Below are 57,671 nucleotides of genomic sequence, written 5' to 3'. Positions count from 1 at the left end.
AGCCGCCATCCAAATAAAAACTTTCGCTACTTAAGAGCTAAGGGTGAAAGAGTAAATTTCATGTTTGAAGAAAACGAACTCGATCGTATTTTCTATTTCTTTCCAGATCCTTGGCCAAAGAAAAGACATAACAAAAAAAGACTTTTTCAACTTCCATTTCTTGAAGAGGCCTATAAATCTCTTCGTCCTGGTGGTAAGATATTTGTTAAAACAGATCACGATGGATACGCAGAGTGGATGGAAGAAGTAATGAAGGAGCAAGAGCTTTTCAATGTTACTCTTTCAACTCGCGACCTAAGAAATGAGCACCCTGATCACTTTCTAGCAAGCTTTAAGACAAAGTTTGAAAAGATCTTCATTGAACAAGGTATTAAAATTAAGGCCTATGTCTTAGAATCTAAGAAGTAGGCATTTAGACATATTAAAGTAGGCCCATGTCTTTAAATGATTTAAAACAAAGGATTCTCGACGAGATTCCCATTGTCGATGTTGTTTCGTCATATATGCACGTTAGCCGCAAAGGCACGGCCAATGTTTCGTTGTGCCCTTTTCACGGGGACAAAAACCCTTCAATGCATATCAATAACGATAAGAAGATTTTCAAATGCTTCGCCTGCGGTGAAGGTGGAAATGCAATTGACTTCGTTATGAAATATAAAAAGCTCGAATTTGTAGAAGCGCTCAAAGAAATTGCAAATGGGCACGGAATTAATTTCGAGGACTACATTGAGAGAAAGAAGAAATCTCCTAAGCTCTTAATGGCCGAAAAAGTACTACAAAAGAGTGCTGAACTTTATAAAAAGCTCGCTCGAACTGGGAAATTTGAAAAGTACGAGGAGTTTCTCGAAAAGAGATCTCTTTCAAAAGAGATCGCTGATACCTATGGTCTCGGCTACGCACCAAAGAATAACTCACTCTACGAGTACCTAAAAAGCATCCCTACCGAGAAGGATCGTCAGTTTGCCCTTGAAATTGCCTTCGAAATTGGGCTTATTAAGCAAGATCGAAATGACCCCAACGCCTATTACGACACCTTTAGAGACCGCATTACCTTCCCAATATGGGACCAATTCGGCTCTGTTATTGGCTATACTTCTCGAGCTGTCTTCGATTATCAAAAAGCTAAATACATGAATTCAAAGGAGTCCTTTGTCTTCAATAAGAGAAATATTCTCTATGGCCTTCACCTTGCAAAGTCACATATTAGAGAAAAGGATGCTGTCATCCTTGTCGAGGGAAATATGGACCAAATCGCACTCTTTAATAAAGGCTTTAAAAATACTGTTGCAGTACAGGGTGTTGCTCTAGGTGATTATTCTCTAAAAATATTAAACTCAGTGACGAAGAATTTCTTTCTCGCTCTCGACAGCGATACTGCCGGATTTAATGCTGCCAAAAGGATGAACGAGCAATGCCTCGCTCAGGGAGTCATCCCTAAGTATCTCTCATTCGAACCACACAAAGATCCTGACGAGTACCTTCAAAACGAAGGCGTCGTTGCGATGCAAAAGAAGATCGATGAGGCGATTCCCTTTATCGATACTTTATTTGAAAGTCTTCTTCCCAAGGAGATTCCAACCCTTATCGATCGACAATTTGCTTTATTAGAAGAATGTTTTCAAATAGTTGCCCCTCTAAGAAACTCTCTAGAGGCAACCGAAAGACTTGCCATATGGGCCAAGAGAATTGGACTTCAGTCGGACTCTTCCCAAATCGTAAAGCGATACGAAGACTTTCTCTCGAACTCTAAGGGCCTTAATAGAAAACCAGTGCTCGCTCCAGAGACCGAGGAAGCTCCGCCAATTGAACTTGACCAGAGCTTTGAACCTTATATGGATTACGAGCAACTTCCTCCTGAAGCATATGCCGATGGTCAGATTGATCTTGTCTCCAATTCAACTGTGGCCCTTTCTAAAGTAGAAGCAATTTTACTGCAAGAATTAGTCCAACATCCAGAGTGCTCAACACGCGATCTAGCCCTTCAATTACTTGATTTTGTGGGCTCAGATGAGGTAAAAAGGTATATTCTAAGACTACGAGAAATTGTCTATGAAATTGATGAGAGAGAATATGTTTCTATTTTACGCTCACTCAATGAAAAAGAAAATTACTCGCAAGAAATGAAAGCAATCATCGCAAAGGGATTACAAAATTATAGAGAAATCCCTCTTGATGAAAACACGGCAGATAAAATGCTTTTAGAAATTGAAAAGCGTTTAAAGATTGATTCACTTCGACTTAAAAGAAAAGAAGTCTTAGCGAGAAAAGATCACTGCCAAACAGCAGAAGAAATGAATCAACTCATGATTGAGTTGAAAGAAATAGATAAAGAACTTCATAAAACCAAATCACTAAAACCTAAGCTAAAAGTCTAGGGAGTATTTAATGTCAATTGTTAGCGCCTTTTTAAATTCCAAAGACTTCTCAAAGCTTCTCATCAAGGGGAAAGATCAAGCGTATCTAACTCCAGAAGAGATCAATGATGCTGTACCTGCGAGTATCATCGAGCCAGAGGCAATCGATGAAATTATGTTACAAATCGAGGAAGCAAAAATTGAAATCCAAGATGTAGCTTTTGATGAGGAAGAAGAGGAAGGAATCCGTTTAGACGGAACTGAAATTATCGAAGAAACTCTTTCTAAAGAAGAAAGAGCTGAGCTTAGATCAGCGTCTACTGACCCTGTTAAGCTTTATTTAAAAAGAATGGGATCTGTTGCCCTCCTTACTCGTGAAGGAGAGGTTGTTATTGCGAAAGAAATTGAAGAAGGTGAAAGAGAAATTATTCTTTCTTCACTGAAATCAACACACGCATTAAAAGAGATCGTTAAACTTGTTGAGAAAATTGAAACATCAGACAATCCAAATGAATTTGTAAAAGAGCTCGTTCGTGGTCTTGATGATGAGTCTTCTCAAGCAGACATCAAAAAGACAAAAGACGAGATCTTTGATGTTTGTAAAAAGATTGAAACTCTTCTTAAAGAATGTGAGCAAGAAGATGGAACTCTAAGTAGGTTCGATGCTTCTCAACAAAAGAAGATGAATTCAATCTCTGACACTCTTGCTGATCTTACTTTCAACAGAAAGATCATCAACAGCTTCGTTGAACCTGTTAAGAAGTACTACCTTCAATTCTCTGAGCTTTATGAGCAACAAGATCGTATCTTCAAGTTCCTTGAAGTTGCTGATATTGAAGATTACAAAAAGCTTTATGAAAAAGTTATGGAAGATGACTCTTTCAAGAGACGTCTTGCAAAAGACCTTTTCACAACAGATGCAAAGATTGAACAACTTATCAGAAACCAAGAAGACAACCTTAGAAAGCTTCGTCGCCTAAGTCTTGATGCTGGAATGAGCTTCGAAGATATTGAAGAAGTTTATAAGATTATTCTTAAAGGTGAAGAAAAAGCTGACCAGGCCAAAGCTCAACTCGTTGAAGCTAACCTTCGTCTTGTTGTTTCTATCGCTAAGAAGTACACAAACCGTGGTCTTCAATTCCTTGACCTTATTCAAGAAGGAAACATCGGTCTAATGAAAGCCGTTGATAAATTCGAGTATCGTCGTGGTTATAAATTTTCAACTTATGCAACTTGGTGGATTCGTCAGGCCATTACTCGTGCCATTGCTGACCAAGCAAGAACAATCCGTATCCCTGTTCACATGATTGAAACAATCAACAAAATGGTTCGTACTCAAAGACAACTGATTCAAGAGCTAGGGCGTGAGCCAACTCCTGAAGAAATTGCAGAGAGAATGGAATTACCAGTTGATAAGGTTAAAAAAGTTCAAAAGATCTCTAAAGAGCCAATTTCTCTTGAAACACCAATTGGTGAAGAAGAAGACTCATCTCTTGGAGACTTCATTGAAGATACTAAAATCATCTCACCAGCTGATGCTGTTATGAGTATCACACTTTCAGAGCAAACAAGATCTGTTCTTTCGACTCTTACACCAAGAGAAGAAAAAGTTCTTCGTATGCGTTTTGGTATCGGTGAAAAATCTGATCACACTCTTGAAGAGGTCGGGCAAGACTTCTTTGTTACAAGAGAGCGTATTCGTCAGATCGAAGCTAAGGCCCTTAGAAAACTTCGTCATCCTTCGAGAGCGAAGATGCTTAAGGCCTACCAAAATGGTGAATTTGGTCAAGGTAACAATAACGAACCAGGTAACCAATAAAAAGAAAGCCCCGATTCATCGGGGCTTTTTTATTTCTATAATCCGTCTTTACATGATTCTTGAACTTTGGGTCGATTCTCTCCAAAACATACATGGAGGTGATCGTTGTGAACAGAGCCCCCATCATTTCGAACGCCAGGAATTCTCCTATCATTAAATATAGTAATCCTTGCTCCCGACTTCTTAATAAGCTTAACAAAGTCTCTTGTTTTCTCTCTATCATAACGTCTTGTCTGCTTATAAGTTAAACCGACATCAAGGTCATCATCTTTTCTCATTGGCCTAATATCAACACACTCACCAGAATCATGCCCGCTATGAGCTCCCCAGTTATCGTGATGATAAAGGTCTCCAAATTGAATCTGACATCCTGGTTCTCCACAAAGGGTTTTCCATTTTTCCATAACTCGCATAAATGCACACATAGAAGTAGGTTTTAAGTAAGCATCTGAGCTAACAGCATCATCTGGTTTATAGTGAAATGACCCATACGGTCCCTCTTGAGTTTCTTCATCAACGGGAATTTTTGTCATCTCTTTTCTTGTTATTATTGATTTCGACCCTCTCCAAGCTTGTAATGGAGGGAGCATTTCAAGTTCATCAATTGCAGTATTGGGACTCTCTTTTCTAACCATATTTAGAATATTTCTTACGGAGTCAATTTCCGTATTTCTGATTGGTCGAGAGTCTGTAAGAAAAGAGCACTCCTGATGATTAATGTACCTTTCTGTTAGTACATCACCATTTGAGTCAATGACATTCATTAAATGCTTATCAAAGCACTTCTCTTCCCCACCAAAAGAATCAGGAGTACAGCATCGATTAACAAGATACTTTCCATTTCTAAGTTTAAATTCTAGATAAGTTGGTCCAACGTAAGGAACACCAGAATCAGCATGAACTTCAGCGTCTTCTTTGACAAAAAAGACAAAGTTTTTAGCTTGTTTCAAAGCGCGATGGTCTAGCCATCCAATAGAATCAACTTCAGCTCTTTTCTTTCTGCCAACTCTTGCCATTTGAGCAATAGAATCTCTCTTTCTCCATTTTGCATCACGAACCTTTTGCTCCTCCTCTTCACTTGGAAGCGAAAGGACCCTAATAGGAACGCGATAGTCGGGAACACCTTCTCCATATTGAAAAAGCTGCTCGTCAACTTCAACAATTGATCCTCGAGGAATATATGTATCAGCAATTCTTGAGTTATCAATATTTCTTAGATTCTCCCAAATTTTATCACCCTGACGATATTCATCTGAAACATAGAATGGAGGATCGGAAGCTTCAAGCTCTTCACAAACCCATTCAACTTTTGAATAGTCTGGAGTTTGAGAAAAGACTGAATAAGAAATTAATGTCATCAACAATAAAACAAGCTTCATTTAATCACCCTTTGGAAGTGAAAACTCTTTCGAGCAAATCATTTTATTTTTATTTAAAAGTTCTAATTTCAAAGTCCCAGGAAGTGACTCTATTTTAGAATCCAACCATTTAGAAAAATTGATTTCAACTTGTCCTTCAACAATATTGAAACTGGCCTCATGCTTCTTTTTTGCTTCAGCATAAGTAAGTTTTAAAGTATCTGCCTTAGAATTTGTTTTCAACTTGTGAAATGTACCTGAGTGAAGAGAGAGGACTTCAGGTAGGTCAACCCAAAATGACTTCTTTATCACATTCCCATTGGCCCTCTTCTTTTGCCATACTTGTGCCTTGATCTCCTGACAAGGAGATGCGCAACTTCCAAAAGAAATAAAGCAGAACAAAATGATCAAGTATCTCATCTTACAAACCTCATTATCTATGTCGGATAATCTCTAAAAAAAATGACGATTTTCGAAGAAACTTAAAAAGAGGAAAATCCTCTACTATAGCGGATAAAGAGACAAATTCCTACCCTACAAGTTTCTTTTTTTTCAGGTATAATTATGGGCTAACGTGGAATAAAGAATGGTTATAGCAAACTCAGATTTACCTGAAGAAATACTTTCTAGCGCTGAGAGATTCTTCTCTAAGATCGCCATGCAAAAAGCATTGCGACTCATTCGTATGTCTAAAGTTTCCATTTCTTTTTCTAAGGGAAGTCCAGAAACCTATTACATCGTTTCTGGAATTGTTAGAGAAGATCGTTCTCACGAATGTAAAGTTGTTTATAAGAAGCGTCTTGAAGGTACTGACGAAGGACCTCTCTCATCTAATTGTGATTGTTTTGACTGGACTGACAAAAAACATTGTCATCACACATGTGCTCTTTATCTTGCATATCTCATTCAAACTAACTACGAAAGTAAGATACAGGACGAGGATTCACCTCTTCCACCAATTGCCCTTTCCTCTGCAGTCGGTGTTACCGTTGCAGAATATGGAACAATTCTCTCAGGACCACACCAACTCGAAGGAGCTAGTGGCGGCCTCAGTTACTCTGCTTTCCAATATCTTTTACAAGACAAGAAAGTTGTAAATTTCCCAATTCCTGAGAAGTTTCAAGGTAAATTGAATATTAATCTTCTTACTAAAACCAAATTAAACGGTGTAGATGTTGATATCGTAGATTCTCCAATTTTAAAATTTTCTTACGAATCACCAGAAGGTGATCTTTATAGGCAAGTTTCAATTTTTGAAAACCTCTATCTGTTTAATTGGAAAAAAGGGACGGCCTTAACACTTAGTAGTAACTTAAAAAGTTTAGTTCAAAAATTTCGATTCTCTTACTCTGCCCTAACTGTTAATGACATTCTCAAGTATATCCATAGCTACGATAAAGAAAATGAATGTCGCATCTATATCGATGGCTCTCCACTAGAAGAGATCAAATCAATCGATCCAATATGTCGAGTTAGTCTCTCTCCAGGAGACAGGAAGGGTCTGATCGAATTTAAATTAATTTTTCACGATCAAGATGACAATCTTGTTTATCCGCCGAGCTTTTTGACTTCATTTACCTTTGCAGGTGGCGCTCTTTCAAGTTTTAAGAAGAAAAAAGATGCCTATAACTTTATACAAAGTTTCTGTGAATCAATTGAAGATGAAAATCAAGCTTATAAAAGATCTCTTCTACCAACGTCTAAAAGAGATCAGTGGATTGAGACTCTTGAATACATCACAGAAAATAAAGAAAGTCTTATTTATGACCATAAAACGAAAGAAGTTTGTCGTTATGATAATGACCTTTTAATAAAGATCGTTACAAATCTCTTCAATTGTTTTGGGGAACTTCTTTTTCGCTACGCAGACTACCATAGCGATAGAAAAGAAATTGTTTTCCAAGTAGCAAGATCAAATCTCTTCCAAGGACTCAATGACTTCCATAAGGCCCTCGCTATTTACGGGCTCTCAATCTTTTATAACAGAAATGAGATTGCTAATTGGTCTTCACGTATTCGCTTTGAAAGAAAAAGCTCTTCTACAAAATGGTTTGATCTCGAGCTTAATATTGAAGATCAAGATTATGAAATTATAAAAAACGCAGATTTAGATAATAATATTGCTGTCACTTCAAAAGGGCTCGTTCTTCTAACTCAGGAACAAAAAGATCTTCTACGCTTTATGAAAAAGTACACGAAGTACGAATCAACAGAAGAGGAAGAACTTCCTCAGGGATTCAAGCGCTTCGTCCTTCCTTTCAATAGGGCCCGTATTTTTGAACTTTTTGAACTCAAGAGATTAGGAATTGAGGGAGCTTTAACAAAAGAAGAAATCAAACTTTGTGAGCGTCTTCAAACGCTTGAAGAAATGCCACAGTATGATCTTCCTGAATCTTTGCAAGATACCCTGCGCCCTTATCAAAAGACAGGTTATAACTGGCTTCGTTTTCTTTACGAGAATAAACTTGGTGCTTGTCTTGCTGACGATATGGGTCTTGGTAAGACTCTTCAAACGATTACTTTTTTAAAGAGTATTTACCATAAAATAGATAGAGTACTTATCGCTTGTCCTGTTTCAATTCTTTTAAACTGGGAACAAGAGATAAAGAAGTTTTCTGATATGGATCATTATATCTATCATGGAGGAGAGAGATCTTTTCCAGAGAATACAAAGATTATTTTAACAAGTTATGGCGTCATGAAACGTGAGATTGATGATGCTTTTGCAGATAAGAACTTTGATGTCCTCATTCTCGATGAAGTTCAACATTTGAAGAATATCCGATCTCTTGGAGCTTATGCTGCAAGAAAGTTAAAGGCTGATTTTAGAGTTTGCTTAACTGGTACTCCCGTTGAAAATGATCTCGCTGAGTTCTACAACATTCTCGACCTTTCAATACCAGGTGTTTGGGGAGACCTTCAATTTATCCGAACTACTTCAACTCAAAAGTCTCGTCTTCTAGCTAGAAAAACAGCTAGTCCTTTTATCTTAAGAAGAACGAAGAACCAGGTTTTAACTGATCTTCCACCAAAGACAGAAAACAATGTTTTCCTCTCTTTCGATAAAGAAGAAAAAGATTTCTACGACAATGTACTAAATAATATTAGAAAGAAAATTCAGCTATCTCCTTCTAAAAAGAAGTATGGAGAGATTCTAAAAGGTCTTTTAGAGCTAAGACAAAGCTGTTTGTGGCAAAACCACACGACGACTCAATCGGTTCACTACAAGCATCTTGAATCAACGAAAGTAGATTTTCTTTTAGAACAATTAGAGCAAATTACTGAAGAAGGTCATCAGGCCATTATCTTTTCTCAATTTACGACATATCTCGATATCATGGAAACAGCTATCCAAGAGAAACATTGGAAAGTCTCTAGAATTGACGGATCACAAACGATTAAGAAAAGGCAAAAACAAGTTGAAGAATTTCAATCAGGAAAGACTTCAATCTTCCTTATTTCACTCAAGGCCGGTGGTGTTGGTCTTAACTTAACAGCAGCGAGTTATGTTTTCATTATGGATCCATGGTGGAACCCTGCAGTAGAAAGTCAGGCGATAGATAGGGCCCATAGAATTGGTCAAAAGAACCATCTAACAGTATATCGTCCAATTATAAAAGACTCTGTTGAAGAAAAAGTCTTAAAACTTCAAGAGCTCAAAAAAGAACTATTCAATGAATTACTTCCAGAAGGCGATGAGAATCTCTTCAGTGGAAAACTTTCAATGAAAGACTTTGAAGAACTCTTTAATTAAAACGTCTTATATTTCCTTCTAGATCAATTGTAATAATCCCCTCTTCTAATACAAGAGGTCTTGCAAAAGTACTCTTCCATCCCTCTATGCTTAAATGTTGTATCAACTTTCCTGAGTCTGGATCAAGAGTGAAGAGCCCAGATGCCCTTGTTGCATAAACGAGTAAATCACGAAATTTGTCATACATAATACTACTATAAGAATGACCATCATTAGCAGTTTTTTGGCACCAATTTTCAACTAAGTTCTTCGCTTTAATAGAGCATACTTCTCCATTTCGTTTAGCAAAGACGAAGTTCTCTCCTAACAAAATAGGCAGAGAAGTTAATGGGGAAAGTGAACGATATGTCCCTACCGGTTTTCCACTACTTCTTTCAAAGCACTCAAGTCCAGAGATTTCAGACTTAAAATAAATTTCACCAGTCACAAAACAAACTCTTTTATCAAATGCTATAGGCTTAAACCAACTCGATGCAATGAGATCTCTTTTCCAGATGATCTCTCCGGTTGTTTTTTCTAAAGCAAATGCTTTTGCTCTCTCTTTGGGATCAACTTTATCAAGCCCAGTACCAATATAGACCGCTTCACTTTCAACAAGTGCTTGAGAATCAGTATGACCAATTTTTGCATGCCAAATCTTTTCTAAACTCTTTGTCTCTATTCGATAAACGCCATCTCCACCAGCAGGGAATATTAAAGAGTCAGAAAGTAGTGTAGCCGTCCCCTCAGTATGTCCTTTTGTTGTAAAGATATTATCAACAGTAAAATCTTTGAGCTTAATCTTATAGATTCTCGCATGGTGAGTTGTATGAACGCCTTCACCTGTATAGAGATGATTATTATGGATGATTAAACCACTTGGAATAAATGTTCCTAACTTTAACTTTCTTAGAACTTTAAAACTCTTTCTATCGATTTCCAATAAGTCACCATTCTTAGTTCCAAAAAAGAAAGATTTCTCTGTTACTAGTGGCATGTAGAAAGCCCCACTTTCTAGTTTCACATGTAACTGCTCATTCAGCTCAGTTTTTTTAACATTTAAATTTCTCTCAAATTCAAATTTATCTGTAATCGAATTCTCGTAAAACTGATTTGATATCTGAGTGTCATTAGAATATTGAATATAGAAAAGAGGATGAGGAAGTGTTTTTACGTAATCATATCCTTTAAAAAGACCTAGAAAAACAAAGTTAGAAATAATCGCAAAGATGATAAACTTTGGTTTTACAACAAGTTCAACTAACTTCTTTGCCCCCTCTGTTTTTAATTTAATACCAAACAGTCCGGCAATAAAAGATGCGACCATACTGAGAGCGAAACTCACAAGACTGAGTGGAATCAAAACCGTCGGGATAATTGATACTTGAATATTACTTAATAATAATTCTTCCATTATTTCCATCCAACCAAACGACGTCTCCGTCTTTTAAAATTTTATAACATTGATGTACTTGACTCACTGCTGGTATATGCATCTCTCTAGCAACAATGGCACAGTGAGAGAGAACCCCACCCTTTTCAACGATAATCCCACGTGCTCTCGTAAAAACAGGTGTCCAACCGGGGTCTGTTGCTTCAGTAACGATGATACAATCCTCAGGAAGTGACTCTAAGTCTATTTCTGATACATTCTTAATGACTTTAACAATACCTTTTGCAATACCTGGAGAGATTGGCTCACCAACAAGAGATGATCCCTTTTGTAAGTTTTCTTCTTTATCAGAGTTTAAAATTTCTTCGATCTCTTCAAGAGAGACAATCATAGGTAAAGAAAGTGTTTGAAAGCTTTCAAATTGCTCTTTCTTTGTTTCAGCATGCTTTTTAAGAAGATGGATCTCTTTATTGTATTGCGCTTCTAATAACTCTTTTGAACTCAACCAGAAAACAAGATCTCCAAGGCCAGTTCTCTTTCCAATTTCAAGTGCAAGATAACGAATATGAGCATATGGTCTAAGGATTTCTAATTTCAGTTTCTCTCGCAGTTCTAAAAGAGACTTTAATATCTCCCACTCTTCTTTTATCAGGACGCGCTTATAAGATTTTATCGATTCGATTTCTTGATCAATAGAAAAGTCATTCTTCTCTTTTTGCTCACTATATGAAGAAGCTCCACGACTTTGAAAACTCTTATCTCCTAACTCTTCCCAACGCGGATTTGATAACTCAAGTTCTCCAGGAGCACGGTGCCCATAACGGGCCATAAAGAATGGAATTTTTTGGGAGTCCTCAAGTGCTTTAATAAAATAGAGACCCATATCACTTGTAACTGTTTTAAGATCCTTAGCAAGCCAGTAATTAAATACTGATTCGCTTTTCTTTTTATCCTTGTAGACTGAGTTTAAGATCTTCTTCAAAGACTCTGTCGTTGCCTGAATGAGAAGGATTAAGATGAAAGTCGACTTCAATGAATAAGTTGTAAAAACGTTAATTTCTTTAGCAAGTCTCTCTCTTAATTGCTCAATATCCCAGTTCTCATAAAGATCCCCTCCACTAGGCCTTTGCATTTTTTCTTGAAATTTCAATAGATCTTTCTCAATCGTTGAGATCCATTTTTTTCGATTACTTGAAACTTCAAATCCAACTTTGATCATATGATAAAGAGAAATTGGTGTTCTAAGAACTGTTGTTGCATCTATTTTCTTGTAATCAAAAATAAGATGAGGTGTAGGAATAGGATCAAGACGATATGGTATTGGCCCAAAGAAAATCTTATTTGTCTTTTCTAAATTAATAAATGCTCTTCCAAAAACAGTTTCAAAAACGGACTCATGAGGTGAAAAGTCTTCGTCAACAAAACCGAGGTAGCCAAGTTCCTTCAAGGCCTCATGAAAACCACGATTAGGAGCAAAGGCCTCTTGCCATAAAGAGAAAGTCAAAGGACTTGGTAAACCTGGGACTTCTTGAAAACTTCCTCCATCCCACATTGCACCTTCGCTATTTTCTTTTTTCAAACGGGCAAGCTCTTCTTTTAAAACCGTCTCATGATTTGTCGCAGATGCTGTAATTGGACGAACTTGAAGAATGTGAAGGACGCCTTCTTTATCAACGGCCCATTCCATATCAATTTCACTGGCCAGTTTCTTTTTTAACTTCAGGCCAATCTCTTCAAGTGATTTTGTATTTTCACTTTTCCATTTTTCAATTGTTTCTTTTGAATCTTTATGAAGTTTATAGGGTGTCACCTCTCCCGATACTAGCTTTTCACCATATCCCTCAACAATTTCAAGGAGCCAGTCTTTACTTGTATCTCGTGGGTCAACAGAAAAATAGACACCAGAAAATTCTGGTTCAACCATCAGCTGAACAACCACGTTCATCTTAACTTCGCTATTCTTTCCAATGAAGTGTTCTCTGTAGGCAACACTAGATTTTCCGTATACAGAGGCGAAGCACTTTTCAATTGATGATTTTAATTCAGAGTCTGTCTTTACGTTGAGAAAGGTCTCATTTTGGCCGGCAAAGCTATGCTCTTTCGAGTCTTCGCCGCAAGCACTTGAACGAATGGCAAGAGGGCCATAGTTTTGCTCGCTCCACCAATTCAATAATTCTTCCCACTCAGAACTTGTCGGAAGATCTGTTAATACAATTCCATTTGGAACAGGGACACCCCAGTTTGTCATTAAACCTAGGTTCTTTCCCTTTTCTCCAATCTGGCTAGACTCTGAAATTTCATTAAACGATATAATACTCATGATGAGTTTATATCGAATTTAATATTAAAGAACTATACTTTATGACCGAGAAAAACATGATCTAGATCATTTTCTTTAAAATGGCAGTAAATCCTCTGCCCTCTTTGGTCCAGGAAAGTGAGGGTTTTGATCGTTCAGACTACGCCCCGCAACAACTTTCTTGTATAACTCAACGTATCGCTGAGTATAGAGATTGATAGAAAAGTGCTCTTCAGCATATTCTCGAATTATTAAAGGATCAAAATTATTCTCATTTTGAATGATAACTTGCTCAAGCTCTAGATAGTTATTACAAATAAATCCTACCTCAGGAGTCACAAGCTCTTTCATACTCCCATAAGGCGAAACAACAACAGGTCTTCCTTGGCTCATGGCCTCAATGACAGCGATTCCAAAGGGCTCTTCCCATCGAATAGGAAAAACGAGAGCATCTGATTGGCGAATAAGATCCAACTTTTTTTGTCCACCAACAAAGCCTTCATTTTTAATGTATTTAGAAAAAGAAAGAACTTTTCCCCCAGCAATGTGAAGAATCTTCTTAGCTTTTTTACATGCTTTTACAGCATGCTTCACATTTTTCACTCTCCACGAAGCTTTCGCTAAAAAGAGAAACTCATCCCACTTTTGTTTTTTAGGAGCTTCAAAAGGATATTCTTCAAAATCAATTGCATTATGGACATAAGATTTTGATTGATGATTTTGTGCATGTCTTTTCGATACAAAAACAGTGTTTTTATAAAAAGTTTCACCAGGCTTTCCATTTCCGTGCACAGTACACACATGAGGAATTCCAAGTTCCTGCTGCCAATTCCATTGTAAATGAACAAGATCTGCATCATTAGGAATAAGTGTAGGCCACAGCTGCTCATCTTTTGCCTCAAGAGGAATTAAATCAATTCCATATTTTGTGACTTCACTATTTTTATTTCCAATTAAAGCTACCTGATGACCTTGGCGAACTAATTCTTTCATATGCCAAAAAAGAATTCTTTCAGTTCCCCCATACGTTTTAACTGGAAGAACACCCATATGTACGAAAACAATTTTCATTCCAACCTACTTTACGATTTTGAAATTTGTATACTCACCGATTCTGATACCTGTAAGGTGTTCAAAGCTATCACTCAACATTAATCTGATATCAGACATTTTAAAGTCTAGCGGCAGTGAAAGAATATCAATTTCATTTTTATTTTCTTCAATCCAAGAGTTCATGACTTTAGGGTGTGTTCCTTTAAATGGACGAAGTCCCCAGATTCGAGAGTATTTATGTTCTTTCGTCTTGAAATCTTTTCCATGATAGAGCTTATTGAAGGCCTTATTTTTCTTATCCATAACTTGTTCAGCTCTTGCCCATCCATAGTGATAGACAGTCGCATTAACTCTTGTACACTTAACTTTCGTGTCATCGCTATAGCGAAATCCTTGAGCATCTAACCAAGACCTAATGCCTTTAAAGTTCCTAATTAATCTCAATTCCTGACGATAAGTTTTCTTAGTAACTTTTTCGACATTTGTATTTCCATAAAAGTGAACATACTTAAATACAAGACCATCAACATGTGAGTTTTCAGGTTTTTCTAAATCTTCCACCGCTGATTTAATCGTTTTTAAATCTTGTTCATGAAGACATTCATCGCCTTGAATATATTGACAGTATTTTCCCTTCGCTTCATCTAATGCGATGTTTGTCTGCTCAGAGAGAATCAATCCCTTCGACATGACTTCTGGGTTCCAATAAGACTTTAAAAATTTATATTTATCGCCTTGGAAATTTTTTGTTAAGTAGTCCCATGTTCCATCATCGCTCTGACAATCGGGATCATCAAAACCAACATTAATAATGATCTCATCGCAAAGATCTTCAATCGATTCAATACTTTCTTTAATTGGATAACCAAGAGTTAATCCATTCTTAATAAAAGTAATTCCTGATATTAAAGGCTGATTATTCATTTAGGTCTCTTTTTATAACTTCATAAACTTGAGAAGGGTAAAATTGATTCAAGCAAATCATACTTTCACAAGTACTAAGCCCACAATAGTGTGCCTCTCTCGTTCGACACTCTAATCCTTCTCTATAAAAATAAGGGTGGTTATTAACATCATATGGATGCCATTCATTTGGCGGCTCCGGCCCAAAAAATGTATAACTCTTTATACCTGTTGCAATGGCCAAATGCTTGAGCCCTGTATCATTTCCAATATATAAAGATGCTTTAGACATAAAGAGTGGTAAATTTTCCAAAGGAATATGAACAATCTCTACATTATCGCTAGGATTAAGTTTTAAAATCTCTTCTTTGATCTTCCTATCAACATCAGAAGTAGAGAGAGGAATTTTAATTTTCTTTTTTAACAAACGCGCCAAACCAATATAGTGATCAAGTGGCCACATCTTCGTTTCTCTCGTTGCCACGACACCAAAAACAACAAAGCCATCCTCTAGATCCATATGATTTTTTGGATTCATCGTTGGTTGATAATCTAAAAAATTAGGATATGCACTTTGATCGGTCAGCAGAGAGTAAAGTCCATCGAGATCTCTTTGAATAAGAGATTTTATCACTCCTTGATCAAAGACTTTCGTTCCTTCTTTAAGGTGATGATTATGATAATAGTAAGGAATACCTGTAAGAGTTGAATAGATATTGAAAAATTTTGCAGATCGACCAGCTTGATGCATCTCATAGACGAGATCAATTTTAAGAAACTTCAATTTTTTCCAAAGCTTAAACCAATCACCCAAACTATTTAAGCTTATATCAATAACTGCATCCGCTTCAATTTCAACATTGGCATACAATTTTGTAATCCATTTAGGCATCCCATAATAGATTTTACTATTTGGATAAAGTGAACGAAGATATTGTACAGATGATAGACCCATGATGCTATCGCCCATGGCCCTATTTTTAAGAATAAGAATATTATTCGCTTTATGTTTAAGCATTTTTTATGGATATCCCAATGGTTAAAATCTCAGCTGCCATTATAACTTTTAATGAAGAAAAGAACATTGAACGATGCATAAAGTCACTTATTGACGTCGTCGATGAAATCGTAGTTGTAGACTCGTTTTCCACAGATAGAACAGAAGAGATCTGTAAAAAGTATGATGTTACATTCATTCAAAACCCATTTGCTGGCCATATTCAACAAAAGAACTTTGCACTAGAGAAGGCGACATACGATCATGTCCTGAGTCTTGATGCTGATGAAGCTCTAGATGAAACACTTAAGGGTGAAATTCTAAAAGTAAAAGACAACTTTACTGCAGATGGATACTACTTTAATCGCTTAACGAATTACGTTGATCATTGGGTGAAAAACTGTGGTTGGTACCCAGATCGCAAACTAAGACTACTTAATAAAAATCTTGGAAAATGGGGAGGAGTTAATCCTCATGATCTCATCATTATGAATGAAGGATCGACAACTCAATACTTAAGAGGTGACCTACTCCATTACAGTTACGACTCAATTACAGATCATGTAAATCAAACCAATAAGTTTACAACCATTGCTGCAAAAGCCGCATACTCTCAAGGCAAAAGATCAAGTGCTTTTAAAATTGTTTCAAGACCGATTCTAAAATTTCTAAAAGATTACTTTTTGAAAAAAGGTTTCTTAGATGGTCAATATGGTCTAATCATTTGTTCGATCAATGCTCTCTATGCGCTATTAAAATACTCAAAAATTAAAGAGCTGCAAGATGGAAAGTCTATTGACTGAGATCAAAGCTTGGTACGTTGAAAAACTGGACACCGACTTTTAAATACACATCGCCCTCATGTCTTATTTCAGAAATATGAGCAATAGTTCCTTCAACATTACCAACGAAGCTTTTAGATCCAATTTTAGAAAACTCTAAATATTGTTCTTGTCGAAAAAGGTCGCGAACACTCGTGGGAACGAGAAAAGCGAGCCCTCCCTGTGATAAATCAAAGAGTTTATAAGAGTACTTTTCTCCATCAATGACAAGTCCTACACTTGGATTTTTCATTTGGTGAATTTCAAAGCGATCGTATTCTCTTTTTTGCGTAATTGTTATTTCTTTAGGATAAGAGAAATGAAAAATATAGGGGCCAACAGATTCGCAAACTGCTTCAAACTCATAGAAAATTCCATTTCTTAAAGCTGAAAATACATAAAGAGAGTTCGACTGGAACTTAACGTGCTCATCTGCCTTAGAGAGTTTAACAGTAAAACTATCTCTTTTAAGACTTTCAAAATAGCAGCTAACATTTGACTTTAAAGTCTTGATATAAAAAAATCGTTTTCCCTTAGCAAACTCTTCAAGTTTCTCCTGAATCTCCCCGACTTCACTAAGTATTTCTTTTTTTCCCTGATCATCACCATTCATAAAATTATTAAAACACATTTCAATTTTTGAATGAAGTCAAATAAACGATGGCAGTTTTTTCTCTCATAACCATAAGAAATCACAAGGGCTAACTAAAATTAGAGGATCATCTTCACTGCCACAATAAAGACAAAGGCACCGAAGAATCTTCTCAACGTTAAGACAGGAAGGGCGTGAGAGAGCTTCACTCCAATAGGTGCAAAAATCATACTCATCGGCGCAACTGAACAAAGGGCAACGAGATTAATACCGTGGTGAAAACTTCCAGAATTTTGATAACCAATAAAAATATGAGAAAGGGCTCCAACCCAAGAAAGAGTTAGCCCGATTAAAGCAGAAGTTCCAATGGCCTTTCTAACATCGATACTTCTATAAACGAGATAGGGAACGCTCATCGACCCTCCACCGATTCCTAAGAGTCCACTTTTCAAACCAATAATTAAACAGATTAAGCGATCAATCATCCCCAGTTTAAAAGTAGTTTCAGACGAATCATTTTTCTTATTAACTTTAGTAAAAACCATCTTATAAGAAACAAAGAGAAGAAAAAGAGCAAAGACAATCTCTAAAACTTCACTCTTAATAAGATAAGAAACTCGGCTTCCAAGAAAAACTCCAAAGACAATATAAAAGAAAATCTTTTTCACTATAGAGAAATCAACGGCACCTCTTTTATAGTGGGAACGACAACTAATGATTGAAGTAAAGGCAATAATTCCAAGAGAGGTTCCTGTTGCCATTTGCATGACATTACTACCATCTGCGAAATAAGAAAAAATAGCTGCCAAACCAGGAACGAGAACAACTCCTCCCCCAATTCCAAGAAGACCGGCCAAAGTGCCGCTCAAAGAACCAAGGAGAAGATAAAGTAAAATAACTGTCATAGAACGGCTAAGCCTAGAGACTGCCCATCATTTTTTTCAAGCGCAATTTAATGACATTAAAAACAGCTTCGAAAATAATTCCGCCACCCATCTTTGATTGCCCATCACGTCTCTCATAAAAAATGATTGGAACTTCTTTTACATTTAGACCCTTAGACCAAACTTTGTAATTGAGTTCGAGTTGAAAAATATAACCATTAGAAATGATATTATCTAAATTAATTGTTTCCAGTGCCTTTCTTGTAAAGCACTTGAAACCACCTGTTGTATCGAAGACAGGAATTCCCGTCATAAAGCGCGTATAGATTGAAGCGCAATAAGAAAGAAGAAGTCTTCTGAAAGGCCAATTGATAATTCTAATTCCGTCAATATAACGAGAACCGATAACGAGATCATTTACCTGAGCAGCAGCGAGTAGGTCTTTAACTTGTTCAGGATCGTGTGAAAAGTCACAGTCCATTTCAAAAACAAAATTATACCCTTTATCTAAGGCCCACTTAAAACCTGTTGTATAAGCCGTCCCAAGACCAAGCTTACCAGTTCTCTCAATCATATGAAGATTTGAGAAATCGCCTTGTAGTCTTTTAACGACATCAGCAGTTCCATCAGGAGAACCGTCCTCAATAATCAAAAGAGAAACTTCAGGATAAAGACCAAATACAGTCTTAATCATTCTCTCGATATTATCAATTTCATTATAAGTAGGTATAATTATTAAACTTTCATCCCAAGGTAATTCCATTTTCGGTCCTGGATACTTCTCTAGCGTCGCCGCATCATAAAATTAGTAATACGGTATCATATCAATCCCCTCACCTATTGATAAGGGTTTCGGAATAACTTTCTGACTATCATCTAATTTTTGATTCAGGCAAAATTGATATATGAAAGCACTAATAGCGCTCACATTCATCTCACTATCTCTCCCCTCTCAAGCGGCACTGAAAGGACTCTTGGAAATAGAGCCGGTCGTGGGATATGAAAGAGTCATGAAGTTCGAGCCAACACCTCACTCTAAAGACCGTTTAACTTATGGACTTCGCGCTAGCTTAGGAGTTCCACTTTTAGCACTCGAGGCAGAAGTCACTCAGGCTAAAGACAGTGAATCATTTCCAGACGAAGATCTAACAATCAAAGAAACATCCAATACAGCGATGCTTGGTCTCAGGTCACGCATTAGGCTTGGTAGTATTTTAAGTTTTACACTAAGGGCCGGCGGCCATGCTCGCCAGTCTGAAGTTGAAAAAACTCAAGCGGGAGTAACGACAACAGAAAAGCCTGCCATTTACCTCTCCCCTTATGCCGGAGCGGGGCTTGGTATAAATTTAAGTAACAGGATTAGGGCCAATGCTGGTCTCACTGTCGTATTTACAGGAAAGCCAAGAGGAAGTGATCGCGAATATAGACCAACGTTGGGACTGTCTGCTCGCTTCTAGAGAATTTTTTGAATTTTTTGTACTGGATACTTTTATTGCGTCTTTGCGTTATTCAATAGAGAAAAAAGAGTCATAGACTTTAGATAAGTTGTTCTCTTTTAGACTTCGTTAAATTATGCCACTTTAATGACAAGAACTACAACGATTAGAACTTCTAAATACCCCTATCACATTGTAAACCGTTGCCACAGAAAAGCTCCGTTTCCTATTCCTTTAAATGATGTCTGGAATCTTTTTATCTATGAATTAGAAAAAGTTCAAAAGGAAGAGAACCTAACTATATATGCCTTTGTTTTGATGCCCAACCACTTTCACCTATTATGCCAAACTCCAAAATCTAACATCGATAAAGTCATGTATAAGCTTATGAAGCGCTTAACCTACAAGATTCAAATTAAGGCAGAGATTATCAATTCTATCTTTGGTGGTCGGTATAAAAGCTCACTTGTTCGAGATCAAAACTACTATTACAACGTTTATAAATATGTACTCCAAAATCCCCTAAGAGCGAAACTCTCTCACGATTTCCTCAAATATCCTTTTCTTTTATGCTCCGAAAAGGCCAATAAAACAGCTGTCAAAATCACTAAATTTGTTGACTGTACCTCAAGAGAAGATCAATTTTCATCATGGATTAATACTAGTTTTTGTGAAAATGATCATCTTCTCATCCAAAAAGCGATGAAAAAGAGAATTTATCAATACCCTAAAAACCAAGGTTATCGCCAGAATCCTCAAGCGAACTTTACGCAGTGACGCAATAAAAGTATCCAGGACGAAAAAGTGTTAATTATTTAAACAATTTATGACTTAATTTCAGATAGATTTTTCATTTTCGATTTTCTTGCGAAGATTTTTCTAATAGCGAGGAGTCCTAAATGAGACATTCAAAATTCATTGGATTATTTTTAACCGCACCGGCCATCTTAATCGGCTGTAAAAAAGAAGTTGTTAGGGAAGTTCCAGTAACGAAAGAAGTTGTTGTAAAAGAACAAGTTGAAGTTGAAGTCATCAAAGAAGTACCCGTCTTAAAAGAAGAAGTCGTCGAGAAAGAAATTATCAAATACAAGAAAGACCATCTCGACTCTAAAGGTAGACCACTTTCAGTTAGTTTTCTTAATAAGTTACTCGATTCAAAACCCTATACAATCTTAAGCTATAATAGGGACTATATTTCATCACGATATGAAACAGATTATAGAAATTATATTCGAAAGCAAAAGATTGATTTAAATAGGAAGTACAAAGATATCCCTGAAGAATTTATTGATGACTTCAATATTGCTTACAATAAAGAGGTTCAGAATCTTTTTGGAGACGATCTCAGAGAATTTGAGAAGCTTGAAAATAAAGAAGAAGATATTATCTCATGGAGAGGAGAACTCTCTATTTCCTCTAAAAGCTGTGAAAGCTTTGAACGGAAAATAACAGATCAAACACTTTTCAACCAAGAAGAGCTGAAGCCTAAATGTGACACCCCAGCACGAGAACAAGTGGACTATTTGGCGTGGAGAAGATTAACACAACGAGATAAAGATAATAATAAACAAATTGAAGCTCTTATCTTCACACAAACGGACTCCGCGAATCAAGTAGACACGGCCGTGTCTTACGAACTCGAGGGAACTCATAAATTTTCAAGATGCACTAAGGATTTTTGCCTTCCATTTACTTTGATCAAAAACAATGACAAATATACTTCAAATAATTTTGATCTTAACTCTAATCCCTATAGGGCAGGAGATTATTTGAAGATTTCTGGTGGCGACCTTGGTCAAGAACCAGTCTTTTTAGGTTCCCAGGACTTCACGATACTTAGCCGACATCTTCATGATTACGAATTAAGCTACTTTCTTAAAAGAGACCATCAGAACTTTAAGCCAAATGATCAAGTTGAGCATTCAGTTCGATACATTGTGATGGAGAGATTAAGAGATATCGAACTTAAAACAGAGCCAGAGCAAAAAAAGGAGAACTCTTATGAAAGTCCTCTTTCTACTGGTGTTTATAAATTTGACTTAGAATATTCAAAAAAGAGCGAAGCTCCAACTTTTCAAGGAAATAAAGAAATAGCACAACTGCTAGATTACCTACCGAGGGAATTATTTAGAATTAGAGAGAATCCAAATTCTGCAATCAAAATTAATGAAATATATTCGAAGATTTTCGATATTATAGATGAATCTGAAGATAGGAAGTATCTTTCAATACAATTGTTTAAATACTTTAATGACGTATTTAATTTTGATCTTAATACCTCTCTTGCCTTTAAGAATATGGCCCTTTATTATTACAACAAATAAAATTGACGCGACGACGCTAGAAAAGTATCCAGGACCAAAAAAAAGGAGGCGAAAACGCCTCCCTATATCTTAGATCCAATCACATTGAATCGATGCTGAACCACCAATAAAGTCTTCTTTCGAAGTGGCAATCAACTCAGCAGAAAAATCATCCGCCTTTATCACTACCGGCTTGAATCTCTTCTTTAAAGTTTCCCCACTCTTTAGAAGACCAAAAATATATCCAGAACACCTCACAGCATCTGCATTATTGTTAAGAACTACCGCCTTAACTGTCTTCTTGTTTAACTCAACGATACTCTCGGCTTCCCATGCTTTTACAGTGTTGATCCCCACCAATAGGGCCAGAACACTTAGTGTTGTTTTCACGACTTTTTTACCTCTTCTACTCTTAAAAAGTTTGTGATGTTCTTATTAAGTTGGGGTTGATACACCCATTCAACTTTCTATTCAACCTGATTCTGCTCCTAGGTAGATATTACATCAAGTTTTTTTTGTGTTAGGATTTTTGTATGAATTTGAAAGAGAAAATCGACAGAAAAAATATTAGCGTCAGCGTGATTGGTCTTGGTCATATAGGCCTTCCTCTCGCCCTTAGAATAAGCGAATCAGCTATTCACGTTACAGGCATAGACATTGATACGAAGTTGATTCAAACGCTTTCAAATGGAGACTCTCACCTATCTCACATCGATTCGAAAAGAGTGAAAAAATCTCTTCAAAAAAATCTTCTCACTCTTTCATGTGATGATAAAAAAATTCAGCAAACTGATGTGACCATAATTTGTGTTCCCACTCTTTTAACAGAACAAAATGAACCTGACCTTACTAAGATTATAAATGTAACTAATATCGTTTCGAAAAATCTGAAGGAAAACCTCGACGATGAAAAGTTAATCATCATCGAAAGTACGCTTCCCCCAAAGGCCACCAGAGAGATCCTTCTTCCAATTCTTTTAGAGTCGGGAAGGACCTTAGGAGAAAACCTCTATATTAGTTATTCTCCAGAAAGAGAAGATCCAGGAAATCATGAGTTCTCTACGCAAACCATTCCAAAGCTTGTCTCGGGGCTTTGCGATCATTCGCTAAATAACGCTCTCAATTTCTACTCTTTGATTATAGATAACCCAATCCCAGTGGCGAGCACTGAAGTTGCAGAGATGGCCAAGCTTATAGAGAATGCGCAAAGGCTCATTAATATATCTTTTGCCAATGAGATGAAGATTTTAATGAATCGAATTGATATGAATATTGATGAAGTCCTCGATGCCTGTGCGACAAAGCCATTTGGCTTTCAAAAGGTCTCAGCTGGGCCAGGTATAGGAGGGCATTGTATCCCCCTAACCCCTCAATTTCTTTCATCTTTTTCTAAAACCTTAGGTATTAATTCCCAACTTATCGACACAGCAACGTCGATAAACTTAAAAATGCCAGATTTTGTTTTAGAGCAAGTCGGACATCACTTTCAATCGCCAAACCAGACGCGCCTTTTAGTCCTTGGAATCACTTACAAGAAAAACATCGCTCAAGTCGATAGTTCCCCCTCCCTTGAGATTTTTAAGAGTCTCATGAAAAGAGGTTATCAAGTTAGCTACCACGATCCTTTTCACCAGGAAATATTGATAGATGGGCAAAAGCTAGAGTCGGGCATTCTATCAAGAAAATATATTGAGAACTTCGACTGTGTAGTCCTTCTCACTGATCACGACCAGGTTGATTATGATCTTGTCGCACTCTCATCTCGAATGATCATTGATACACGAGGAAAATTCACAATCGATGGCAAGAGGGTTATCAAGGCCTAAATTGGTATGCTAATCTTTTAGAATGCTAAATTTAAATAAAACGTGGTTTACAACAAAATTTCTATGGTTTCTCTACTTTGGCTCACTCGCCTTCTTCCATATAAGAGGTGATATCCAAAAGATCGTTTTCAATACAGAAAACATTATCGTTATTTGCCTTGGTTTTTTCAGCCTCTACTTTTTAAGTGAGTCTTTCAATCATGCTTGTAAAAGCCGATTCATGAGAACCTTTTGGGGAATCTTTTTAATTATTCTCTATTACTTTGGAATCAAGTACCACTATCGTACGACAAATAGCTTTGATTACGCTGTCTTCATCGATAATATTCGCGATGCTCTCAATCCAGAAAGTGCAAAGGTTGTCGCTGGAACGTTTAAGTCCAAAGATATTTGGATTGCAGTTTATATGATTCCAGTTTTGATCTTTTTAGAGATTTGGAAAAAGATCTTCTCTAAGAGCTTTGTTCAAAGAAGGTTTACTTTTTCGGGGCTCTTTCTAGGCATCTATCTTATTGGGCTATTCAATCTCCCTTACCTCTTTGAGGAAGTAAGCTACACTGTGAAAACGGGACTAGAATACTATTTTGGAGGACTTGAAAAAGGAGAGCACTACAAGGAACTCTCATCAAAAGAAAATCCATTTTCAAAAGAATTGCTTTCAACGAGAGAAAGAAAAAATCCGCATATCTTTATTGTCGCCCTCGAATCTTTTAATGGCCTTTACATCAATAAAAAAGTTGATGGTAAAGTCATTACTCCAGTTATGAATGAACTTACAAAAGAAGGCCTTTACGCCAAAAACTTTTATGGGAACTCCATTCAAACGACAAAGGGGCATTTCAGTATATTATGTTCAAGACTTCCCCTACTCAGAGGAAAAGCTTCTTATAAAGTTGATCCTTCAAAAGTTGATTGCTTACCAAAAGAGCTTGGAAAAATAGGTTACGAAAGTCTCTTTTTTCAAATTTATAGTAATCTAGAATTTGATAATGCCAGGGCCTTTATGAAAGGAATTGGCTTCAAACATGTCCAAGCGGCTCTGCCAAGTAAACTTACAGAAAAACAGAGAAATGAGAATATCTGGGGCTGGGGAATTCAGGATGATCTGGGCTATAAACAATACCTTGATAGCTCTTTAGAAATTATCAAACAATCTGAAAAGCCTCTTTTTTCTATGGTTGCGACAATCAGCCACCATATGAAATTTAACTATATTCCTCAAAGCCAACGTTATATTTACCCTGGAGATTCCGGTAATGGTAGAAAAGAGCGCTACTTAAATTCTCTACATTTGAGCGATAAATACCTTGGAACATTTATTGATTTATTAAAAGAAAAAGGCCTTTATGAAAACAGTCTTATTATTCTAACGGGCGATCACAGTTTCCCAGGCGGAGAACATGGCTATTACTCTAATGAAATGGGTTACAATGAAGAATCTTTTCGCATCCCGTTTATCGCAATTTGGAAAAATCAAATTGAGCCACAAGTTATCGATAAGCTCGCCTTCTCTCAATTAGATATTGCACCGACTATTTACGATTACCTTGGATACAATTTAAAAATTAGAGCAAGTGGACAATCTATTCTTCAAGCAACTGAATCTGTTGCCCCAATTGTACAGCCTTATGATGGACTCTATCTGGGTTCAATTAACTGGCCTAGCAAATATGTCTGGTCCAAAAGATTCAACAAGACTGTTGTCTATAATCTACTTGAAGACCCAATGGAATTAAGACCAGTAGATATAGAATCTAAAGAAATATCGATTCTCAAAGACACTTTAACAGTCAATGAGAATACACTCCTAACTAAATGAAATTTCGAAGAGTCGTGCTGTTTAATTCTTAGACAGTACGATAATCTTTACATCTTAATAACCTCGTAAGACCTCAAAAAGATATAGTTTTTAAAAGAACTATAGTGAGAGAACTTATGAAACTTAGAGCTTTAAACTCGACATTAACAATTTTAATTCTTTCTTTACTCACATATTCCTGTAAAGAAAGTAACATTAACGAAACGGCCAGTAATCAACTTGAAGTTGTTTCTTCAAGTACCATCATCGATCAAGATGATAGGATCGCAACCAAAAGCACGCCCTTCGATAATAAAATTACAAACAAAGTCGGGCAAATTAGAAGTATTAAAATCAACTCTCAAGGAGAAAAAGGGTCTTTAAGCTGTAGCGCAGCTGTAATTGCAAAAAATCTAATTTTGACTGCCGCCCACTGCCTTTTTAAAGATACGATTAAAGGTGAACTAATTGAAGATGCCTATTTTTACCCAGGAGCAATGGATGTAACGACATATCCATTCGGTCGCTTTCCCGTCATCAAATCTTATCAACCAGCAGCCTACCAGGCGCAGGATGCAGTTGAGGATGAAAACGACTTTGCTATTGTCGAACTAGGTCCAAACTCAGAAGGAAAACACGTTGGACAGTTCGTAGGAACTCTAGCGTACTGGGGAAAAGCTGATCTTGAAGATGGAGATGCTACGACTATCGGTTACCCAGGAGATAAAGAGTCAATGGTTCAGCACTATGAAAAAGACTGCTTTGTTAAAGTTTATAGTGATAAAACTCTTAGTACATATTGTGATGTAATAAAGGGTCAAAGTGGTTCCCCACTTTTAAGATACTCCCAAAAGCATGGCTTCTATTTTATATTTGGTGTCATTACTTCAACACGCACCTACAGCAATGAAGCTTCAAGATTAACAAAAGAAAGACAAAGCATTATCAATGCCATCAAAAACTCAACTTTTAAAAGTGAGAACTTTGAAGAGAAGTGGAAAACGAATAAGCACTCTCATTCAAATGAAATTAATCTCTTTGTTCAAAATAAATGTAATAAAGACCTTTATGTCGCACTAAGATACAAGAATCTAGATGGAGACTGGAAATCCCAAGGGTTTCATATTCTTAAGAAAGGAAAAACAAAGAACTTAGGTGTAACTACTAATGGTGTCTTTTATTTTGCAGCTAGTGCTAATCAAGGTCGAAGCTTTATAAATAGAGCTGACATTGTTAGGGATCTTGAAGATGGTATGGGCGATGATGTTCATTTTGAGAAGGTACATGTTAAGAAGTTTGGTGATTATTTTAAGGTTTATGATTGTTACTAGAGAAGAAATTAAGTAAAGACAATTAACTAAATATATTTAATAATATTGTCCGAGAGAGAGTTTCTATGGACAATATTTTTAAACCTTCTAGGATTAGCTTAACGCTAGTCAATTTTTTATTAGCATTCATTATAATAGCATTTATGCTTAAAGCTCTTTGGCATAACTGTATTCATGCAACAGACTTTTCAATATACCAGGAAGCAATTTACGATATCGCTCACCTCAAAGACTTCAATCCTTTTATTACAATGAGGGACACTAAGATTTTTAATGATCACTTCGATCCAATTATTTTTCTTGCGGCTCCCTTTGTCGCTCTCTTTAATTATCAAGCAGAATCATTGATCATGTTCGAATTTCTGTGGTTAATCGGTATAGTCCTCTTCTTTTGGATGAAGTCAGATTTAAAAACGGAACAAAAGCTAACTGGTATTTTTTGCATTTTTCTAACTAAAGGGCTACTTTCAGGACTTTTCTTTCCAATTCATCCTTCAACTTGGGCCATGTTCCCATGTTTTACTCTCACGTACTCTATATATAAAAATAAAAAAACAGGCATATTGTTAAGTGTCTTAGCTTTATTTGCATTTAAAGAGTCTTTTGCCTTTGGAACGTTAATCCTTGGAATCTGGTATCTCATTAAAAGAGATTATAAGTTCTCTAGTATCATTGTATTTCTAAGTCTTGCCTCATTAGTCTTTAGCTTTAAATTAAGAGCAATCATCTTAGGACCGACAGTCAGTTATGGATCAAACTTACTTTCTTCTTATATAGACAATCCTGTAGAAAGTTTTACTTCTTTAATAAAGGAATTTCCCTACAAAGATTTCATCAAAGTTTTAGCACCATTTGTTCTTCCAATTGGCTTCTATTTAAAGAAGTCGAAGCAAGGACTTAAAGATCCCGTCTATGGGACACTTTTTTTCATTGCTCCTTTATTAGCAATCTTTATTTTGAAAAAAAGTATTCATTATCAATATGGAGCCCAAATAGTTGCCCCTCTCTTAGCATTGATTCTTTTTGCCCCAATAGAGAAAAATGTTTTTGCGACTAAAAAGTTCCCCTTTTTTATTGCTTTAATTTTTTTTCTGACAGGAATGGGAAGAATGACAAAGGCCTTCAACCTTGTCTTCCTAGATAAGAGTAAAACCTGTGAAGTGAGTGAAACAAAATCTAAAGAATTAATAAAAATTAAAGAAATTATTAAACACGGAGAATATAAAAAAATCGTCGCGACGGGCTCAACAATCCCAACAATACTGATCCCAGGAAAAGAATTCTATCAACTTGGAGTATATTCTAGTCGCTCATATTATTACGACCTCATTATCATTCAAAAAAGAGGTGGAAAAATCTTTCCCTATAATAATGATATTCACAAACAGGCGGCCAATGACTGCTTAAAAAACTCAGACCTAATCATGAATACCGATTTTTTCTTTGTAGCTGAAAACCCTAAAGGAACTTGTTATGAATTTGCTGACAAGAGATAAGATAATTAAAATTTCTTTTTCTTTATTTTTCATAAAAGTTATTAGTGCGATTTATCTCAACTTTGCTTCTATCGTTACTCCACACATTCATAGGCAAACAGATACGCTTGGAGTGACTTTAAGATATTGGCAAAAATTTAATTTCGAAGTCTTTCATTGGACGAATTTGTTACCATCTGTTTTAAATGCTGGAAAACACGGCGACATAATGCCGATGGAGTTTCCTCTCATTAACCTCATTTTATCTCCATTCTTTGCTTTGCCTTTTGATAATAAGCTCGCCATTGTTATGATGGTTTATCTTGTGATTACAACAGGTCTTTTTATTATCAACTATAAAGTTTGGAAAGATATCCAACTTTATAATGTAAGTATGGCCATACCAATGGCGATCTTACCACTAACAAGTTTCTTCATCGACTTTTCAACTAAGCTGATACCAGATGTTTGGTCATCTCTTCTCATTTTTATAGCAATGGGACTAATAATCAGTTCAAATTCAAAGAGATTACTGAGTTTTATTTTGATTACTCTAGGCTTGCTCATAAAACCTACTTCAATTACGGCCTTCGGCCTCCTTCTCATTCTTGATAAGAAAAAAGTCTTCAAAGTGAGCCTATCACTAATTGCACCTGCAGTACTCATTACAATTTTCTACTATAAATTTGGATGTCAATTTATCGATTTCTTTAGAACAGAGAAATCTCTCTTTGCTTACAAAATACATTCACCATTAGAGCTCTTCCTAGATTTTTTCTCTGAAGGTAAAAGAATCTTCAAGCTAATGAATGACTTCTTTTTGATCCGCTTTGGTTCAATAATTGTAATTTTAGTTGCTGCATTTAAGATTTTTTCTAAAAGAGATAGAAAAGTACTTGCACTTCTTTTCATCATTTCATTACAGCTTTTGACTATTATCCTCTTAAGAGGTGGAATGCTATTTGCTCATCAATACTATTTTCTTTCATTCACCCCAACTCTTTTACTCTTCAGCTTCTACGTACTAAGGGATCTAAATTTTAGGTTCCTCTTCACACTCATCGCCATTATTCTTGTTGTTAGAAATTTTGAACTAATGATTCATGAAAATAAGTCTATTCTCTCACAAAAAAATAGACATTCTCGAATTCGACAACAGTGCAACAAATTGAGAGATAGAAATCCAGAATTTCCATGGGCGAGGAACTTTATCTTTCGCTCAAGCCAAACACCTTATCCTGAAATAGGTTTATGTTTTTTAGAAAGAACTTCAAGCGAGAAATCCGGATACGGACTAGACTTTCTATCAACCCCATTACCTAAAAACTGTACTGAGGTTGATAGAACAAACGATATTAAAATTTATAGATGTGATGATTTTTTAAGTTTTAGATAGTCAAAAACTTCTTTTTTGAAAGACTCTTCCAGGCTCGTAAAAACATTGAATTTCACAATACACCAAAGAGCTGAGAAACCGTCTTTCCAACCAATTTTCTTACCTTCTGCATATGTTCTTCCATAGTAAGAGATTGGAACTTCATAAATTCTAATCTCAGGAATTTTAGAGATTTTAGCTGTCATTTCAGGTTCGATACCAAATCTTTTAGACGTTAGAATCATATTCTTAATAATTTCAGTTTTAAAAACTTTGTAACATGTCTCCATGTCCGTTAAGTTTAGGTTTGTGAACATATTTGAAAGTAATGTAAGAAATTGATTTCCAAGATAGTGCCAAAAGTAGAGAACTCTAGCAGTCTCACCTTTAAATCTAGAACCGTAAACGACATCAGCTTTTCCACTTACTAGTGGCTTAAGGAGAACAGGATATTCGCTTGGATCATATTCCATATCAGCATCCTGAATAATAACATAATCCCCTGTTACCTCTTGAAAACCACGTGTAATCGCAGCTCCCTTTCCTTGGTTATAATCCTGGAAGAAAAGATTAATTTTATCATTTTCTCCAAAATTCTTTTGTAAAATTTCTTTTGTATTATCAGTCGAGCAATCTTCAACAATGACAATTTCATAGTCATTGATCAGTTCATTTCGATTAAGAGTGTCAGTTAAAAGTTCTAATAAATTTGTAACTGTTCTCTCTTCATTATAAACGGGTACGACGACACTTAATTTCACATTTCATCCTTAAAACAAGTATACATAAATAATAAAATAGCTAAACTAATATACATGCTACATCGAACAACATCAAATAATATTTACAAACGGTTTTTACTGTTTTCTCTCTTCATTCTTATTACGATCCTAGTCCTTCGCTGCCTAGAAACGCTAACCGTTTTCTCTCATGGAGATGCCCTTTACTACCATCTTCCTTTTGCAAAAGTATTGGCAGAAACAGGAAGTTATTCTAATGCCATTCGTAATGTCTGCGGCTCTCTTCAGACAGGAGCTATCGAAATCCTCTTTTCCATTCCAGCATTACTATCTGTGAATCCTTTAACTATACAAATATCTTCACAATTGATTCACTTCTCTTTGGGGATGTTACTCGCTGCGGGTCTATTTTTTTATTACTTTTCTAAGATCAATCTCCCAATCGCCCTTCTAAGTGCAATTAGTGCATTAACGATTGCCAAAGGCACAGACTTCTTCCTTTACGCGAAATCGGATGGTACCGTTGCCAGCTTCAGTCTCCTAACAATAATGCTCATTATTAACGATAATTTCCTTGCCTCTATTAAGGGAAAGTGGCGATCTATTTTCATTGGATGCCTCCTAGGCCTCATTCCAGTCATTAAAATTAGTGGGCTATTTGTCATTGTTCCCTTTGGTATCTATTACATTATTAAGGAACGACGAAATCCTTCTCGCATTTTTATAACTACTTTTTTCGGACTTCTTTTTATCTCTCCAATAATCATTAGAAATTACTATTTTATAAAAAGTCCATTTTTCCCCGGCTTACTCTCCATTTTCCCAGGAGAAGCTTCTGAACAAGTAAGAAATTGGTACCTGAAATCACTTTCATCTAGTCTCACATTTTCATCTGTACGAGAAATTTTGAAAGACTTCTTTTTGGGAAAGGCATTTTTTGTTTTAACGATTCCTGCTTGTTTTTATGGTATTAAAAAGAAATATCAAAGCAATCACATCTTCTACATATCACTCTCAATCCTAGCTCTCTATCTCATTGCTAACGGTGGAGTTCCTAGTGAAAGATTCTTCTTCACATGCTATTTCCTCAATATTTATTACTTGTCTCAATTTCTCATTGAGTCGAAGTTAAACATAAAATATCAATATTTTATTCTTCTTCTTTTGATCCTTGCTGACTCAAAAATAGATAAATCATTAAAAAGAGTAAGAAATTCTCTTTTTAAAAAATATACGACTAACAAAGAAATGATTCGAGATAAGATTCCGCTTACAAGAATCTGGGACTCTATCAAAGAGAATAACTCTCTCATTCTTTCTGATCAATTCTCTCAGTATCACTATGCTCCAGATGGTACAAAAATTCATTTTCCTCAATGCAACAACAAAACTGAATTTCTATTCTCATGTAAAAGTGAAAATGATATTCTAAGGCTTAAAGATTACGACTATTTCATTCTCGCCCGTAGTTATAAAAATGATTGCTACAACTACATACAAGACAATGCGACTTTAATAGAAACAATCAATCAATATAGAATATATAAGAAATAGGATCCCTAATGAATTACTTCACTCACGAAAGAGCAATTTGTGAAAGCAAAAATATCGGTAACAATACACGAATCTGGGCCAATGCCCATGTTCTCCCTGAAGCTGTTATTGGATCAGATTGTAATATCTGTGACGGCGTCTTTATAGAAAACGATGTTGTTGTTGGAAATAATGTTACGATAAAATGTGGAGTACAATTATGGGATGGTATTAAAGTTGAAGATGATGTTTTCATCGGTCCAAATGCAACATTTACAAATGACAAACATCCAAGAAGTAAGGTCTATCCAGAGAGCTTTCTAAAAACTATTGTTGAAAAAGGTGCTTCTATCGGTGCGAATGCAACGATTCTTCCAGGTGTTACAATTGGACAATATGCCATGATTGGCGCCGGTGCCGTTGTAACAAAAAACATTCCTCCTTTTGCCATTGTAACGGGTAACCCTGGCCGTATAACTGATTATATTCACGATAGTGAAGCAAATGAAATGACTGGTGTCAGACTTGTAAGCTTTAAAGAAATTTCTGACAGAAGAGGCTCACTCGTCTTTGGGGAATTTGATAAACAAGAAATTCCTTTTCCAGTTAAACGCTTTTTTACAATTTATGATGTTAGAAATGGTTACTCACGTGGTGATCATGCTCATAAAGAATGCCATCAATTCATCATGTGCCAACGAGGTTCTGTTGAAATCGTCTGTGACAATGGCAAGGAGAGAAAGAAATTTGTAATTGATAAACCTTATCTCGGAATTCATGTTGAACCGGGAGTTTGGACATCACTTTTCAATTTCTCTTTAGATTCAACAGTCAATGTATTTACGTCTCATTATTATGATGAAGATGATTATTTAAGAAACTACGACTTATTTAAAGAGCATATTCAATGAAATTCTACCAGTATTTTGTAAACGCTCTTCTTACAGTTATTCTGACTATTATTGTTTTAGGTGGGTATTATCTCAAAACAGACAGCTTCAAGCTTGATCTTTCAAATGTCGATGTTTGGGGACTTGTTCTACTATTAACAATAGGTATTGGTTATCGCTTTAGAGAAAAGTTTGAAATGGACCCTCTAAAAAAACTTCATCAATTATATGAAGGTTTAAAAAGCGAGCGTCTATTTACTCCAGTTTTTCTTTTCTTTTCAATTGCAACCATCATAGGTCATATTTTTAAGCAATACTCTTTCAATTCACATGGTCTTGATCAAAGCTTTATTCATCAACCTATTTTCTATCCATTTTTTAATAATAAAGTCCTTTTTTGTGATCTTTGTCCGAATAACACTTTTTTTGGTGAACACATCAATTTCACTTTTTTATTAATTTCTCCAATTGCAAGCATACTTAAAAGTGATATTTTTCTATTCATAGTTAATGTTGTGCTTTTATATGGTGGTCTTTTTCTATTACTTTTATTCGGCCCGATTAGAAAGTACCGCAAATATTGGACAATATTCTTATTACTTATTTTGACTTCGAGAACACTTAGAAATGGTGGAATTTGGGATTTACGAGAAGATCACTTTGCCTTTTTCTTCATCATACTCTCATTTCTTTCCCTTTATCATAAAAAAGTATGGCTCTATTTCATTACATTATTAGCGGTCTTACTATCAAAAGAAAATATGCCTTATCTTGTGCCTTTTTTTGCCATTCCAATTTTCTTAGAAAAAGAATTTAAGTACAGTAAATCACATAAAATTATTCTTTCAGTTTTCACCGTTCTAATAGGCGGTCTTACTCTCTATTTAAACTCGAAGTATATTTCGCCATTTTTTAATGATGGTGTCGCTCCAACTCCTCACATGACGGCACGCTTTGATGGAATTGCAAATACGACAAGTGAGTTAATCTATAAAATGCTCTTTGATCCTAGTGCACAATGGAAATTATTAACGGAGAGAATACTAACAGGTGGAGCGGTCAAATACTTACTCATTCTTGTTCTGCCATTCACTTTGATTTTAAAGAAAAGATTTTTCTGGCTCTTTGCTGCAGCTCCAGTTGTAGCGATGAACCTTCTCTCTTATGCCTCAACTCAAAGAATGATGATCTTTCACTACGATCTAACAATTGTAGCGATTCTTTCAGTGGCCCTTGTTTTTAGTTTTCATGATCTTCTCACAAATGAAGAAAAATCAAATAAGTCCTTAAAGATTGCGCTACTGTTGGCAATTTGTGTATCAGGAAGATGGCCTTCTAGCTTTATTTGGAAGTACTTTCCAACGTTTGAAACGATTTCTGATGTTAATTTCATTAAGTCGATTCAAACGAAAGAAACCTTAGGTACATCAATGAAGCTCATGGGATATACTACTCATTTACCGAGCCAAACGGTACTTTATTTTGATGAGACAAATTACCCTAGATTTTGGGATAAGAATAAGAATCGTACAGAACTTGGTAGCTTCAAAAAAGATCTCTCTTATATACTTATCGATAAAAGAGTTAAGAACCAAGCTCTAATTTTAGATCAACTAAAAACCAACAACTGGAAAGAAGTTGACCGCTCTAATACGAATAACCTTATTTTATTGCATCAAAAACTTTAGTATTCATAACGATTGAGACTGGTCTTCCCTTGGTATTTTCATATGCTCTCCAAGTGTAGCTACCTATAATGGCCAGTCCAATTGAATTCAAAGCTGAGAAGAATAAAATCGTTACAATTGTCGCTGAGTAACCTGGTAATGAAATCATTCCAGTAGTCTTCGAGATGATAATAATTAATGCATAAACAACAGAAACAGCTAAGCTAAAGAAACCTATTTTATAGAAGAGTCGAATAGGAAGATCTGTAAAAGCAAAAACAGAATCCATTAAATATTTAAGCTTTCTTTTAAATGTCCAAGCACTCACGCCGATTTCTCTCTTGCGCCTCACATAAGACACGACTTTTCGTGAGAACCCGATCCAATATAATAAAGCGACAAGTGAAGTATTTAATTCTTTCAACGAAACGAGCTGGTCGCGAACCCTCTTTGAACAACCAAAAACATCAACTCCACCTTGTGGTATTTCAGGTTGTACAAATTTCTTATACATTGTCCAAAAGAGATTAGAGAATATCGAGCTCATAAAAGGATCATCTCTTGTCTCTCTCGTTCCAACAGCAATGTCATGCCCCTCATCTAGAGCTTTTTGAAAATCGATCATGAGTTCTGGCGGCTCTTGTAAATCAGCGGCCATCACACCAAAAGACTCTCCTTTGGCATAATTTAAACCTGTTAAGATTGCAGCAAATGAACCAAAATTTCGAGAATGAGCAATTAATTGCGAACGGAACTCCACATTATTTAAAGACTCTTCCAGAAGTAAGTAAGACTTATCAGGACTTCCATCGACGACAAAGACGACTTCTAACCCTTGTTCAAATTTAGAATTTAGATTACTAAGAGCTTCAATTAAAGGAGCAATATTTCCTTCATTTTTATATACTGGAATGACAATTGAAAACACTACTTCTCCTTAAACTCTTTAATTAATCTACAAACCTCTCTCACATCATCTTCACTATGAATATAGGAAATTGGTAGTGAAAGTGTTTGCTCGTGAATTTTTTCAGTTAGTGGGAAAGAACCAAATTCAAAGTCTTTTAAACAGTTTTGCTTATGAGGTGGAATTGGATAGTGAATTTCTGATTTAACACCATTTTCAAATAGATATTCTTTCAACTCATCTCTATTTTCCGTCAGAATATTAAAGATATGAAATGTATCGACATATCTTTCATTTCTTGTCGGTAATTGAATATCTAACTCTGATAACAAATCAAAATAAAGATCAGCTAACTTCTTCTTATGTTTATTGATTTTATCCAATTTCACTAATTTCTTGTTTAAAAAAGCAGCTTGGCACTCATCTAGTCTTGAGTTCATTCCAATGAATTCATTGTGATATTTTTGATAAGAACCATAATTACGTAAGGCCTTTATCTTCTCTCCAAGGACTGGGTGCTTTGTTGTGATTGCACCACCATCACCGAGTGCTCCTAAATTTTTTGTAGGATAAAAACTAAAGGCCGAGAGATCGCCCCAAGCACCGGCCTTCACACCATCTAACATGGCGCCATGAGCTTGAGCGGCATCTTCAATCACAAAGAGATCATTCTCATCTGCGAGAGCGCAAATCTTGTCCATCTCACATAATTTCCCATACATATGAACACAAAGAATTGCTTTTGTTTTATCTGAGACGCTTTCTTTAATCTTTTCTACTGAAATATTGTAAGTAATTGGATCTGGTTCAACGAGAACAGGAACTAACTCGGCATTAAGGATTGAAAGAACAGAGGCAATATAACTATTTGCAGCAACGATGACTTCACTTCCTTTTGGCAGATCGAGGGCCAAAAGCGATAATGTAATAGCATCGAGCCCAGAAGCTACACCAACACATGATTCAACCCCACAATATTTTGCAAAGTTCTCCTCAAATTCGGTTACATTTTTCCCCAGTACATACCAGCCAGACGCCAGAAATTTTGAGAACTCATCTTTATAATCTTCAAAAAGGTCTTCATTCAATTTCCCTAAATTCTCGTATTCAATCATCGTAAATTCCAATTCTTTATATGTTCAATAACTCTAAACTTTGGTATTTTAACAAACTAAGGAGCCCTTATGCTAAGAGAAAGTGACAAGTTTTTATTAACCCTTCAGAAAGCGACCGACGCACTGCTAATTCTGATTGCTTGGATTTGTGCTTATTTTATAAGATTCAGATTTTTACCCAATGCACAACAAGGACTTTTCAAAGAATTTCTCATTATTGGCCTCATCCTTTCAATTGTAACTTACCTCATATTTGAAAAAAATCACTTATACGACGAAAATATTTTAACTTCCAGAATTAATAAAATACTCAAAATCATTTCGACAAATTTTATAAGCTTTGTCTCATTGATCATTGTCCTCTATTTTATAAAATTCGAAAGAATTTCTAGGCTACACCTTGGTATATACCTCTTTCTATCTACAGCACTTCTCATCTTTTCTAGAATTCTATTCTTTCAAATTATCTCAAAATTGAGAAGAAGTGGTCACCTTCTTCAAAACGTCATTCTTGTAGGTAATGGAAAAAATTTAGAACACTATATCCAAATGGTTAATTTCCATAAAGACAGTGGAATCAATATCGTTGGATGGATAGATAGTGTAGGCAAAGAAAGTGACGATGGAATCAAACGTATTGACGAAGATTTTCATGAATTTCTAAAAAAGAATCAAACGACCAATGTAGTTGTCTCTTATCCAAATGAGCAAGCAAGTAAGCTCGATCTTTTTCTAAAGAAAAACTATAACGACATTCTTTCAATTCAAATTTTACCAGATCTCTCATACTCTCTCGTAGGACATAGAGTTCATGATTTTGCCGGACTTCCGATCCTTTCATTTAATCAACCTTCATTTTCTAATCTGGAGCTGATTTTCAAGAGATCCTTTGACTTCTTTGCAACTTTAATTGGAATGATCGTAATCTCGCCACTTCTATTCCTCATCGCTCTAGGAGTTAAGCTATCTAGTCCAGGGCCTATTTTCTATGGACAAGAAAGAATTGGTCTCAATGGAAAGCGTTTTAAGATGTGGAAGTTTAGATCAATGAGAATGGCCATAGAAGGTGAAGATCAAACGACTTGGTCTTCAAAAGACGATCCAAGAAAAACAAAATTTGGAAGTTTTATTCGATCGACAAGTTTAGATGAACTACCTCAGCTTTGGAATGTTATTGTTGGTGAAATGTCTCTTGTAGGCCCAAGACCAGAAAGACCATTCTTTGTTGAGAAATTTAAAAACGAAATCCCTAATTACATGCTTAGACATAAGATGAAGGCAGGAATCACAGGATGGGCCCAAGTCAATGGTTGGCGTGGAGACACATCTCTCGTTAAAAGAATTGAATGTGATATTTATTATATCCGTCACTGGAGTTTCTTTTTTGATATCAAAATTATTCTTTTAACTTTTTTAAAAGGTTTTATTAATAAAAATGCTTACTAATAAAAAGATTCTTCAAATTACTGTTCGCTCGGATCAAGGTGGTGGACCGAAACATCTCTTTGACCTAATTAAAGCAATGGACACGAAAAAGTATTCTGTTTCAGTCGTTTCACCAGTAGATGAACCTTTTTATGGCCTCTATAAGAACCTTTGTGAAACTCATATTGAAATACCTCATCGTAAATTTAGTATCATCAGTTTTTTAAAAATATTACTCTTTTGTAGAGAAAATGGAATTCAGATAGTCCATTCTCATGGTTTAGGAGCAGGGATTTACTCTCGTCTTCTAGGCTTATTCGGTTTGAAAGTTATTCATACTTTTCATGGGATTCACTACCCAAAATCACTTTCAGATAAAGTGAAAATAAATCTTGGGGTTTTACTTAAATATTTCACAGACACCTTTATCTGTGTTTCTCATTCCGAAATGGACAATGCGGTTAATTTAAATCAGTGCTTCTCAAATCAGACGATTGTCATTGCCAATGGAATTGATGAAGCGAAATATATCTGTTCTAAAAGGGAAGATGGCCCAATTACTCAAATTTCTTCTATTTCTCGCCTTGATGAACATAAGAACATTTCTGAAACTCTTCGCTTTCTCGCAAAGTTGAAAAATGAAAAATCATTTCAGTTTTTCTACAATATTGCTGGAGATGGCGATCAGAAAGAAGAACTTAAGTCTCTTGTAAAAGAACTAGAGCTCCAAGAAGAGACAGTTTTTCTAGGTAATGTTGATGATGTTGCAGGACTTTTGTCCAAAACAGATCTTTTTGTTAGTTCTTCCAAAGGAGAAGGTCTCCCCTATTCAATTCTTGAAGCGATGGCCGCCAATTGCAAAATACTTTGTTCAAATGTTACTGGTCATAAAGATTTACTAAGTGGACATAACCTTTATGATTTAGGTAATTACGAGAGTTTTAAAGATAGTATTTTAAAAGTTGAAAGGGTCTCTTTTGACAAGAAGTATTCCATTGAATCAATGGTAAACTCTGTTCAAGATATCTATAGTAGTTTTTGATACTCTTTGAGATATTCATTCGCAACAAATTCCCATGAGTATTCTTTTACAATTAAGTCTCTTGAAGCCAGTGTTCTAACTCTGCTATCTTCATTTGAATTAAAAAAGTTATGTATTTTCTCAACCCATTGGTCATCTGTATCAGCGACTTCTATTTGATCGGTCTTAATTCCTTCTAAACTTAGCGAAGATGCAATAATCGGAGTCCCAATTGCCATGGCCTCAAGAACCTTATTTTTAATTCCAGCACCCAATCTAAGTGGAGAGATATAAAGCGAAGTCTTTTTTAAATACTCTCTAATATCTTCAACAAAACCTGTAACAACAATCCTATTATCTTTCTTGGATAATGATTTGATTTCCTCACTAGGCTTATTACCGACGACATAAAATGTTAAATCGGGAATCTGCTTCCAAAGTTTAGGCAAAATCTCGCGGCTAAAATGTAAAACGGCATCGACGTTAGGACCGTAATTCATATTCCCCGTGAATGTTATTGTTTTTTTATCAATTGGATTGTGATTAAAAGAAAAGTAATCAATATCCACTCCATTTTGAATGAAAATGCCATCTTTACACCATGCTTGAACATGGTTTAAATCCGTATCAGAAACAAAGTGATTAATTTTAAATTTTTTAAAATATTTCTTTTCCGCTAATTCCGCTTTTTTAGACTCAAGGAAATAAAGACCTTTCTTTATTAAATTTGTCTCAACTTTAAATCTTCTATTAAAAAATAAGCTCAATGAATCGATGGCAGAAAAAAATATTTTTTGTCTTATTCTGTCATCAAGATAATCTGCGACTGGTGACAAACCAAAAGCTGAAAGATGAATAACATCAAAAGAATGCTCAAGTTCTATAATCTTCGAGGCCAGTAATTTTGCATTCTCATCAGACAAAAACATGAATGGTCTAGAACTTAAAAGCGATCTTAACTTCGATTTTCCTCGATTTGTTACACCACATCCATAAGCGTTACTCTTTTTAACCTCTGAATTAGAGTAAAGAAAAAGGTTAAAAACATCATGATCATTAAAGTGCTTGATCAAATTGTAATTAATCTTAGTAACGCCATTTAAGTTTTCATTTTGAAAACTATCTTCAGTAACAAACAGTATATTCAAAGTAATTCTCTATTAATTCTCAGTTGATTTAATGTATTGATCTTTTCGACCAAGTCCATCCTTTTTGATTTTTCTAATCGTCATTCTTAATAGATTATCACATCGACAAACCATACGTCTTAAAGTTTGATTAGGACGTCCCATAAATGATGTTACGTGATAGTACTGTCCACCAGTCGGCGACTCTTTAGAAAAGTAATAATTAGAAACACAACATCTCTTGACCTGCTCCGGAACAACTTGTGAGACAGAGTGCCATGACCACGGATTTGTCTCCATGATAACCAAGCGATTAAAACGACTCTCGATTGTCACAGGCTTCTTTACCTTTTTATCCCAAAGTTCAAGATTTCCACCAAATTCCTCTTTCCACTCAGGAGTTACATAATAGAGAAGATTCAGTCTTCTATACACTTTTCGATCTTGATCATGTGAATTATCAATATGAGGATTTAAAAAATCACCATGTCTCATCATACTAAGACCACCAGCGTATAAAGTGTTATCGGCACTTAAACCCTTCATATTGGTAACTTCAGTGATTTTATCGATTACACGAGTATCTTGAATCGCAAAAGTAATGTCCTCTAAAGTTTTATCAAATTGATTAAACTGCTTAGATGTCAGCTTCTTTTCACGATAAGACTGCATTTCTCTCCAAGCATCATTTTCTTCGCTAAAAAGAGGATAAAACGATTGTGCCATTTCTTCGGATAATAAGTTATCGACGCTAACAAACCCTATGCCCATTTCTTTTTGATTTTTTAAATACTCTGCTTTTATATTTTCTTTGTCTCTTTCGATTCTATCAACAATAGCAATTACGAATGATTCTTTATTCATTGGAATTCTCTCTTATATTACTGTATTCTTAATGTAATTTATTAAACAAAATTCTATCACAATTAAAGACAGAAATACTATCTCAAGATTTTTATAAGTAATTCCTATGGACCCACTAAAAGCAATCAGATTCCGAATTTTAAAGTCTGACTTCATAAGAAATGTTGCACTGCTAACATCCGGAACTATTTTTGCCCAGGCCCTATCTTTTGGTGTAAGTCCAATCCTTTCAAGAATTTATGTAGCTGAGGACTTTGCTGCCTTCACTATTTATACTCAAATTGTCGGAATTTTCTCAATTCTATCAACTCTCTCTTATAGTGAAGCAATCGTCGTTCCCAAGGAAGAGAATAAAGCAAGGAAGCTTTCAAATTTAGCATTTTCTCTCTCTGTCCTTGTTCCACTTCTCCTCTTTCTCTTTCTACCTATTGTAGAAAAGCTCATTATTTATTTTGCAAAGATTGAGAATACGAAACACCTCTACATTTTTCTGATTCCAATTAGTGTCTTTCTAAATGCTAATCGAAATATCATTAACTCACTTTTTACAAGAACAAAGAATTTCAAGGGAAATTCAAAAAACAGAGTTTTTGAATCAATTCTAGGATCACTTGCAAATATTGGCCTTGGTTATAATGGACTAGCATCTCTTGGTTTAATCTTAGGAAATATTGTCGCTCAGTTTTCTTTCAATGGATTAAGCTTACTCTCTCTCAAGCGTAATATTCGTATCCTTGATTTTTTCCAAACAAAAATAGATAAACTAACTCTAAGTGAATACAAATCATTTCCTCTATTAAACTCACCAATTCTTTTAACTGATCTTTTTCTTATTACAGCAATGAGTTTTTCTCTTTCTAATCTTTTTGGAACTTATACTCTTGGTCTATTCGCTTTTACATTGAAGATTATACAAACCCCATTAACTCTCGTATCAACTTCTATAGGCCAGGTATTCTTCAAAAGAATTGCGGATGAAGTTAATCAAAATGGAGAATATGGGCTTTTCTTTCGAAAGGTTTTTTCACAGTTACTTATTCTTTCTATCGTATCAATTTTTGCATTAAAAATAATGGGTCCTAATCTTTTTGCAATTATTTTTGGAGAGAGTTGGAGAGAGGCAGGAGTTTATGCTGGTTTAATATCACCATTTCTCTTTGCAAATTTTATCTATAAGTGCTTCTACTACATTCCAATTGTCGCGAATAAACAAAAGACCTATTTCATACTAAATACCTTCTACTCATTTTCATTGGTACTAGGACTTTTTGTTGGTCATTATTTCTTCCAAGACATTACTAAAACTTTTCATCTGATCAGCTTTTTAGCTGTTGGAATTTCTTGTTTGATTTTAACTTGGTTTTATCGACTTTCTAAAACAAAAGTTGTTCACAAATAAGATAGCAAATTTCAAAATTCTGTATGAAAATTTAATGGGTGGAGATAATTCAAGATCAGAAATATCACATTTCATTTTGATTTCTTCTAAGTGCTTTTCATAATTTTCATCATATGTTCTAAGGTCTTTTAACCAACCATTGAGAATATTACTTTTAATAATAATCTTTTTAATAATTGCTGGAACACCCTGAATAGAATTTGAAAACTCATATGTTTTTAAAATCATTCTCTTTAAAGTATCTGATTTATAAGTTTCATTATCAAAGATTCGATAAAAGGCGAGCTCTTCTCGTACGATAATCGAGTTTCCAAATTTTTGAATGTAATTGATATAAAATTCATAATCAGAACAAGGAAAACTATCTTTATCAAAGCCCTTAATTGCTAAGGCATTTTTCTTTTTATAGACAACACCTGGAGCAGAAACAATATTTCCTTCAACTAAGCGTAGAGGATTAATAACTTGGATCTCACCCGATCGGTTAAGGGTACTAGTTAAATCAACATTCTTTCCACGAGAATTCAAACAAGATACGAGTTCATATTTTCCTGAAGTAAAATAGGGAGAGATACGGGAAATGAAATCCGGATATAATAAATCGTCATCGTGTAAAATGGTTACCCAGTCAGTCTCACATAATTCTAAGCACCTATTCCAGTTACCAAACATTCCTAAATTGGCTTCATTCTGTACATAACTCAGCCTATCATCATCAAAAGAGGAAACAACTTTAGAAATCTCACTCGATTCAATATCATTATCAACGACGACTATCTTAAAATCTAAGTCCGTATCTTGATTTAATGCACTTTGAATTGTCTCTCGTATCAGATCTGGTCTTTTAAATGTTGGAATCATAATCGAAAGAATTGGTAATTGAGACTTACTCTTAGGAATCAAACGATTCTCCTTTCAAATATTCTTTAATCCCCTCTTTTAAACTAAATTTCTGCTCCCAACCGGGAACCACCTTTTGATCAGTCCAAGGAATCATAACTTCTCTTTCTCTATATTCTCTCAAGCCCCAATTGATATTGAGCTTTTTACCGCAAACTTCCTCAAAGAGCTTGGCTATATTTTTCAATGACATAACCTCACTTGAAGTAACATTAAAATCTTCGCCATTTTTCACGAGAGGACTTTCACTAATTAGCAAGTTTGTTAATTTAATAAATGCACTAACAATATCATCGATATAATTAATAGATATTTTCTGCTCTCCTGCTGACATATCTAGCGAAGAACCACTCTCGGCCATCTCATGAAATAACTTGAAAATCTTTTTTCTCGTATCTCCTGGCCCATAAGAATCACTCAACTTCAAAGTGACCCCCATAATTTGATTTGTTTCAGTGTAATATTTCATTAAATCTTCAAATGCCTGTTTTGTAGCCGCGTAAAGATTTACGGGTGAATACGCCGCATCATTATAGTGCTGCCAAAAAGTTCCTGTGTTAAGAAACCATTTAACAGAAGATTTGCTAGATGCTTCTAAAAGTTCTAGTCCAAACAAAATATTTGAATTTACAAGAGGAGCGATATCTTCAGACTTATGAGCTGATAAAAAGAGTGAAGCCAGGTGAATGATTCCTTCAATTTCATTCTCTTTTAAAAATTGGACTAAATCAATATCTTCTCTACAGACGACTTTAGCACCCTCTTTCTCAAGAGTTCCTACAGAACTACTGCTTCGCACCAAACAATAAACGTTAAATTGACTCTTTAAAAGTTCTTTTACAACGTGGTTTCCAATGAAACCTGTTGCACCAGTTACCAAAATGTTCATACATATCTCTTTTATTTATTAGTTACTTCATCTAGAATATTCAATTATATGAAATCAGGCTATATTCATGAACAATAAATATCAACAACTCAGTAAATTACTTTTTTTCGTATTTATTTCAGTTGTTCAGTTATTTATTTCTTATTCACATATCAAAGATAGTTTCATCATTGCACCAATAGTTCTTCTTTCTATTGTTATGAGATGGCTTCTATTAAAAAGAATCCACTTAAGCAGTGATCTTACACTGATCTTCACATATATCTTCTTAGAACTTTCATCATTTCCAACACTCGTTCTCTACTCGTATTTTGAAAATATCGATATACATTCAAACTCAATCATTTCCTTATCAATGATTCCCATCGCTCTTCTTGCTCTAAAAGTACTAAAAGGTAAATTGCCCAAGAATGAACTTCGATTAGAATTTAAAAATTCTCAGTCTTTTTATTTTTTATCTTTTTACTCAATGACAGCACTTGCAGTCGTTCTTACGATCATAAGCTACAAACTCGGCATTACGAAAATGGGTGTTCCACATCCGGTTCTTCCCTTCAAGCTTGAGCCAGCACTGAATATTACAAGAATTATGGTACTACCTCTCATTCTTTGCTCACTCATCGCTTCGATAGCTCACAAGTCGGGGAAGTTCAAGGCCATTTTACCGACAGTTTTCTATATTGCTTGGAGCTGCGTCGAGATGTATGCTCGCGGAAGTCGCGGAGTCGTATTTTTCAATTCACTCCCGCTACTCTGTTTCTATGCCCTTAACTTTAAATTAACGGCCAGAAGAATTGCACCACTCTTTTTCATCGTACCAGGAATCCTCTTAACATTCTTTATTGGAGATTTTTTTAGAAATCTTGAAGTATCTAAAGTCGACTCTTCTCAGAGTAAACCAAGTATTGCTAAGACGTTCTCTCTTAAAACTGTGACGACTATGTACACGAGAGTTTTTGCTGAAGGGCTTGTTCTCAATAAAATTATTCAATCAAAAGAAAAAACAGAGAACAAAGAAGTACTACGTAAAATGAGCTCAGTTGAATTTCATACAGTAGAAGTTGATAAATCAAAAGACACAACAACACATAGCTCAGGAATTACTCTTATCTCTGATGGCTATTTCCACTACAATTTGTTTGGATGTTTTTTGGCCCTCATACTTGCAGGCCTGCTGGCTATCTTAAACGATGCTTTCTTTTTAACAAAGAAAATCTATCACCCACTCTTTATCTGCTTTCTCGTTTTTATATTCAATAAGATCAATTGGGGTGATGGACTTTTAGACTTCTATATCTCAAGAAGCTTTTTTACGATATCAGCTTTCCCACTAACGATATGTGCGATAATTCTGCTGATTTATAAGCCTTCTCAACTACAAGAGAAATGGTGAATCAAAATCAGATAATTTAGGAAGACCTGCATCTCTGTCTGAAAAGATTAATTGTTCTTCCGCAATACCCCAATCGTAACCAAAAGATCCAAAGTGAATTCCTGCATCACACTCTTTATCAAATGGTAAGGACTGAAAATAAGTCATTTGAGTATTGTCTTCTAAAGAGAGAAATCCATGAGCGCACCCCTCTGGAACATAAAGCATATCTCTATTTGATTCACTCAATTCAAAGACTTCATATTCACCATAAGTTTTGGAATCTTTTCTTAAATCAAGTACGACATCCTTAACTGCGCCTCTTGCAACATAAACGATTTTAGATACATTATGTTCTGGAACTTGGAAGTGCATACCTCGAATAACATTTTTTTGAGAAATCGAAAAATAACATTCTCTTAATTTAAATGTCGGATCAATCTCTAAAATCTTTTTCTCATCAAAAGGTTTGATAAATGCGCCTCTATTATCTGCATGATGAAAAGGCTTAATAAGATATAAGTTTTCTATTTTAGATTTATGAAATTCCATACTGACTCATGAATTCATCAATTTGATGATGTGTTATTATTTTTCCATTCTTATAAAATTCTTTATACCACTCAACAGTCCATTCAATTGTCTTTTCGGCACCAAGCATTTCTCCCCATTTAAGAAACTTTCTTGCTTTTGAGCAATCAAGCATCAAAAGATTCGCTTCATGCCTAAACTCATTAGACTTATGTAAATTGAACCGTACATCTTCCCAATATTTTTGAAAGATTTCAGTAAGCTCAAGAACTGTCAGAGTTGAATCTGCACTTGGTCCAAAGTTCCAAGAAGTAGCAAATTCTTTTTTACCTTCATATAAAAGCGCTCCTAACTTCAAATATCCTAGAAGCGGTTCTAGAACATGTTGCCAAGGTCTCACCGCTGAAGGATTTCTAATCTCAACAGCTTCATTCTTTACCGTGGCCCTTACAATATCAGGAATGATTCTATTTTCGGCCCAATCACCACCGCCGATTACATTTCCTGCTCTAACAGTTGTAATAAGGGTATTGTGGTCTTTACCGTAATTATCTAAATTAAAAAATGAGCGAATATAACTAGATGTCATTATCTCAGTACAAGCTTTCGATGAGCTATATGGATCATGTCCGCCAAGTCTATCATTTTCACGATAACCCCATTCCCATTCCATATTCTCATAACACTTATCAGTAGTAATACTTACGATTGATTTAACTGATCCAACTCTTCTACAGGCCTCATAGACATTCATTGTTCCGATGACATTTGTTTGATAAGTTTCTACAGGATTTTTATAAGAATATTGAACTAATGCTTGTGCGGCCAAATGAAAAACGATCTCAGGCTTAAAAGCACTTATGACTTCATCAATTTTTTGAGCATCATTAATATTTAGATAATGAGACTCAATATCTAAATTAAGACGTTCAAAGTGATTATCTTCAGCTGGCTCCAATGAGATCGCACAGATTTCACTGTCCATTTTATCTAACCACTGAACAAGCCAACTACCTTTAAAGCCAGTATGACCAGTAACAAGTACTCTTTTTCCCTTATAGAAAGCTTTTAAACTCATAAATCACCAAATTTTCCAAGGAGCCTTGTCATTTTCCCACATGCCGCTAAGTTGGTTTTTATCCCTTAGCGTATCCATTGGCTTCCAAAATCCATCATGCTTATAGGCCATAATTTGAGAATCTTTTGCCAAATTCTCCATTGGATCTTTTTCAAAAATAGTAGAATCATTTTCGATGTAATCAATCACTTCTGGCTGACAAACGAAGAAACCTCCATTAATCCAACCACCATCACCTTTAGGTTTTTCCAAAAATTTTGAAACGCTTCCTTCATCATTCATTTCAATCGCACCGAAACGCCCATCAGGTTGAACCGTTGTGACTGTCATATGCTTTCCGTGACTTTTATGGAAATCAACTAATTCTTTAACATTAACATTTGAAACACCATCACCATAAGTAAGCATAAAAGGTTCATTATTAATGTAATCTTTTGCTCTTTTCACTCTTCCACCAGTCATTGTATTTAAGCCGGTGTCAATAAGGGTGATCTTCCAATTTTCAGAAAACGTTTTATGAACTTCTAGTGAGTTATCTTCTAAATTAATTGTTACATCTGATCTATGTAGGAAATAATTAGCAAAGTATTCTTTTATATAATAGCCTTTGTACCCACAAAGGATAACAAAGTCATTAAAGCCATATGACGAGTAAATCTTCATAATATGCCAAAGAATTGGCATTCCACCAATTTCAATCATTGGCTTAGGCTTTAAATTTGATTCCTCACTAATCCTTGTTCCAAATCCACCTGCTAATAATAAGACTTTCACTATAGAACTCCTAATGCTCTAGACATTGTGCTTGCAATATAATCTAAATGTTTTTCTTCAAGTCCAGGCCATACACCTACCCAAAAAGTATCATTCATAATTCTTTCTGTATTTGGTAATTCACCTATAACTCTCTTCTCAATACCCTGATAAAGAGGCTGTTTTAAAAGACTTCCACCGAATAAAAGACGTGTTCCTATTTTATTCTTCTCAAGAAAAACAGTTAGCTCACTTCTTTTCATGGGAGAATTTTCTTTTACAGTAATTGGAAAACCAAACCAACTTGGTGTTGAATTCGGAGTTGCTTCAGGCAAGATTAGAAATTCTTCAAGTGGTTTCAATTTTTCTTTTAAGTAATTAAAGTTTGAAACTCTTTTTTCAATAAACTGATCAAGCTTCTTAAGTTGAGTACAGCCAATAGCCGCCTGCATATCAGAGACTTTTAGATTATATCCGACATGAGAATAAATATATTTGTGATCATAGCCTTTAGGAAGATCCCCAAGCTGCATATTGAATCGATTATTACAAGTATCATCCTTTCCAGGAGGGCACCAACAATCTCTTCCCCAGTCACGCATTGATTCTGCTAATTTTTTAAGTTTTGCTGAGTTTGTTAGAACTGCTCCCCCTTCACCCATAGTCATATGATGGGCCGGGTAAAACGAAACAGTAGCAAGGTCACCATAAGTTCCAATCTGCTTACCATCGTACGTTGCACCAACAGCATCACAGCAATCTTCAATTAGCCAAAGATTGTGTTTCTCACAGAATTCTTTAACTTCTTTAACTTTAAAAGTATTTCCAAGAGTATGTGCAATCATAATTGCTTTGGTTTTATCACTTAGAGCTTTTTCCATTTCTTTAAGATCGATTTCATATGTTCCAAGTTCAACATCAACAAAAACGGGAACACAACCATATTGTACGATTGGGTTAACAGTTGTTGGGAAACCTGCTGCAACAGTAATAACTTCATCACCGGCCTGAATTCTTCTATCGCCTAATTTTGGTGATGTTAAAGCTGCAAAAGCAACAAGGTTAGCCGATGAGCCTGAGTTCACCAACAGGCAATATCTCTGATCCATTTTCTCAGCAAATTCTTTTTCGAATTTGTGCGCGAAACGTCCAGCTGTTAGCCACATATCAAGAGAGCTATCCACAAGAGCGAGAAGATCCTCTTTATCAAGAACTTTACCCGATACAGGGATATAACTTTCTCCAGGAATAATGTTTCTTTTTTCAAGTGAATCGTAATACTCACCAGTCGCTGATAAAACCTTCTCTCTCATTTATATTTCCTTTTAATTTAATTTCAAAATTACCCAGTTTTCGTCTTCATATTCAATGAGCTCATTATATAGTGCTAGATCTAAATCGTTAATATCTTGCTTACTAATAATCGCGTGAGAAATCTTATCTTTATTCATAAAATCCTTAAGCTTATCAATAAAAACTTGATTCTTAGGACTTAACGCATATAGTTCATCAAGAATTAATATTTTTTCAGCATATTCATAAGTCTCCTCAGACTCTCCAACAAAGAAAGTTCTCTCTAAAGAGCCAAAATAAGCATATCGATTAGTCTCAAATTCAAAAATAGCATCAATCCAAGAGTATGTATTTCTTCTTGGCATCAAATATGTAAACTCTCGAGGAGTTTTATTTACGAACTCTATAACAGGCTTAATCTTTTGATACTCTCTATCTTGTTCCGTGACTTTAACTTTATCTAAGAAATATCCTTTATAGTCAGATAAAGACTTCTTAATTTGTGTTGTGGCCGGAGTAAATCTCCACTTTGTCATCGCTAGAATAATAAGAATGGGAATGACAATCGCGACAATCATCTTCTGCTTTCTATCTTCCAGATCTTTTCTCTTTAAGAAGACAAGCCAAGAAAATACGATAACAAAGAAACTATAGTAATAACTTCTCCATAGCCAAGTTAACCTAATGAATCCTACACGGTCGGCAAAATAATGCATAACGAGGGAATAAATTAACGAAGCAACATAAAAAAGAATGCCAAAACAAACGACTCGATTCTCCAAAAAGTAGTTTTTACTTTCCTTCTTTCGAGTAAGAAACCAAAAAAGAACAATTACAACAGTTATAACTAAGTATGGAGCATGATAAGAAAGAATCTCATAGAAAACGTCTTCATTAAAAACGTGAGCTCGATAGACAAGTTCTGCAATATTCTTTTCAACAACCTTGTTTAATCCACCAGGCTTTTTAAAACATAGAAATACAACCATCGAGTAGATGACAAATAAAGTTTGAGAAAGAAGTTCTCTTAGGTTCTTAAACGGGGCCTTAAAATTATGTATGAGATACAGAAGAATCAAAGTTCCATATAAGAGCGGCAAATAGTAAACAACACTAACAGGATAGAGATAGAGAGCAATCGTAATACATAAAAAAGCGAGTAAGTGATCTGTTTTAGACTTATTTAATTTTACAAAGTAATAAAATGATACTGGAAAAAACATAAAACCGAACATTTTTGGAACATAAGTCTCATATCTTAACCAGTTAAAGTAAGCTGATTGAGAAAGTGTTACAACACTCATAAAACCAAAAAGCGTTGGACCAAAGAAATGTAAAACAATCAACGAAATGATTAAGACTGTACTAACCCAGATACTACTAGCAAAAACTTTTGAAACCTTATATTTATCGATTCCAGTTTTCTTTGAAAAAGAAGTCATAACGTTAAATATTTTAGATTCGACTTCGTATCTCTGATCTAATCTGGCATCTCTGTAACGATGTAATTCGCCTTTTGAGCTTTTTACTTCATTAGCAGATTGAATAGATAACATCAAAACACTATCACTCGTTGCATGTCTATATTTACCATATGAAGGTATATGATAATGACTACGAGATAAAATAAAGACCGTTAATGTCGTAAGTAATACAAAGAGAATTCTTTGTATATTCTCTTTGTTAAACATCTTTTACATCTATTTTTGAATTAAATTGAGCTGTTCTCGCAGAAATAATAAATTGGTAAGCAAATGCTTTAGGCCAAACTTTTACAAATCCAGAATACAACCAATCCAAACATTTAATAACTTTACTACTTCCTGTCGATTCAAAGAGAACTTCAAATGGAAAGTTCGAATACTTTACATCTAGTACTTCTAGCCCTGATCTACGAATTAATTGTAATGCAGTATCTTTAGTATAGAGATGAACATGATTATGAGATAGAGGCCCTTTCTCACCATAATTAAAACGTCCAATAAGCAAGGAGATTCTATAAAACCAAAGTGCAATATTTGAGATTACGAGAACAAATTCACCGTCTTCTTTAATAAATTGAGAAGTCCAATTAATGACATCTTTTGGATAGCGAAATTTTTCAATTGTTTCGGCCATTACAATATAATCGTACTTTCTCTCTGTTAACCTCAGAACCTCTGTAAGTGAATCGCGACTTAGAAAGTCAGCTTGAAGAGAATTCTCTAGAGCGCTCTTTTCATTTTTTTCAATCACTGAATCATATTTCTGGGACTTCTCCTCAAGTGATGCTCTCAATAATCCATGTGAAGAGTTCACATCCAAAAGGTTTCCAGGGGTTTTAACTCTTTTTAGAATCATCTCATGAGCAGAAAAACGACTTAGTTTCTTTCTAAAGACAACATCCCTTTCAATAAAAAACCTCGAATTTCTAATAATATGAAGTTGATGTAAACGATACTGAAGAACAGCTAAACAAACAGAAATTGCATAACTTATACCATTAACATTACACTCCTCTTCTCCATAATATGTTTGAATTGGAATTTCATTGATATTCACATTTAAAGCACGACACTGAATAATGATTTGAGTATCGAAGTGCCAATCATCAGTATTCTCTTGAAATGGTATTTTCTTTAAAACATTAGAAGAGTACATTCTATAGCCCGAATGAAATTCAGAGAGTGCTGTACCTAAAACGATATTTTCAAAAGATGTTAAAACCGTGTTTCCAAGCCATTTATAAAGGGGCATCCCACCAGAAAGCGCATCTTTTTTATTAAGCATGCGCGAACCAAAAACGACTTCAGCCTTTTCTTTAAAAATGGGTTGAATCATTTTCGGTAACATTTCAGGAGAATACTGCCCATCACCATGAAGCATCACAGTATAATCAAACTCATTTTGCAAGGCATACTGATAGCCGGCCTTTTGATTGCCACCATAACCTAAATTTCGAGGGTTAGAGAAAAGCTTAAATTTATCTCGAAATTCACATTTCTGAATATATTCTTTCGTTTTATCAACAGTATCGTCCTGACTACAATTATCAAAAACAAAGATCTCATCTACAATGTCGTAGATCCCTTTAGGGATTCTAGAAAGTGTGTTTTGTATTTGACCTGAAGTATTATAAGTAAGAACTAAGATACCAATCTTAGGGAAGTTTTCCGGATCACTTTCTCTTAAATGTTTTATCTCTGCAATTGCGTCATAATCCACTTCAAACGTTATCGGATCACCGTTTCTATTAACTAATACACTTTCCACTTATAAAACTCACTTTTTCAAATATTTACACTTCAAATATAGTCAGAAAAGCGGCAACTGACAAAGGCATGCTGCTTTAAAAGAAAGTAGTAAAAGATCTCTTTTTTTGATAAAAATAATTTAGGAGATCATATGAAACTACTTATTACAGGCGTTGCCGGCTTTATTGGTTACCACACAGCGAAAAAAGCTCTTGAGCTTGGACACGAAGTTGTTGGAATTGATAACTTGAATAGCTACTATCAAGTCTCTCTTAAAGAAGATCGACTAAAACAACTCGGAATTAGTCACAAATCTTCACAATCGACTATTCATGAAAAGCTCTCTTTCTATAAAATAGATATAGCCAATGATCTTGCGATGGATCAGCTCTTTAACAAAGAAAAATTTGATGCTGTCATTCATCTTGCTGCGCAGGCAGGTGTTAGATATTCAATCGAATCCCCTCGTACATATATCAATTCAAATGCAGAGGGTTTTCTTAATGTCCTGGAAGGTTGTAGAACGACTCAGGTTAAACATTTAATTTATGCTTCATCGTCTTCTGTTTATGGAAACAATAACAATACTCCATTCAAAACAACTGACCCTGTTGATCACCCTGTCAGTCTTTATGCCGCAACAAAAAGGGCCAATGAATTGATGGCCCACACATATTCTCATCTCTATAAACTTCCAACGACAGGACTTCGCTTCTTTACTGTCTATGGACCATGGGGACGACCGGATATGGCCCCATTCCTTTTTACAGAAGCAATCCTTCAGGGAAAACCAATTAAAGTTTTTAACAATGGTGATATGGAACGTGATTTCACCTTTGTTGACGATATCGTAGAAGCTCAATTGAAGCTTCTTGATCACATCCCTCAAAGTGATCCAGCAAATCAGAATGATAATCCTAATACTTCATCTGCACCTTTTAAGATTTTTAACATTGGAAACTCTAGCCCAGTTAATCTTATGAAGTTTATTGAAACAATCGAAAAATATACCGAAAGCAAGGCCGTAAAAAACTATATGCCAATGCAACCAGGTGATGTTTCTAAGACATACGCAGATGTAGAAGACTTATTTGAAATGATTAATTTTCGTCCTAAAGTTGATTTAGAGAAGGGAATTAATGAATTTGTTGAATGGTTTAAATCTTACTATAAATAAAAAAAGACCTAGTTAGCACTAGGTCTTTTTTTATTCATGTCTTTGAAAAACTTTTTTAAACATACTCTTCGCAAATGTTCTCCAATAACTAAGCTCACCATAACGTCGGCCTATCTCGTCAGAGTAGTAATTACGAAGTCCTTCAGTTGGCTCAAGAACTTTTACATGCTCCATTTCTTTTAAAGCATAATCAATCTTCTCTTGCTCTAGGCTGCGTTCTTTTTGATCTAATTGATGAAGCATATGAGAATAAAATTGAATCATATTATCACTTCTTGGAGCGAAGAAGCCTTGGACATTTTTTACAAGCATAACTTGAACTGAAAAAAACAAACAAATCGTAAGAAGAACAAACTTCTCAGTCATTGTCGATAAAATCTTCTTCTCAACAAAAATCCCATAAAGAAAAGGAGCAATAATAACAGTATACGTTAACGCCCAAAAAATAGATGGAACATAGAGAGTTCTTGGATGTGGATTAAACATTGTATGTGGCCCAAGAGAAATACTAACAACGGCTAATGCGGCCAAAACAATTCTAGCATTTGTACTCATTCTCTTTATAAGAAAGTAAAAAGCAACGAGTGAGATCACACTTACGAGTAATACAAATATGATTTGCATAACATTATTTGCTAGATCAAGAGGAAAAGCTGAATAAAAAATTCCTTCTACAAAATGCACGGCTTTTCCAACTAGTTTTACGATAATCGATGAGTCAGCAGTTTGAGATTTTGAGTATTGATTACTTGAAAATCCACCGGCTCCACCATGATATAGAAACTTAGTTGCAACAAAAGAAGCAAGGCCCAAGACAGAAAGTAGAACTGTCTTATTGAAAAACTTAATCTTCCCCGCTTCTTTCAAGCTTCTTACATAGCTGATAAGAATAAAAAGAAGTGGTGCTGCAAATCCCATTTCCTTTCCAAAAAGAGAAAGGAACCATAAGCAAAGAGCGAAAAAGAAAATCTTCGTATCTTTTTCCCCACCCTTAAAGTAACTCCAAGCTACGTGATAAGAGCACAGGACAAAGAAGAGACAGATCATATCACTGTTCTGGTTTGGCCATACAATTGGAAAAGCTGCAGAGCTCAATAGTGTCCACAAGCAAACAGCAAAGATACTGATATATTGCTTAAATCCAATTTTCACAAATAAAGAATATCCCAAGTACATTAAGATAAAATGAAACGATAATTGAGAAGCGTGAAAGGCAAAATCGTTAAACCCGAAAAGTTCATACTGAATAGCAAACCAAAGGTGCCATAGTGGTCTAAAATACATTTCAGTAGCAAGTTTTCCTTGCTCTAAGAAAGAATAATCAGAAAGAGGAATAGTAAGAATAAAGTCTTCCCCATTAAAACCATATCCTAGAGTTACTCCGTGAAGTAAAACGAGAAAAAAGGCTAAAACCATGGCAACAGTAAAGTTTGATAAACTTTTATCACTGCCAAAAATTTCATTTGGCCAATTAAAATTTTTAATTAGTTCAATAATCTTCATATTATTCCTTATTTTTTTCGAAAAAATCACTCTTATAAGAACCACTTATTGAAAGAGCACAGACCAGTAATCCAACAACATACCAAGCAGAAATATTAATCAGAGTTGTATGGAAGATCCCAAAAAAGAGGTGTGAGAGCATACCAAAAGTTAAAACAAAGAGAACGACTTTTTGCTCACCTGATGAGCGAATGATTGATTTGACAGCATAAACTAATGTCAAAATAAAAAATGCAAAAAATGGAATAAGACCAAAAAGTCCCAATTCACTTGCAACCCCAAGGTAATTATTATGAGGAGTAAGAACATCACCTCTCGTCTGCCCAGGTAAACCAGTTGCATAAAATTTCGATTGGTCATAACCAACACCAAAAACAGGATTCTTTAGAAATAGATTAGCATTAATCTTCCAAACAAGAAGTCTCCACTGTGACGAGGTCTGTTTTACTGCAAGATCATAATACTTTTCATTATTTGAAGGAGCATAGTCCTTGTTCATATTATAACCATAGTTGGTTGTATCAATTAAAAACTTTCTTGGAATTGCCTTATTGATCGCTTTTAGAACTTTTGAACGTTCAACAAGAGGTTTTTCGGAAATTAAAATCTCTGGCCCATGTGTTGGATACACAATTGTCCAACAAAAAATAAGAAATAAATGCAATGTTCCAAACTTCAAAATCTTAGAAATCTTTCCCTTCATAAAAAAGATATAAAAGAGAGAAAGAGAGATAAAAGGAACATATATAGAGAAAATAGCTGCCCTAGATAAAGTCAGGTAACTTGTAAAAACAAATGGCATTGATAGGAGAAAGTACTTCATACTTTTCTTTGGATCTTCAGTCACGACTGAATAGGCATAACTTAACACCGCTGGAGCAATCATAAGATAGGCAAAAGCATTCGCATTGTTCTCAGTCCCCTGGATAACGATCGAATCCTCAATGAAATAAAGAAACGGACGCGTATAGCCAGAAGTAAAAAATCGTTTTCCAGTGAAGAATTGGTAGAAGGCAATAAATACGGCAAAAAGTGATGATGCTAAAAATGCATTAACAAGAAAATTCAATCTTTTAAAATTCGATATCGTACTTCTTAAAACGACAACAAGTAAGCAATAACCCAAGACCGATATAAAAGTAATTAACGACTGTTTTAAGTCTGCTTTAAAAAATATTGAAGGAAGTAGCGAAAATGAAAATAGAACAAGGATTGATTCTAGCTTTCCAAATTTTACAGCTTGCTTCTTTAAAAAGTAACTTGCTCCAAAATAAAGAAATAAGAAAGCAAAAATGATCTTCACACCACTTAGCCATGGATAATTATCAAACTTTGGTACCGCTCCTAAAGGAATTAAAAAAGAAAGAGCGAGAATAAATGTGACATAAATTTGATTCTGAGTAACTGACTTTAATGAAATTTTGCTAGCTTGATACATTTTGGTTTTTCACACTTTTTAATGATTGATCAGAATTTACATCCTGACTATTAGAAAGATTAATGACTTCTGCTTCACGGTTTCTTAAGTTGTTTAAAAAGTAAAAAGTAACGAATAAAACAACAGTGACGCCTAGAAGAAGTATTTCCGGAACAAAGTCCCATTTAACAAAAGAGGCAAACTTTTTTTGAAGAACATAAATAACTCCAACAACTAAAAAGTTAACCGAAATAAGACTTAATGAAGCTTGTACGTGAGTTAAACCAAGATCAATTAAGATATGGTGTAAATGATTTCTATCCGGACTCATTGGCGAGCGTCCATTCTTAATACGAACACAGATCACTCTGAAAGTATCGAAAATAGGAATAATTAAAACTCCAATCGCAAAAACGGGAGCCGATAGAATAAAACTAGTTTCTTTATTGAATTCAACAAATTTAATAGCAAGAATTGAACTAATCAGTCCAATAACAAGGCTTCCGGTATCACCCATAAAGATCTGTGCAGGAGTCTTGTTATAAAAAAGAAATCCCGTACAACCACCTAAAAGAGTAAAAGAAAGAAGGGCCCATGACGCAAGATCATGAGTTGCAAAGAAAGTCCCAAATGCGAGACAGATAAAAACAGCAATTCCACCTGCTAATGTATCAATCCCGTCGATAAAGTTGAAAGAGTTTGTTATTCCAACAATTGCAATCATTGAAAGGATATAAGAGAAGAATTCAGAAATTCCATAAATCCCAAAAATTCCATACATACTTGTCAAACGAATGTCTGCGAAATGAACGAGAATAAATGCTACGCCTACTTGAACGAGAAGTTTCTTATAGGCAACGATATCGAAGATATCATCTTTAATACCAATAAAGAAAACGAGGAGTAAGCTACAAATAATATACTGTAATTCACTAAATTGAGGACCATTAATCCAAAAGCTTAAACTAATTAGGACGGCAGCAAAAATAGCAACACCACCCAGAGTCGGGATCTGTCCTTTATGAATCTTTCTCTCACATTTTTGCTCATACAATCCAGTTAATCTAATTATATTAATAATCGAAGG

The 57,671-nt window shown here is 35.2% G+C and carries 48 protein-coding genes and 1 pseudogene (2 of these 49 only partly in view); 22 read left to right on the top strand and 27 right to left on the bottom strand.

Annotated elements, in window-relative coordinates; translation table 11 throughout:
• From trmB to rpoD, 4 genes and pseudogenes are all read left to right on the top strand, one after another.
• Positions 1-408: the 3' portion of a tRNA (guanosine(46)-N7)-methyltransferase TrmB gene (gene trmB / locus HBN50_RS05665; RefSeq protein ID WP_273868565.1), read on the top strand. Its footprint begins 282 nt before the window's first position; the window shows 408 of its 690 coding nt (coding positions 283-690); the start codon falls outside the window, past its left edge; it ends in the stop codon at positions 406-408.
• 26 nt (positions 409-434) lie between these two features.
• On the top strand, positions 435-2,375 hold the full coding sequence (dnaG, locus tag HBN50_RS05660; protein WP_273868564.1) for a DNA primase: 1,941 nt from the start codon (positions 435-437) through the stop codon (positions 2,373-2,375).
• Positions 2,376-2,385: 10 nt separating this feature from the next.
• Positions 2,386-2,730, top strand: a pseudogene (locus tag HBN50_RS17595) (RNA polymerase sigma factor region1.1 domain-containing protein); the annotation flags it as partial.
• Entirely contained in the window at positions 2,704-4,173 is a 1,470-nt protein-coding gene (rpoD, locus tag HBN50_RS05650) for an RNA polymerase sigma factor RpoD (RefSeq protein WP_443135165.1), read from the top strand. The pseudogene HBN50_RS17595 and the gene rpoD, both read left to right, overlap by 27 nt.
• A gap of 35 nt (positions 4,174-4,208) precedes the next feature.
• Here the strand turns inward: rpoD and HBN50_RS05645 are convergent, their stop codons facing one another.
• The gene (locus HBN50_RS05645; protein ID WP_273868563.1) at positions 4,209-5,552 is read right to left on the bottom strand and encodes a hypothetical protein; all 1,344 of its coding nucleotides are present in this window, start codon (positions 5,550-5,552) and stop codon (positions 4,209-4,211) included.
• Positions 5,553-5,951, bottom strand: a complete 399-nt coding sequence (locus HBN50_RS05640) for a hypothetical protein (RefSeq protein ID WP_273868562.1) — start codon at positions 5,949-5,951, stop codon at positions 5,553-5,555.
• A 166-nt stretch (positions 5,952-6,117) separates the two neighbouring features.
• Here HBN50_RS05640 and HBN50_RS05635 point away from each other — a divergent pair, with 166 nt between their 5' ends.
• On the top strand, positions 6,118-9,285 hold the full coding sequence (locus HBN50_RS05635; RefSeq protein ID WP_273868561.1) for a DEAD/DEAH box helicase: 3,168 nt from the start codon (positions 6,118-6,120) through the stop codon (positions 9,283-9,285).
• Here HBN50_RS05635 and HBN50_RS05630 read toward each other — a convergent pair.
• The 5 genes from HBN50_RS05630 to HBN50_RS05610 form a co-directional block, all read right to left on the bottom strand.
• Positions 9,278-10,678, bottom strand: a complete 1,401-nt coding sequence (locus HBN50_RS05630) for an outer membrane protein assembly factor BamB family protein (RefSeq protein WP_273868560.1) — start codon at positions 10,676-10,678, stop codon at positions 9,278-9,280. The genes HBN50_RS05635 and HBN50_RS05630 overlap by 8 nt on opposite strands.
• On the bottom strand, positions 10,656-12,977 hold the full coding sequence (locus HBN50_RS05625) for a PEP/pyruvate-binding domain-containing protein (RefSeq protein WP_273868559.1): 2,322 nt from the start codon (positions 12,975-12,977) through the stop codon (positions 10,656-10,658). Before HBN50_RS05625 ends, HBN50_RS05630 begins: the two co-directional genes overlap by 23 nt.
• 75 nt (positions 12,978-13,052) lie before the next feature.
• The gene (locus HBN50_RS05620) at positions 13,053-14,027 is read right to left on the bottom strand and encodes a glycosyltransferase (protein ID WP_273868558.1); all 975 of its coding nucleotides are present in this window, start codon (positions 14,025-14,027) and stop codon (positions 13,053-13,055) included.
• A 6-nt stretch (positions 14,028-14,033) separates the two neighbouring features.
• Complete coding sequence (locus tag HBN50_RS05615) at positions 14,034-14,933, bottom strand: hypothetical protein (RefSeq protein ID WP_273868556.1); 900 nt, start codon at positions 14,931-14,933, stop codon at positions 14,034-14,036.
• Positions 14,926-15,930 (bottom strand): glycosyltransferase family 9 protein, encoded by a 1,005-nt coding sequence (locus HBN50_RS05610; protein ID WP_273868554.1) that lies wholly within the window; start codon positions 15,928-15,930, stop codon positions 14,926-14,928. The genes HBN50_RS05615 and HBN50_RS05610 overlap by 8 nt, the downstream gene beginning before the upstream one ends.
• A gap of 5 nt (positions 15,931-15,935) precedes the next feature.
• On the opposite strand from HBN50_RS05610, the gene HBN50_RS05605 reads away from it, so the two are divergent.
• The gene (locus HBN50_RS05605) at positions 15,936-16,712 is read left to right on the top strand and encodes a glycosyltransferase family 2 protein (protein WP_273868552.1); all 777 of its coding nucleotides are present in this window, start codon (positions 15,936-15,938) and stop codon (positions 16,710-16,712) included.
• On the opposite strand, the gene HBN50_RS05600 is transcribed toward HBN50_RS05605, so the two are convergent.
• From HBN50_RS05600 to HBN50_RS05590, 3 genes are all read right to left on the bottom strand, one after another.
• Positions 16,702-17,343, bottom strand: coding sequence for a PilZ domain-containing protein (locus tag HBN50_RS05600; protein WP_273868551.1), 642 nt, complete (start codon positions 17,341-17,343; stop codon positions 16,702-16,704). The two genes, HBN50_RS05605 and HBN50_RS05600, sit on opposite strands and share 11 nt — an antisense overlap.
• Positions 17,344-17,441: 98 nt before the next feature.
• Positions 17,442-18,227: a sulfite exporter TauE/SafE family protein gene (locus HBN50_RS05595; protein WP_273868550.1), complete on the bottom strand. Its 786-nt coding sequence runs from the start codon at positions 18,225-18,227 to the stop codon at positions 17,442-17,444.
• A gap of 13 nt (positions 18,228-18,240) precedes the next feature.
• Positions 18,241-18,969, bottom strand: a complete 729-nt coding sequence (locus HBN50_RS05590; RefSeq protein WP_273868549.1) for a polyprenol monophosphomannose synthase — start codon at positions 18,967-18,969, stop codon at positions 18,241-18,243.
• A 142-nt stretch (positions 18,970-19,111) separates the two neighbouring features.
• Here HBN50_RS05590 and HBN50_RS05585 point away from each other — a divergent pair, with 142 nt between their 5' ends.
• The 3 genes from HBN50_RS05585 (at position 19,112) to HBN50_RS05575 (ending at position 21,966) form a co-directional block, all read left to right on the top strand.
• Complete coding sequence (locus HBN50_RS05585) at positions 19,112-19,663, top strand: hypothetical protein (protein WP_273868547.1); 552 nt, start codon at positions 19,112-19,114, stop codon at positions 19,661-19,663.
• A 126-nt stretch (positions 19,664-19,789) separates the two neighbouring features.
• Positions 19,790-20,419, top strand: a complete 630-nt coding sequence (locus HBN50_RS05580) for a transposase (protein ID WP_273868546.1) — start codon at positions 19,790-19,792, stop codon at positions 20,417-20,419.
• 122 nt (positions 20,420-20,541) lie between these two features.
• Positions 20,542-21,966 carry a hypothetical protein gene (locus HBN50_RS05575; protein WP_273868545.1) on the top strand — a complete coding sequence of 475 codons (1,425 nt, stop codon included), beginning with the start codon at positions 20,542-20,544 and terminating at the stop codon, positions 21,964-21,966.
• Positions 21,967-22,035: 69 nt separating this feature from the next.
• On the opposite strand, the gene HBN50_RS05570 is transcribed toward HBN50_RS05575, so the two are convergent.
• Positions 22,036-22,335 carry a hypothetical protein gene (locus HBN50_RS05570; protein ID WP_273868544.1) on the bottom strand — a complete coding sequence of 100 codons (300 nt, stop codon included), beginning with the start codon at positions 22,333-22,335 and terminating at the stop codon, positions 22,036-22,038.
• 143 nt (positions 22,336-22,478) lie between these two features.
• Between HBN50_RS05570 and HBN50_RS05565 the strand changes: the two genes are divergently transcribed.
• The 5 genes from HBN50_RS05565 to HBN50_RS05545 all read left to right on the top strand — a co-directional run bounded on the left by HBN50_RS05565 (position 22,479) and on the right by HBN50_RS05545 (position 29,771).
• Positions 22,479-23,771: a nucleotide sugar dehydrogenase gene (locus HBN50_RS05565; protein ID WP_273868543.1), complete on the top strand. Its 1,293-nt coding sequence runs from the start codon at positions 22,479-22,481 to the stop codon at positions 23,769-23,771.
• A 22-nt stretch (positions 23,772-23,793) separates the two neighbouring features.
• A complete protein-coding gene (locus tag HBN50_RS05560; protein WP_273868542.1) occupies positions 23,794-25,590 on the top strand; it encodes an LTA synthase family protein in 1,797 nt (598 codons plus the stop codon).
• 116 nt (positions 25,591-25,706) lie between these two features.
• Entirely contained in the window at positions 25,707-26,900 is a 1,194-nt protein-coding gene (locus tag HBN50_RS05555; RefSeq protein ID WP_273868541.1) for a trypsin-like serine peptidase, read from the top strand.
• Between the two features lie 143 nt (positions 26,901-27,043).
• On the top strand, positions 27,044-28,396 hold the full coding sequence (locus tag HBN50_RS05550; protein WP_273868540.1) for a DUF2079 domain-containing protein: 1,353 nt from the start codon (positions 27,044-27,046) through the stop codon (positions 28,394-28,396).
• A complete protein-coding gene (locus HBN50_RS05545; protein WP_273868539.1) occupies positions 28,374-29,771 on the top strand; it encodes a hypothetical protein in 1,398 nt (465 codons plus the stop codon). Before HBN50_RS05550 ends, HBN50_RS05545 begins: the two co-directional genes overlap by 23 nt.
• Here the strand turns inward: HBN50_RS05545 and HBN50_RS05540 are convergent.
• On the bottom strand, positions 29,738-30,511 hold the full coding sequence (locus HBN50_RS05540) for a glycosyltransferase family 2 protein (RefSeq protein WP_273868538.1): 774 nt from the start codon (positions 30,509-30,511) through the stop codon (positions 29,738-29,740). The two genes, HBN50_RS05545 and HBN50_RS05540, sit on opposite strands and share 34 nt — an antisense overlap.
• A 54-nt stretch (positions 30,512-30,565) precedes the next feature.
• On the opposite strand from HBN50_RS05540, the gene HBN50_RS05535 reads away from it, so the two are divergent.
• From HBN50_RS05535 to HBN50_RS05525, 3 genes are read left to right on the top strand one after another with little or no spacing between them, the layout of a single operon-like run.
• Entirely contained in the window at positions 30,566-32,044 is a 1,479-nt protein-coding gene (locus tag HBN50_RS05535; protein WP_273868537.1) for a hypothetical protein, read from the top strand.
• Between the two features lie 8 nt (positions 32,045-32,052).
• Positions 32,053-32,934 (top strand): WxcM-like domain-containing protein, encoded by an 882-nt coding sequence (locus HBN50_RS05530; RefSeq protein ID WP_273868536.1) that lies wholly within the window; start codon positions 32,053-32,055, stop codon positions 32,932-32,934.
• Positions 32,931-34,601 carry a DUF2079 domain-containing protein gene (locus tag HBN50_RS05525; protein WP_273868535.1) on the top strand — a complete coding sequence of 557 codons (1,671 nt, stop codon included), beginning with the start codon at positions 32,931-32,933 and terminating at the stop codon, positions 34,599-34,601. The genes HBN50_RS05530 and HBN50_RS05525 overlap by 4 nt, the downstream gene beginning before the upstream one ends.
• Here HBN50_RS05525 and HBN50_RS05520 read toward each other — a convergent pair.
• Together HBN50_RS05520 and HBN50_RS05515 are read right to left on the bottom strand one after the other, a co-directional pair.
• The gene (locus HBN50_RS05520) at positions 34,576-35,508 is read right to left on the bottom strand and encodes a glycosyltransferase family 2 protein (protein ID WP_273868534.1); all 933 of its coding nucleotides are present in this window, start codon (positions 35,506-35,508) and stop codon (positions 34,576-34,578) included. The genes HBN50_RS05525 and HBN50_RS05520 overlap by 26 nt on opposite strands.
• Positions 35,508-36,602 carry a DegT/DnrJ/EryC1/StrS family aminotransferase gene (locus HBN50_RS05515; RefSeq protein WP_273868533.1) on the bottom strand — a complete coding sequence of 365 codons (1,095 nt, stop codon included), beginning with the start codon at positions 36,600-36,602 and terminating at the stop codon, positions 35,508-35,510. Before HBN50_RS05515 ends, HBN50_RS05520 begins: the two co-directional genes overlap by 1 nt.
• 69 nt (positions 36,603-36,671) lie before the next feature.
• Between HBN50_RS05515 and HBN50_RS05510 the strand changes: the two genes are divergently transcribed.
• Both HBN50_RS05510 and HBN50_RS05505 read left to right on the top strand, forming a co-directional pair.
• Complete coding sequence (locus HBN50_RS05510; RefSeq protein ID WP_273868531.1) at positions 36,672-38,048, top strand: undecaprenyl-phosphate glucose phosphotransferase; 1,377 nt, start codon at positions 36,672-36,674, stop codon at positions 38,046-38,048.
• A complete protein-coding gene (locus tag HBN50_RS05505) occupies positions 38,038-39,069 on the top strand; it encodes a glycosyltransferase (RefSeq protein WP_273868530.1) in 1,032 nt (343 codons plus the stop codon). Before HBN50_RS05510 ends, HBN50_RS05505 begins: the two co-directional genes overlap by 11 nt.
• Here HBN50_RS05505 and HBN50_RS05500 read toward each other — a convergent pair.
• Both HBN50_RS05500 and HBN50_RS05495 read right to left on the bottom strand, forming a co-directional pair.
• On the bottom strand, positions 39,054-40,196 hold the full coding sequence (locus HBN50_RS05500; RefSeq protein WP_273868529.1) for a glycosyltransferase: 1,143 nt from the start codon (positions 40,194-40,196) through the stop codon (positions 39,054-39,056). The two genes, HBN50_RS05505 and HBN50_RS05500, sit on opposite strands and share 16 nt — an antisense overlap.
• Positions 40,197-40,208: 12 nt before the next feature.
• The gene (locus HBN50_RS05495) at positions 40,209-41,039 is read right to left on the bottom strand and encodes a 2OG-Fe(II) oxygenase (RefSeq protein ID WP_273868528.1); all 831 of its coding nucleotides are present in this window, start codon (positions 41,037-41,039) and stop codon (positions 40,209-40,211) included.
• A 106-nt stretch (positions 41,040-41,145) separates the two neighbouring features.
• Between HBN50_RS05495 and HBN50_RS05490 the strand changes: the two genes are divergently transcribed.
• Positions 41,146-42,438, top strand: coding sequence for a lipopolysaccharide biosynthesis protein (locus HBN50_RS05490; protein ID WP_273868527.1), 1,293 nt, complete (start codon positions 41,146-41,148; stop codon positions 42,436-42,438).
• Here the strand turns inward: HBN50_RS05490 and HBN50_RS05485 are convergent.
• Positions 42,391-43,341, bottom strand: coding sequence for a glycosyltransferase family 2 protein (locus tag HBN50_RS05485; RefSeq protein WP_273868526.1), 951 nt, complete (start codon positions 43,339-43,341; stop codon positions 42,391-42,393). The two genes, HBN50_RS05490 and HBN50_RS05485, sit on opposite strands and share 48 nt — an antisense overlap.
• A complete protein-coding gene (locus tag HBN50_RS05480; protein ID WP_273868525.1) occupies positions 43,331-44,227 on the bottom strand; it encodes an NAD-dependent epimerase/dehydratase family protein in 897 nt (298 codons plus the stop codon). The genes HBN50_RS05485 and HBN50_RS05480 overlap by 11 nt, the downstream gene beginning before the upstream one ends.
• A 67-nt stretch (positions 44,228-44,294) precedes the next feature.
• Between HBN50_RS05480 and HBN50_RS05475 the strand changes: the two genes are divergently transcribed.
• Positions 44,295-45,620: a hypothetical protein gene (locus HBN50_RS05475; protein WP_273868524.1), complete on the top strand. Its 1,326-nt coding sequence runs from the start codon at positions 44,295-44,297 to the stop codon at positions 45,618-45,620.
• Here the strand turns inward: HBN50_RS05475 and HBN50_RS05470 are convergent.
• The 6 genes from HBN50_RS05470 to HBN50_RS05445 are packed head-to-tail and all read right to left on the bottom strand — an operon-like array spanning position 45,603 to position 52,506.
• Positions 45,603-46,151, bottom strand: coding sequence for a dTDP-4-dehydrorhamnose 3,5-epimerase family protein (locus HBN50_RS05470; RefSeq protein WP_273868523.1), 549 nt, complete (start codon positions 46,149-46,151; stop codon positions 45,603-45,605). The genes HBN50_RS05475 and HBN50_RS05470 overlap by 18 nt on opposite strands.
• Positions 46,138-47,208, bottom strand: a complete 1,071-nt coding sequence (gene rfbG / locus HBN50_RS05465; RefSeq protein WP_273868522.1) for a CDP-glucose 4,6-dehydratase — start codon at positions 47,206-47,208, stop codon at positions 46,138-46,140. The genes HBN50_RS05470 and rfbG overlap by 14 nt, the downstream gene beginning before the upstream one ends.
• Positions 47,209-47,211: 3 nt before the next feature.
• Positions 47,212-47,982 carry a glucose-1-phosphate cytidylyltransferase gene (gene rfbF, locus HBN50_RS05460; protein WP_273868521.1) on the bottom strand — a complete coding sequence of 257 codons (771 nt, stop codon included), beginning with the start codon at positions 47,980-47,982 and terminating at the stop codon, positions 47,212-47,214.
• Positions 47,982-49,274, bottom strand: coding sequence for a lipopolysaccharide biosynthesis protein RfbH (rfbH, locus tag HBN50_RS05455; protein WP_273868520.1), 1,293 nt, complete (start codon positions 49,272-49,274; stop codon positions 47,982-47,984). The genes rfbF and rfbH overlap by 1 nt, the downstream gene beginning before the upstream one ends.
• 12 nt (positions 49,275-49,286) lie before the next feature.
• Positions 49,287-50,945, bottom strand: coding sequence for a hypothetical protein (locus HBN50_RS05450; protein ID WP_273868519.1), 1,659 nt, complete (start codon positions 50,943-50,945; stop codon positions 49,287-49,289).
• Positions 50,938-52,506: a glycosyltransferase gene (locus HBN50_RS05445; protein ID WP_273868518.1), complete on the bottom strand. Its 1,569-nt coding sequence runs from the start codon at positions 52,504-52,506 to the stop codon at positions 50,938-50,940. The genes HBN50_RS05450 and HBN50_RS05445 overlap by 8 nt, the downstream gene beginning before the upstream one ends.
• A 132-nt stretch (positions 52,507-52,638) precedes the next feature.
• Here HBN50_RS05445 and HBN50_RS05440 point away from each other — a divergent pair, with 132 nt between their 5' ends.
• Positions 52,639-53,664 carry an NAD-dependent epimerase gene (locus tag HBN50_RS05440; protein WP_273868516.1) on the top strand — a complete coding sequence of 342 codons (1,026 nt, stop codon included), beginning with the start codon at positions 52,639-52,641 and terminating at the stop codon, positions 53,662-53,664.
• 30 nt (positions 53,665-53,694) lie between these two features.
• Here HBN50_RS05440 and HBN50_RS05435 read toward each other — a convergent pair whose 3' ends face one another.
• The 3 genes in view from HBN50_RS05435 to HBN50_RS05425 are tightly spaced (at most 1 nt apart) and all read right to left on the bottom strand, a layout consistent with a single transcriptional unit that may run on beyond the window.
• A complete protein-coding gene (locus tag HBN50_RS05435) occupies positions 53,695-55,167 on the bottom strand; it encodes a hypothetical protein (RefSeq protein WP_273868515.1) in 1,473 nt (490 codons plus the stop codon).
• A gap of 1 nt (position 55,168) precedes the next feature.
• Positions 55,169-56,605 carry an O-antigen ligase family protein gene (locus HBN50_RS05430; RefSeq protein WP_273868514.1) on the bottom strand — a complete coding sequence of 479 codons (1,437 nt, stop codon included), beginning with the start codon at positions 56,603-56,605 and terminating at the stop codon, positions 55,169-55,171.
• Positions 56,592-57,671: the 3' portion of an MraY family glycosyltransferase gene (locus HBN50_RS05425; protein ID WP_273868513.1), read on the bottom strand. The gene runs 69 nt beyond the window's last position; only the last 1,080 of its 1,149 coding nucleotides appear in the window; its start codon lies beyond the right edge, outside the window; the stop codon is at positions 56,592-56,594. Before HBN50_RS05425 ends, HBN50_RS05430 begins: the two co-directional genes overlap by 14 nt.

Origin of the sequence: Halobacteriovorax sp. GB3, assembly GCF_028649655.1 — a bacterium.
GTDB lineage: Bacteria > Bdellovibrionota > Bacteriovoracia > Bacteriovoracales > Bacteriovoracaceae > BSW11-IV.
The sequence above is the reverse complement of the archived record's forward strand: the minus strand, read 5'-3'. Positions and strand labels throughout refer to the sequence as shown.

Coding starts and splice junctions, on each gene's coding strand:
- dnaG (WP_273868564.1), top strand. CDS start 435: ATGTCTTTAAATGATTTAAAACAAAGGATTCTCGACGAGATTCCCATT.
- rpoD (WP_443135165.1), top strand. CDS start 2,704: ATGGGATCTGTTGCCCTCCTTACTCGTGAAGGAGAGGTTGTTATTGCG.
- HBN50_RS05645 (WP_273868563.1), bottom strand. CDS start 5,552: ATGAAGCTTGTTTTATTGTTGATGACATTAATTTCTTATTCAGTCTTT.
- HBN50_RS05640 (WP_273868562.1), bottom strand. CDS start 5,951: ATGAGATACTTGATCATTTTGTTCTGCTTTATTTCTTTTGGAAGTTGC.
- HBN50_RS05635 (WP_273868561.1), top strand. CDS start 6,118: ATGGTTATAGCAAACTCAGATTTACCTGAAGAAATACTTTCTAGCGCT.
- HBN50_RS05630 (WP_273868560.1), bottom strand. CDS start 10,678: ATGGAAGAATTATTATTAAGTAATATTCAAGTATCAATTATCCCGACG.
- HBN50_RS05625 (WP_273868559.1), bottom strand. CDS start 12,977: ATGAGTATTATATCGTTTAATGAAATTTCAGAGTCTAGCCAGATTGGA.
- HBN50_RS05620 (WP_273868558.1), bottom strand. CDS start 14,027: ATGAAAATTGTTTTCGTACATATGGGTGTTCTTCCAGTTAAAACGTAT.
- HBN50_RS05615 (WP_273868556.1), bottom strand. CDS start 14,933: ATGAATAATCAGCCTTTAATATCAGGAATTACTTTTATTAAGAATGGA.
- HBN50_RS05610 (WP_273868554.1), bottom strand. CDS start 15,930: ATGCTTAAACATAAAGCGAATAATATTCTTATTCTTAAAAATAGGGCC.
- HBN50_RS05605 (WP_273868552.1), top strand. CDS start 15,936: ATGGATATCCCAATGGTTAAAATCTCAGCTGCCATTATAACTTTTAAT.
- HBN50_RS05600 (WP_273868551.1), bottom strand. CDS start 17,343: ATGAATGGTGATGATCAGGGAAAAAAAGAAATACTTAGTGAAGTCGGG.
- HBN50_RS05595 (WP_273868550.1), bottom strand. CDS start 18,227: ATGACAGTTATTTTACTTTATCTTCTCCTTGGTTCTTTGAGCGGCACT.
- HBN50_RS05590 (WP_273868549.1), bottom strand. CDS start 18,969: ATGGAATTACCTTGGGATGAAAGTTTAATAATTATACCTACTTATAAT.
- HBN50_RS05585 (WP_273868547.1), top strand. CDS start 19,112: ATGAAAGCACTAATAGCGCTCACATTCATCTCACTATCTCTCCCCTCT.
- HBN50_RS05580 (WP_273868546.1), top strand. CDS start 19,790: ATGACAAGAACTACAACGATTAGAACTTCTAAATACCCCTATCACATT.
- HBN50_RS05575 (WP_273868545.1), top strand. CDS start 20,542: ATGAGACATTCAAAATTCATTGGATTATTTTTAACCGCACCGGCCATC.
- HBN50_RS05565 (WP_273868543.1), top strand. CDS start 22,479: ATGAATTTGAAAGAGAAAATCGACAGAAAAAATATTAGCGTCAGCGTG.
- HBN50_RS05560 (WP_273868542.1), top strand. CDS start 23,794: ATGCTAAATTTAAATAAAACGTGGTTTACAACAAAATTTCTATGGTTT.
- HBN50_RS05555 (WP_273868541.1), top strand. CDS start 25,707: ATGAAACTTAGAGCTTTAAACTCGACATTAACAATTTTAATTCTTTCT.
- HBN50_RS05550 (WP_273868540.1), top strand. CDS start 27,044: ATGCTTAAAGCTCTTTGGCATAACTGTATTCATGCAACAGACTTTTCA.
- HBN50_RS05545 (WP_273868539.1), top strand. CDS start 28,374: ATGAATTTGCTGACAAGAGATAAGATAATTAAAATTTCTTTTTCTTTA.
- HBN50_RS05535 (WP_273868537.1), top strand. CDS start 30,566: ATGCTACATCGAACAACATCAAATAATATTTACAAACGGTTTTTACTG.
- HBN50_RS05530 (WP_273868536.1), top strand. CDS start 32,053: ATGAATTACTTCACTCACGAAAGAGCAATTTGTGAAAGCAAAAATATC.
- HBN50_RS05525 (WP_273868535.1), top strand. CDS start 32,931: ATGAAATTCTACCAGTATTTTGTAAACGCTCTTCTTACAGTTATTCTG.
- HBN50_RS05515 (WP_273868533.1), bottom strand. CDS start 36,602: ATGATTGAATACGAGAATTTAGGGAAATTGAATGAAGACCTTTTTGAA.
- HBN50_RS05510 (WP_273868531.1), top strand. CDS start 36,672: ATGCTAAGAGAAAGTGACAAGTTTTTATTAACCCTTCAGAAAGCGACC.
- HBN50_RS05505 (WP_273868530.1), top strand. CDS start 38,038: ATGCTTACTAATAAAAAGATTCTTCAAATTACTGTTCGCTCGGATCAA.
- HBN50_RS05495 (WP_273868528.1), bottom strand. CDS start 41,039: ATGAATAAAGAATCATTCGTAATTGCTATTGTTGATAGAATCGAAAGA.
- HBN50_RS05490 (WP_273868527.1), top strand. CDS start 41,146: ATGGACCCACTAAAAGCAATCAGATTCCGAATTTTAAAGTCTGACTTC.
- HBN50_RS05480 (WP_273868525.1), bottom strand. CDS start 44,227: ATGAACATTTTGGTAACTGGTGCAACAGGTTTCATTGGAAACCACGTT.
- HBN50_RS05475 (WP_273868524.1), top strand. CDS start 44,295: ATGAACAATAAATATCAACAACTCAGTAAATTACTTTTTTTCGTATTT.
- HBN50_RS05470 (WP_273868523.1), bottom strand. CDS start 46,151: ATGGAATTTCATAAATCTAAAATAGAAAACTTATATCTTATTAAGCCT.
- rfbG (WP_273868522.1), bottom strand. CDS start 47,208: ATGAGTTTAAAAGCTTTCTATAAGGGAAAAAGAGTACTTGTTACTGGT.
- rfbH (WP_273868520.1), bottom strand. CDS start 49,274: ATGAGAGAGAAGGTTTTATCAGCGACTGGTGAGTATTACGATTCACTT.
- HBN50_RS05450 (WP_273868519.1), bottom strand. CDS start 50,945: ATGTTTAACAAAGAGAATATACAAAGAATTCTCTTTGTATTACTTACG.
- HBN50_RS05440 (WP_273868516.1), top strand. CDS start 52,639: ATGAAACTACTTATTACAGGCGTTGCCGGCTTTATTGGTTACCACACA.
- HBN50_RS05435 (WP_273868515.1), bottom strand. CDS start 55,167: ATGAAGATTATTGAACTAATTAAAAATTTTAATTGGCCAAATGAAATT.
- HBN50_RS05430 (WP_273868514.1), bottom strand. CDS start 56,605: ATGTATCAAGCTAGCAAAATTTCATTAAAGTCAGTTACTCAGAATCAA.